This window comes from Reyranella sp. (assembly GCF_004297405.1).
Taxonomy (GTDB): Bacteria; Pseudomonadota; Alphaproteobacteria; order Reyranellales; family Reyranellaceae; genus Reyranella.
Genome location: NZ_SCVC01000030.1, coordinates 164,572 through 218,092 on the forward strand (window position 1 = coordinate 164,572; position 53,521 = coordinate 218,092).

The following is a 53,521-nucleotide window of genomic DNA, read 5'->3' on the forward strand; positions in this document are numbered from 1 at the left end:
GAACGCCGAGCACCATGAGTTTGCCGCGGCGTGGCGGCGGCAACCGAAGTGGGTGGTGTCGCGGACCCTGAAGTCGGTCGGGCCCAACGCGACGCTCATCGCGGACGACGTCGCGGCGACGATACGCGGGCTGAAGGAACGGCTCGCGGGGGAGCTTTCGGTTTCGGGACCGGAGCTGGCGGGCAGCGTGACCGAGCTGATCGACGAATATCGACTCTACTTCCATCCCGCCGTGCTCGGGCACGGCAAGCCGTTCTTCACGCGTACCCGGCCGCCGCTCCGACTCGTCGCCAGCGAACGCATCGGCGGCGACGCGATCAGGTTGACCTACGTTCCTGCATAGACGACGGCTCGTCGTCACTTGACTGCAGTCGTGGTGATCTATCACCGTGCCGCGAACGCGTAGAGGAGAAGACGAGATGAAGACCGCCGATATCGAATACCGCGACGGCTCGCTGACCTGCCGTGGCTTTCTTGCCTATGACGAGACGAAGACCGGGCGTCGTCCGGGCGTGCTGGTCGTGCACGAGGCGTTCGGTCTCGGCAAACATGCGATGGATCGAGCGAAGATGCTGGCCGAACTGGGCTACGTCGCCTTCGCCGCCGACATGTTCGGCGACCGCAAGCAGGTGACCGAGCTGCCGAAGGCCATCGAGATCATCACCGACCTGCTGGGCGATCCGCCGAAGCTGCTGGCGCGCGCCGGCGCCGCGCTCGACGTGCTGCGTCAGCGGCCCGAGGTCGACCCGGCGAAGCTGGGCGGCATCGGTTTCTGCTTCGGCGGTTCGACCGTGCTGCAGCTCGCGCGCGGCGGCGTGGACTTGAAAGGCGTCGTCAGCTTCCATGGCGGACTGCAGACCAAGGCGCCGGCCCAGGCCGGAAGCGTCAAGGCAGGCGTTCTCTGCTGCACCGGTGCCGACGATCCCATGATCCCGGCCGATCAGGTCGTGGCCTTTGAGGAAGAGATGCGCGCCGCCAAGGCTGACTGGCAGGTCATCAGCTACGGCAACACCGTGCACAGCTTCACCAACCCCGAGGCCGACGGCTCGCTCAACCCGGCCATCCTCTACAACGAGAAGACCGACAAGCGCTCATGGGCGGCGATGCGTGGCTTCTTCCACGAGCGGTTCGGCGCGTAGAACGCCGCCGGAGCACGGGCCTCACCGCTTGAAATAGAAGTAGGTGAGCAGCGCGGTGATGGTGCCGGCGGCCATCATCTGGCCGATCGTGCGCAGCATGCCGTGGCGGATGGCGCGGTAGGCGTCGACCAGCGAACGCCATTCGGCAATGTCGCGCACGGCATTGCCGTCGGCGAGGCCAAGCCGGGCCAGCGCGCGCTCGGCGCCTTTCTCGGCGCCCTTCTCAACGGCGGCCTCGATCAGGGCGTTCAGTTCCAGGTGGCTCAGGATGATGGGGTCGTTGGGGTGGGCGATCAGGTTCGTGCTCATGGCGTGCACTCATCGCTCGGGTGGATCGGGAGGCAGAGGATGGAGCGCGATGCCGCCGGCAAAGCCGCGGAACATCAGCTCCAGCTCGTAGCCCAGCGCGTCGGCCACGGCCTCGACGAGCTGGAGGTTGCCGCGCGACTGGCCCTCCTCGAAGCGGCGCAGAGAGGCGCGGTCGACGCCGGCCAGTTTGGCCAGCCGGCGCTGGGAAATGCCCTGCTCGTGGCGGATGCGCCGGATCTCGACGCCGAGAGGCGTCGGCGTGCAGATAGTGGGGTGGGTCGCAGGGGAACGGGTCACGGGAAGGCCCCTCCTTGGGCGCAACATCACCGTAGGCCGGCTGGCGTATAGATAAAGAACCACCAGCCCCGCATTGGTGGGGGTATGATGGGCCGACATATCCACAGTTCCGGTCCGCCGGAACCCGACTATTTTCTCCGGACGGTACGCCCAGAAATGACCGACACGACGTCTGATCCGCCGCTGGACGCCGGAGCGATCAAGGCCAAGCTCGAGACGCTGCGCAGCGAGCATCGCGATCTCGACGAGGTGATCGATCGCCTGATCGAGAAGCCGCCCTTCGACCAGCTCCAGCTGCAGCGGCTGAAGAAGCGCAAGCTCGGGCTGAAGGACCAGATCATCAAGCTGGAAAGCCAGCTCATCCCCGATATCATCGCCTGAGACAGACAGGGTGTAATGGCCAGGAAGAAAACGACGCCGGCGAAAGCCTCGCCCGGCAAGACCGCCCGACCGTTGGTCGGCGTGATCATGGGCAGCCAGTCCGACTGGACGACCATGCGCCATGCGACCGAGACCCTGGCGGCGCTGGGCGTGCCTTTCGAGGCGCGCATCGTCTCGGCCCACCGCACGCCCAAGCGCATGATGAGCTACGCCTCCGGCGCTAAGGCGCGCGGGCTGCGCGTGATCATCGCCGGCGCCGGCGGGGCGGCCCACCTGCCGGGCATGACCGCGTCGATGACTCCGCTGCCGGTGCTGGGCGTGCCGGTCGAAAGTGCCGCCCTTAAGGGCCAGGACAGTCTTCTTTCCATTGTCCAGATGCCGGCCGGCATCCCCGTCGGCACCCTGGCGATCGGCCGCGCCGGCGCGGTAAATGCAGCACTTCTGGCCGCCTCGATCGTCGGACTTGACGACGCCAAGATCATGCGGGCGGTGGAAAGTTGGCGCGCTCGCCAGACCGCCGCCGTCGCGCAGGCGCCGTCGGACGACGTAGCCACTGGCGCAGCCCCTCACCGCTAATGTCTTCCTCTCAGATCATCCCGCCCGGCTCCACCATCGGCATCCTGGGCGGCGGGCAGTTGGGGCGCATGACGGCGCTGGCCGCGGCGCGGCTCGGCTATCGCTCGATCATCTACGCGCCCGACGAACACTCGATCGCCGCCGAGGTTTCGGCAGGCTATGTGCGCGGCGCTTACGATGACGCGGCCGCCCTCGCCGCCTTCGCCCAGCAGGTCGACGTCATCACCTACGAGTTCGAGAACGTGCCGGAAGCCGCCGTGCTCGAATGCCAGAAGCTGAAGCCGGTCCGTCCGGGCACGATGCCGATCCACCTCGCCCAGCACCGGCTGCGCGAGAAGGATTTCCTGCGCACCTTGGGCATCGGCACGGCCGACTACCGGCCGATCCGCTCCGAGGCCGATATCGCCGCGGCGGCCGCGTTCCCGGGCGCCCTGCCCGGCATCCTGAAGACCTGCACCGAAGGCTATGACGGCAAGGGCCAGGCCAGGGTCGCCGACAAGGCCGCACTGGCGGCGGCCTGGGCCGATCTCGGCAAGCGCGAATGCATCCTCGAAGCGCTGGTGCCGTTCCGCTGCGAGGTCTCGGCCATCGTGGCGCGCGGGCAGGACGGCGAGACGCGCTGCTTCCCGATCGGCCGCAACGAACATCAGGGCGGCATCCTGCGCACCACGACCGTGCCGGCCGACCTGCCGGCGGCAACGCTCGCGACGGCAGAACGCTATGGCGTGCTGCTGGCCGAGGGGCTGGACCTGGTGGGCCTGGTGGCGCTCGAGATGTTCGTCACCGCCGACGGCACGGTGCTGGCCAACGAGTTCGCACCACGCCCGCATAATTCCGGCCACTGGACCATCGACGCCTGCGCCACCAGCCAGTTCGAGCAGCTCGTGCGCGCCGTGTGCGGCCTGCCGCTGGGTTCGGTCGAGGCGCTGGCGCCCTCACGCATGGAAAACCTGATCGGCGACGAGGCGCTCGACTGGCCACGCTATCTCACCGAGCCCGCCGCGCGGCTGCATCTCTACGGCAAGGGCACCCCGCGCCCCGGCCGCAAGATGGGCCACGTCACCTACGTGCTAAGGCCTTAGAGGCGCTTACGGCTGCTCACGGTCAGTGATCCCGGCGAGCGCCAGATAGTAGCGCGTGTGCTTGAGTTCGCCGGTTCGCGACAGCGCCCCCTTTGCCACGAGGTCCTGCAAATCCCTCGTGGCGGTCGCCCGTGAGGCCTTCGTTATCGTGATGTAGTTCTCGGCACTCAGACCGCCTTTGAACCCGTCAAGCCCTTCCCGAAACATGCGGGCAACGACCCTCTCCTGGCGCTCGTTCATCTGGCCCTGCAGGCGCTCGTAGAACCTCGCCTTGGCCATGTAGAAGTCGACACGCTTGATCGTGGTGGCCTGCGCTTCCAGAACGGTGTCGGCAAAGTAGAGCAGCCAGTCGGTGATCTCCGTCTCCCGGCTGCTGTGTTCGAGCGCCGCGTAGTACGTCTTGCGCCTGCGCTCGATGGTGTAGGCCAGAGCGATCAGGGTCGGCCGGCCCAATCCCTGCGCCAAGGTCTTTTCGGCAACGGCGCGGCCGATGCGGCCATTGCCGTCCTCGAACGGGTGAATGCATTCGAAATAGAGGTGCGCGATGCCCGCACGCGTCAAAGGCGGTAATGGACGCTTTCCATCGGGCGCGCTGTCATTGAACCAACTCACGAAGGCTTTCATTTCCTTCGGGACGGCCTTCGAGGGCGGCGCTTCGAAGTGCACTTTCCTCTTGTGAAGGGGGCCGGAGACGATCTGCATCGGATCGCCCTGACTGCGATACGTTCCGATATCCTTGATGCCCTTCTCTCCGGCCATCAGCATGGCATGCCAGCCGAACATCGTCTTGTCCGCGAGGGGAGATGCGAAGGTCCGGTAGAGATCGACCATCATCTCCGCGACACCGCGCTCGGCATCGGGCACGCGGGCGCCGTCCTTGCCCCCATCCTTACCCAGGCCGAACTGCTGGATCAGGGATGACTGGACGCTATCGCGATTGAGGAGTTCGCCCTCGATCTCGGAGGTCTTGAGCGCTTCGTCGCGGATAAGTTCGATCCTGAGCCGGTCCTGATCATCCGCCCCAACATGACGGAAGGCGCCGACGAACTCGCCCGACTGAAGCAGGAACTGGCGCTCCAGATCGTCCAGCGCGCTCGCCCGGTAGGTGAAATCAGGCCATTCAGGCTGCTGCCAGATCCACTCCATGAGCTATAGACATCCTTTCTATAGCTCACGATACCATAGTTTCATGAGTTATAGGAACGACGCCTATAGCTCACGCTTGGCGCTGGACGGCCCGGCCCCATCACCTACGTGCTGCCGGGCGGCCGCCGGGCTTGGAGCCGCCACCGGTCCATGACTGGACCTGGCTCTTCAGCTTCTCGAACTTCATCACGTCCTCGATGCGGCGGTCGAGGAAGGACCAGGTCTGCTCGGCGCCGGGCGAGCGGTCGTTCAGCCAGTAGAGCAAGGTCGAGGAGTAGACGCCGGCCAGGGTCGCGCGCTTGGTGTAGAAATTGAAGTCGGTGCTGGTGTCGCCGGCGGCGTACCACATGGCGTCGACCGTCTTGTAGAGCAGCTTCAGCCCCAGCCCGGCATGGAAGGGCAGCGACAGCACGGCCAGCGCCCGCCGCGCCGCCTCGCGGTTGCCGGCATGGCGCTCCAGCCGGATGCGGACGGCGGCCTTGATGCGATCGCGGATCTTGAGCGCGGCGACGCCCTCCTTCTCCATGTCCTCGACCGTCCGGATATCGGCGAGCTCGCTGACATGGGTCAGGACCTGGATCGGCCCGCCGGGAAACAGGCGGTCGGCCTCGCCCGCCGGCAGCTCCAGCCGCCGGCCCGCCGCCGCCAGCGCCGTGCGGGTCCAGCCCTCGAAGGCGGCCTCGGCGGTGACGGCGTCGGCCAGCCGGTCGCGCAGGGCGGCGTCTGGATCGGTGGGGGTCCGGTCCATTTCCGCAGAATCAGGGGTGTTTTCTTCGCTCATAGGTGGGAATATAGGCCCCGTGCGGGGGGTTCCCAAGGGTAGCGCCCTGTGATACCTACGCCGCCTCAGTTTCGGCCCCGGAGGGTTTCCGGGGCCTGTCGCCATATGGAAGGAAGCGATCGCAGTGCAGGTTCTCGTTCGTGAAAACAACGTCGATCAGGCGCTGCGCGTCCTGAAGAAGAAGATGCAGCGCGAAGGGATCTTCCGTGAGATGAAGCTTCGCCGCAACTACGAGAAGCCCTCCGAGCGCCGCGCCCGCGAGCGCGCCGAGGCCATCCGCCGCACGCGCAAGCTGATGCGCAAGCGCATGGAGCGCGAGGGCTACTAGCTCTCTTTATCTGTCCTCATCGAGCGACAGAGACGACGACACCCCCGGCAACACCGGGGGTTTTGTTTTGGCTACGCCCTTCCGGGGCGCGACCTGCCCTTGGATCGCGAGTCCGTCCTTCGCTCATGAGGCGGCTGTGCAACCGATTGCACGGCTATCTCGTCGGCTCGACGCTGCGCCTGAAGTGCGCGCAGCCGTTTGAACACCTCTCGCGACGGTATGCTCGACCGCGGGTCAGCCATCACCGCGTCGACATATCGCCGAAGCTCGTCGGATGTCATGGGTCTGTTGGTGTGAGGCATGCGATGGCCCTCCATCGAGCGGCCATTCTATCACACTGCCGCGCCGCCGGCTTGCCCCTGGCGCTACTTCAGCAGCGCCTCGATCGCGGCATCGAGTTCGGGGACGTCTGTCACGACGGCATCGGGGGTTTCGGCTTCGGTGCGGGGGCGCTGGCGGCGCCAGCGGCCGGAGCGGAACTGGATGGTCGTCATGCCGCTCGCCTTGGCGGGCGCGATGTCGGTGTCGAGGCGGTCGCCGACGAAGAGGCAGGCCGCGGGCGGCACATCGACCTCGCGGGCAAACAGCTCCGCGATCCCTGCCCGCTCCAGCCGCGGCCACTGATGCGACGGGTCGATCACGCCGAGCACGAGTCCGCGCACGTGCAAGCGTTGCAGCAGGCCGTCGATGCCGGGGCGCAACTGGAAGACATCGAGATTGCCCACCATGGCGCGCATCCGCTGGCGCACTCGCGCGATGGTCTGCGGATCGCCGCCGCACAGCGTCTCGATCATGTGCACGTAAGTATCGGGTGCGAAGGCAGCGACAGCGGCGTCCGAGGCTTCCTCGACCATCGTCTGGTCGACCCTGATGCCTTCCAGCCCGCACGACGCCGCAATGGCGCCGTCGACCGCGCTTTCCCAGGCGAACTCGAGATCGAGAGCGCCGCCGACGTCGAAGAGGATGGCTTTGTATTTCATGCCGGGCGCGCGACTTCAGTGGCGCGCCCAGGCCGCGCGTGTCAGTGCGACGAGCCTTCGAGGGCCTTCACGATGTTTTCGCACATCACCTTGGCGTCGGCGAAGAGCATCATCGTGTTGTCGCGGAAGAACAGTTCGTTGTCGACGCCGGCATAGCCCGAGGCCATGCCGCGCTTCACGAACAGCACGGTCTGCGCCTTCTCGACGTCGAGGATGGGCATGCCGTAGATCGCGCTCTTGGGATCGGTCTTGGCGGCCGGATTGGTCACGTCGTTGGCGCCGATCACGAAGGCCACATCGGTCGCCGCGAAGTCGCGGTTGATGTCGTCCAGCTCGAAGACCTCGTCGTAGGGCACATTGGCTTCGGCCAGCAGCACGTTCATGTGGCCCGGCATGCGGCCCGCCACCGGATGGATGGCGTAGCGCACCTGCACGCCGTCCTTCTTCAGGAGATCGGCCATCTCACGCAGCGCGTGCTGCGCCTGGGCGACGGCCATGCCGTAGCCCGGCACGATGATCACCGAGCCCGCGTTCTTCATCAGGAAGGCCGCATCCTCGGCCGAGCCCGCCTTGACCGGCTTGTCGGTCTTCGCGGCGGGACCGCCGGCGCTGCTGCTGTCGGTGCCGAAGCCGCCCAGGATCACGTTGAAGATCGAGCGGTTCATGCCCTTGCACATGATGTAGCTCAGGATCGCGCCCGACGAGCCGACCAGCGCACCGGTGACGATCAGCGCCGTGTTGCCCAGGGTGAAGCCGATGCCGGCCGCCGCCCAGCCCGAATAGGAGTTGAGCATCGACACGACCACCGGCATGTCGGCGCCGCCGATCGGCAGGATGAGCAGGAAGCCCAGCGCCAGCGACAGCACGATCAGCAGCACGAAGGTCGAGGGGTGGCCGCGCATGGCGAACCACACCAGCAGCACGACCAGCGCAATGCCGAGCAGCGCGTTCAGCGGATGCTGGCCGCGGAAGACCAGAGGCGAACCGGAGACCAGGCCCTGCAGCTTGGCGAAGGCCACAATCGAGCCGGTGAAGGTGATGGCGCCGATGATGGTGCCGAGGCCCATCTCGATCAGGCTCTGCACCTTGATCTTGCCGACCGTGCCCAGGCCAAAGGCTTCGGGCGAAATGAAGGCTGCGGCCGCCACGAACACCGCCGCGAGGCCGACCAGCGAATGGAAGGCCGCCACGAGCTGCGGCAGCGCCGTCATCTGGATGCGCATCGCCACGAAGGTGCCGATCGCGCCGCCGATGATCAGGCCCGCGACGATCAGCCAGGGCGAGACGACGCCCGGCGTGGCCACGGTGACGCCGATGGCGATCACCATGCCGACGATGCCGTAGAGGTTGCCGGCGCGCGACGTGGTGGGCGAGCTGAGCCCGCGCAGCGCCATGATGAAGCAGATGGCCGCGATCAGATAGCCGTAGGCGGCCAGTTCCTGGGTGAACATCCCTTAATCTCTCCGCTTGCGCCCTGGGCCTACTTCTTGACCGGCTGTTTCTTCTTGAACATCGACAGCATGCGGTGCGTAACGATGAAGCCGCCGAAGATGTTCACGGCGGCCAGCGCCACGGCGATGAAGCCGAAGATCTGCGCCGCGCCCATACCCTGCAGGCCGGCGGCCAGCAGCGCGCCGACGATGATCACCGAGGAGACGGCGTTGGTGACGGCCATCAGCGGCGAATGCAGCGCCGGCGTCACCCGCCAGACCACGTAGTAGCCCACGAAGCAGGCCAGCGCGAAGATGGTCAGCAGCGCCACGAACGGCATGTGGCCGTCGGGAATGCCGACCGGCGTCGCCGCCGCCGCATCGGTGATCTGCTGCGCCACGGCCTTGAGCTGCGTGGCCAGATCCTGTGCCTGGGTCGCGAGCTTGGAGGCTTCGCCTGCGATCTTGTCGTCCATTGGGGACAGCTCCCTTTTAGCTCTGCTGGACCAGCGAGGGATGCACGATCTGGCCGTCGCGCGTGACCAGCGTGCCTTTCACGACCTCGTCCTCGAGGTTGATGGTGAGCGCCTTGGTCTCCTTGTCGACCATGGGCGTGATGAAGTTGAGCAGGTTGCGCGAGAACAGCGAGGAGGCATCGGTCGCCAGCTCGCCCGGCAGGTTGGCCGGCCCCACGATCTTCACGCCGTACTTCTCGACGACCCGGCCGTATTCGGAGAGCGGGCAGTTGCCGCCCTGTTCGACGGCCATGTCGACGATCACCGAGCCCGGCTTCATGGTCTTCACCATGTCCTCGCTCACCAGCACCGGCGCCTTGCGGCCGGGAATGAGCGCGGTGGTGACCACGATGTCCTGCAGCTTGATATGGTCGGCCACGAGGGCCGCCTGCTTGGCGCGATATTCCGCGCTCATCTCCTTGGCATAACCGCCCGCGGTCTCGGCCGCCTTGAACTCGTCGTCCTCGATGGCGACGAACTTGGCGCCGAGCGACTGGACCTGCTCCTTAGTCGCGGGCCGCACGTCGGTCGCGGTCACGATCGAGCCGAGGCGGCGCGCGGTGGCGATCGCCTGCAGGCCGGCGACGCCCACGCCCATGATGAAGGCGCGCGAGGGCGCCAGCGTGCCGCCGGGCGTCATCATCTGCGGGAAGATGCGGCCATAGTTGTTGGCCGCCAGCAGCACCGCCTTGTAGCCCGCGAGGTTGGCCTGCGAGGACAGGATATCCATCGACTGCGCACGCGTGATGCGCGGGATCAGCTCCAGTGCAAAAGACGTCACGCCCTTGGACGCCAGCGCCTGCACGAGGTCCTTGTTGATGAGCGCGCCGAGCGGCGACATCAGGGTTTGACCCTGGCGCAGCAGCGCAAGCTCGTCCGTGCCTTCCGCCGCCGACATCGGCCGCTGGATCTTGAACACGATGTCACCCGCGGCAAAGGCCGCCGCCGCATCCGGCACGATCGTTGCTCCGGCATCGGCATAGGCCTGGTCGGTATAGGCGGCCGCGATGCCCGCACCGGCCTCGATCGTGATCTCCGCGCCCAGCGCTTTCAGCTTCTTGACGGTTTCGGGAGTGGCGGCCACGCGGGTTTCGTGCGGGCGGCGTTCTTTGACGATGGAGATCTTCATGACTTGTTCAGATCGCTCGGCATGATCGGTTACAGATCGGTGGGAACGCGAAAAGACGCATCTTGCCGGGCACCATGCACAGCGTTCCGTTCTTTGCCAAGCCGGTTTTTCGCCGCGCGATCACTGTGGCTCGAGCGATGGTTTAATCGCAGTGAACAGCGCGTCATACTGCAGCATGTCCGATAATCGACCTGCCATCCTCACCGGCTTCCATTTCACCAAGACGACGCTCGGCGCCTTCTCCGAGGGCTATGACATCGTCGGTCACATGGACAAGCCAGACCTGGCGTTGATCCCACCCGGCGTCGCCGATCGCGTACAGGCGCTGGTGACGACCGGCAGCGTCGGCGCCACCGACAAGTTGATGGCGGCGTTTCCGCGGCTGTCGCTGATCTGCTGCTACGGCACCGGCTACGAGCGCATGGACCTCGAAGCCGCGCGCCGCCGCAACATCATGATCACGCACGGCGCCGACGCGAACGCGCCCGATGTCGCGGAGATGGCGGTGGGCCTCGTGCTCGCCACGCACCGCCGCATCGTACGCGCCGACAAGATGATCCGCCGTGGCGAGTGGACCAAGCGCATCCCCAACCGCTTCGGGTCGATCTCGGGCCTGACCGGCGCGAAGTTCGGCATCCTGGGTCTCGGCGCCATTGGCCTGGAGATCGCGCGGCGCATGAAGGGCTTCGATGTCGAGATCGGTTACTGCAACCGCAACAAGCGCGACGATGTCGACTTCCCCTACTTCGCCGACGTGATGGATCTGGCGAAGTGGAGCGACATCCTGATGGTGGTGCTGCGTTCCGACGCCTCGAACCGGCACATCATCAACGCCGAAGTGTTGAAGGCGCTGGGGCCGCGCGGCCATCTCGTCAACATCAGCCGCGGCTGGGCCGTCGACGAAGCCGCCCTCGCCCACGCACTGCGCAACAACATCATCGAAGGCGCAGCACTCGACGTGTTCGACGAGGAACCCTACGAGGGCACCGAACTGCTCGACATCGACAACCTCGTGATGACGCCGCACTTCGGCGGCGGCACCGAACATGCGCAGCGCCGCATGACGGCGAGCGTCCGCGCCAACCTCGACAATCACTTCGCCGGCAAGCCGGTAGCGACGCCCGTGCCCGAACTGCGCGAGTGGGCGAAGTCTGCGGATGCACCGAAGCCGAAGGCGTAGAGTTCTTATGACCCCTCCGCCTCGCAAGCGAGGCACCTCCCCATTTGAATGGGGAGGCGAAGGATCTCCTCCCCATTCAAATGGGGAGGTGCCCGCGTCTTCGTGGGCGGAGGGGTCAGAGCGCGCAACAAGAACACAAGCAAAGGGGGAGCCGCCATGATCGACGAAGCACTCGCGAAGAAATTGATCGAGGCCTGTCGGAGTGACGGCGAGTTTCGGCTTGCGGCGCGGCACTGGACGGGGGGTCTGCGTCTGGAGTCGCCATCCGGTGCGTGCGCGATGCTGATCGAAGACGGACAGGTCGGCCCGCCCCAGCCGCCGCGCAGTGCCACTGGCCGCATCGTTCTCAAAGCGTCGGAGGAGACATGGGCGAAGCTGCTCTCGGCCAAGCCGCCGCGCTTTCATAACGACCTCTCCGCCCTCCTCGCGCTCAAGGCAATGACCCTGGAGGCCGATCCGGTCTGCTTTGCGCAGTATTATCCGGCGGTCATGCGCGCCATCGAACTGCTGCGTCCGAAGACGGCGCAGGCGCCGCTGTCCGTCGCGAAGCCCGCCGGCACCTTCGATAGCCCGGTCGGACGCTACGTCCATCTCGACATCGAGGGTCAGGACTACCGCATCTATTTCGAGGAAGCGGGCTCGGGCATTCCGATGCTGCTGCAGCACACCGCGGGCGCTCACGGCGCGCAGTGGCGGCACCTATTCGAGTGCCGCGAGATCACTGATCATTTCCGCCTGATCGCCTACGACCTGCCGTTCCATGGCAAGTCGCTGCCGCCGGTCGGGCCGAAATGGTGGACAGAGGAGTATCGCCTGACCGCCGCGTTCGCCCGCGCTCTTCCGGTGACCTTGGCGCGCACGCTCGATCTCCAGCGTCCCGTCTTCATGGGATGCTCGGTGGGCGGCCTGCTGGCGCTCGATCTCGCGCGCTATCATCCGGATGTCTTCAGTGCGGTGATCTCGCTCGAAGGCGCGCTCAAGATCGAAGTCGCCATCAGCGACCTCGGCCGCCTCTGGCATCCGCAGGTGAGCAACGAATACAAAGGGCGGCTGATGAACGGGTTGATGAGCCCGACATCGCCCGAGGCCTATCGCAAGGAGACCAGCCAAGTCTACGCCTCGGGCTGGCCGCCGGCCTTCCTTGGCGACCTCCACTACTATGTCGACGACTATGATCTCCGCCAGGAGGCGTCGAAGATCGACACCGGACGTGTCGCCGTCCACATCCTGAGCGGCGAATACGACGCCAGCGGCACGATGGAGCATGGGCGGGCCGCGCATAAAGCGATCGCGGGCTCGACCTGGGCTGGCATGGACGATGTCGGCCACTTCCCGATGTCGGAGAATCCGAACGCGTTCTTCAGCTATCTCCTGCCGATCCTGAAGCAGGTTCACGAAGCATATTCACAGGCCGCGCCAAAACCGAAATAAGCTGCTGGGTGCGCGCCAGCTTCTCGCAATCTTCCTTGGCTAGAAGAGACGTCCGGCAACCCGGACGGCTCTGCGGCGTTGTGCCGGGAGGAAGGTTGAGTACGTGACCCATAATTTTCTACGTTCCCATCTGGTCAGCGCAGTTCTGTTGCTGGCCCTGGCCGCCGGTCTCTCGACGAGTCTGACCGGCTGCGGCGTCGTGGCGTTCCCGGTGCGCGCCACCAGTGCCGCGGTCAAGATCGTCCCCGTCGCCGGCGATGTCGTCGCCGCCCCGCTCGACGTGACCGCCGACGTGATCGACTGACGTTCATCTTCGCTGGCCTGTTCGTTGGCCTGTTCGGCTGGCGAGAACGTTGTGTTCACCGGAAGGCAATTGCTCGCGGAGGGCACGCAGCACCACACTGATCGCATCCACGCCTCGACGGGAGGACGTGAGCCTTGCGATCTTCACTGCGCCTCCGGGTTCGCGCCATTTGCTACATGGCGATCGCGGCCCTGTTCCCTCTCGCCGCTGTGGCCCAACCCGCGGCGCCGACTGCGCCGCCCACTGGGCTTCCTGCCGGTCCGCCCGACTTCAAGCTCTTCCGCTACGACGAAGACTACCGCTATCTCGCAGATCCCTCGGCGCCCAGGGATTACTGGGATCCGATGAAGTACATCGTCCTCGACCGCGAGTATCCGATCTATCTCAGCGTCGGCGGCGAGCTGCGGGAGCGCTTCGAGTATTACTCGGCGCCGGACTTCGCCCTGCTCGGCACACCGCCCAACGGCTATCTCCTGCAGCGCTTCCTGATCAATGCAGACCTTCACGTCGGCGACAGTTTCCGCGCCTTCGCCCAGCTCGGCAGCTACTTCGCCTTCGGCAAGGACTTCGCCGCCCCGCCCTACGAGGATCAGCTCGACCTGCAGCAGGCCTTCGTCGATATCAGCCTGCCGCCCGTGCCGAGCGCCGGCCTCACCTCGATCCTGCGGTTCGGCCGCCAGGAAATGGCCTTCGGCTCGCAGCGCATCATCGCCGTCCGCGATGCGCCGAATGTCCGGCGGGCCTTCGACGGCTTTCGCCTCCATGCCGAGACGAGCACCTTCCGCGTCGATGCGCTGGCGGTGCGCCCCGTGCTCAACCGGCTCGGCGTCTTCAACGACCAGTCGAATCCTAATCAGGCGCTGTGGGGGCTCTACGCCACGGCGCTGTTCGGGCCGGGCCGCGGCATCGACCTCTACTATCTCGGCTACGACAATGCCCGCACCGCCTTCGCCGGATCGGTCGGCCAGGAGACGCGGCAGTCGATCGGCCTCAGGCTGTTCGGCACCGCGGCGGGATGGGACTGGGACTGGGAGGCGCTGTGGCAGTTCGGCTCCTTCGCCAACCGGCAGATCCTCGCCTGGACCGTATCATCGAACACCGGATACACGTTCCGCGACATGCCGTGGTCGCCGCGACTGGGGCTCAAGGCCGATATCGCGAGCGGCGACAGCACACCGGGCGGCCGGACCGTCGGCACCTTCAACGCGCTGTTCCCCAAGCTCGCCTACTTCAACGCAGCGGCCCTCCTCGCGCCGGCCAACATCATGGACCTGCAGCCGTCGATTTCGATCCGGCCGTTCCGCAACGTCACCGTGACCCTCGGCTGGGACTTCGCCTGGCGCCAGACGACGCAGGACGCGATCTACATCGAGCCGTTCGTGGCGGTGCCCCGCACCGCCGGCCAGGGCAGCTCCTACATCGGCAACCAGATCGCGCTCGACATCACCTGGCAGGTCAACCGGCACATAACGCTCGAAGCGAGCTACGTCCATTTCAGTGCAGGCGACACGCTGAAAGCTGCCGGCGGACGCGATGTCGATTTCGTGGCGTTCGCCGCGACCTACCGTTTCTAGGCTCCGGACTAATAACCAGTAGCCTACGATTTGCGCGCGGCCAGGTGGTCGGCGAGCTTGTCGAGCGTCTGGCCGCCGAATTCGACCGCACCGAAGGCAATGCCCGCGTCGCGCCGCGCGCGCGTCGGATGCATCTGACGCAAGGTGAGGACCGTCTTTCCGTCCGTTTGCGCGTCGAACGTGACCAGCATTCTAAACTTGCCTGGATCATCGTCCTTGTCGGAACCGTGATCGACCTCGATCAGATGCGGCCGCTCGATGCGCAGAAAGGTCATGCGATTGTCGTAGCGAACGCCGTTCGCACCGACCATGTCGAACCGCCACACGCCGCCCACGCGAACGTCGATCTCGTGCGTCTCGATCGCGAGGCCCTTGGGGCCGAACCACGCTGCGAGCTGCTCGGGGTCGGTCCACGCGTCGAAGACGTCCTCGCGGGGCGCATCGATCACGCGGGAAAGCACGATCTCACGATCGAGCGGCCAGGCGGCCCATGCCGATTCAGTCTGTGCGGATCTGTCAGTCATCTCGTTGTGTCCTTCTTTCTGCGGGCCAGGTGAGCTTCCAGCCGATCGAGCCGGCTTTCCCACGTCGCGATATGCGTGCGCAGCCAATCGTCGGTGCTGCGAAGCGCCTTCGGCGTGAGCGAGCACGTCCGGACGCGCCCGGATTTTTCCGACGAGACGAGGCCGCCGCGTTCGAGCACGCGAATGTGCTTGAGCAGTGTCGGCAGCCCGATCTCGAAAGGCTCGGCGAGTTCGCCGACCGTGGCGTCTCCGCTGCACAGGCGAGCGACGATCGCGCGCCGCGTCGGATCGGCCAGCGCTGTGAACGCGAGGTTCAGGCGATGCTCATAGTTTTCCATACGGCGAACTAATTCGAGAGGCGCCTCGGAGTCAACATTAGTTTTCCAGTTGGCAAACCTTTCCCTCAGGGAGACACCCTGCAGACAGCGTGAACCGTCCGATCGATGGCGCCCCTGTCCATGACCATCCCTGTTCGCTATGGTCGAACGATGAGGTTCCGCATGGACGACCTTCTGACGTTTTTGCACGTCGTCGAGACGTCGAGCGTCAGCGCGGCGGCGGAACGCCTCAAGATTTCAAAGTCCGTCGTCAGCAAGAGGGTCTCGGATCTCGAGACGGAACTGGGCGTGCAGTTGTTTCAGCGCTCGGGCCACCGGCTCTTTCCGACGGAGAACGCGATCGTCTACTCCCGGCGGCTTTGCGAGATCGTTGCCGACCTCGACAAGGCGTCGGACCTGGTCGCGCAGGATCGCGAATCCATCGCGGGCGACGTCAAGATCGCCTGCCCGATGGCGCTCGGCACGCACCTCCTGACACCGAGCCTGATCACCCTGGCGCAGCGGCAGCCGCGGCTCGTCGTCAGCCTGGTGCTGGACGACCGTATCTACGATCACAGGGTCAGCGAGAGCTACGACATCGCAATCCGCATGGGGGCGCCCCGCAGCGAATCGCTGATCGTGCGCAAGCTGGCGATCAGCCACCGCGTCGTCTGTTGCAGTCCGGCTTATGCCGACCGGTTCGGACTGCCGCAGACGATCGACGACCTGCCGAACCACGCCTGCCTGACCTACACGAACGCCCTGACGTCCAGGGTCTGGCAGTTCGAGTCACCGACGCGGCGCGGCAATCACCGGACTGTCCCTGTCCAGGGACGCCTGGTGGCAAACAGCCCTGAGATCCTGTGCAACGGCGCCATCGCCGGGCTCGGCCTCGCGGTGCTCCCGATGTTCGTCGCCGCGCAGGCGTTGCGCGACGGGCGCCTGATCGACGCCCTGCCGAATGCCCGTCCGCTGGCGGACACAGTCTATGCGATACGCCCGCCGAACGGCCGGCTGCCGACGCGCGTGCGGGCCGTGATCGACCATCTGGTCGGCGCGTTCGACGCGAAGTCGGGTTGGGAAACCGCCATTCGCTGAACCGTCGACCGACGGTCAGACACGCTCCGAGTCGAGCTTCTCCTGCTTGGTCGCGACCTCCTGCGCCTTGGCGTAGCTCTCGTAGAGCAGCGCATAGGACGGGAAGATCTTGCTGTAGACCTCGGCCCATTGCTGGGCATCGTCGCGATGCCAGGTCCGTTGCAGCTCCGCGGCCACGGCGGCCGTGTCCATGGGCACGACGCCGGCCTGCACGACGCGCGCCAGGGTGATCTCCTGCGCCATCTTGGAATAGGTGCCGGAGGCGTCGACCACGGCGAAGACCTTGTAGCCTTCATGCACGGCCGCGATCGCGGGGAAGGCCATGCACACGCTGGTGATGGTGCCGGCGATGATCAGCGTCTTGCGGCCGGTCGCCTTCACGGCGGCGACGAAGTCCGCATTGTCCCACGCGCTGATCTCGCCCTTGCGCGCGACGTACTTCGCATGCGGCGCATTCTGGTGGATCTCGGGAATCAGCGGCCCGTTGGGTCCCTGCGGCACCGAGGCGGTGGTGATGACCGGCATCTTGCAGAGCGTCGCCATCTTGGCGAGCGCGGTGGCGTGATTGCGCAGCACCGGCATCGGCATGTCGCCAACCGTCTGGAACAGGCCGCTCTGATGATCAATCAGAAGCATCACCGAATCGTCGGGATCGATGACTGGACGCTGCCCGTCGAAGTTCGCGATGTTGTTTGGAGCCATAGATATCTCCTTTCAAGAGAGGCGCGGCGCACTCTACTGCCGGCCTCTTCACCCGGAACCGCCGTTCGGTCGAACCTCCTGTTCGCGATCGTCGAACAGGCTTCGGGCCTTCCTCACGCAATGCGATTGAGCTTGAGCACGGAGTCGATGGCTTCCACGTTCCCGGCGCCATGCGCATGGAAGTGCTGGATGTGCGGCCCCTGGGTGTGATGCTTGTGCTGTGCATCGGCCGATGCCCAGTGCTCCACGAAGACGAAGTGCCCCGGATTGTCCTCGTCGACGAAGAGCTCGTAACGCAGATTGCCCTCGTCTTTGCGCGACGGCTCGACCACGGCGATCAGATCACGCCGTAGCTCTTCCTCTTTTCCCTTCTTCGCGCGAAGGGAGACGACCATGAACAGCTCGCTCATTTGCCAGCTCCTGTCGGTGGCCCGGTCGTTCCTTCGGGCGTCGCTCCTCACTCCGTCTTGTCGTACGAGAACTGGATTCCCGCCGTGCCGCCGGTTTCGATGAACAGCGACATGAAGCCCGGCACCGTTTCCTTGCGGGCCCAGTCGCGCTGCAGTTCGCAGAAGAGCTGGGGGACGCTGATCATCTTGCCGCCGGCCTGTTCGATGCGGCGGAGCGCGGCTTCATGTGCCGCGAGCGAAGTGCCGCCAACCGCGTCCGCGACGACATAGACCTCGTAGCCCTCGGCCAGCGCATCGATCGCCGGGAAGGTCAGACAGGCTTCGGTCCAGAGCGCGGTCATGATCAGCTTCTTGCGCCCGGTCTTCTCGACAGCGGCCTTGAACTCGACATCCTCCCAGGAATTGATGGTGGTGCGGTCGATGGTCGGAACCCCCTTGAGCGCCTTCTGGATCTGCGGGATCGGCGGCTTGTTCAGGCCCGTCTTCACGTTCACCGTCGAATGGACGATCGGCAGGTCATAGACGACGGCCGCCCTGGACGCGCCGACGATGTTGTTGACCAGAAGCTGCCGGTCCATCGAGGCAATCGAGTTCACCTGAACGGGCTGGTAGTCGATGATGACGAATGCCGAATTCTTCGGTGTCAGCAGGCGATCCTTGACGGGATCGCGAATAGGTTCGCTCGCCATGCTCTGTCTCCTTTGAATTTGATTGGAAACGAATCTCGTGCACTCCGGGCGAAGCCAAATCTCGCGCCGGGCAAGCACCACCCTAGGCGCTTCCTGCCGACCCTGGTGTTCGTCTTTTTCGAAACCGATGTTCCCCGCCGCCGAACATGTCACGCGGGCAGGTCTTTACGAGCGCCCGAGGCGGCCGGACGGGAGCTTTAGCCAGCCCTCGACAGGGTGAGCGTGCAGAGGCTTTCGCTGGGGCCGACGCCGCCCTTGAAGTCGGCGCGCGACATGGTCGTGGTGGTGATGCTGTTGCCGGAGATGGTGGCGGAGAACGAACCGCTCATCGTCTTGTCCCCGCTCTGCGGCCGCCAGCTCACCGTGCCGGAAACCCGGTTGCCCGACATGTTGATCGTCACCACCGTGCCGCCGCGGCCGGGGAAGGTCTGGGAGACCTGACCGTTCACCGGCGCGAGCGTGATCGGAATGCCGGAGCCCTGCCACAGGTCGCACTTGAACGTGCCGGTCCAGCGCAGCTCGCCCGCGGGCGTTCCCGGCGCGGAAGGATTCGATGCCGGCGGACTCGGCGCGACAGGCGATGGCGTCGTCGCCGCTGCCTTCGTCTTGGCGGCATCTTCGGCGGCCTTCTTGTCGTCCTCGGCCTTCTTCTTCTGCTCCACCTCTTTCCTCTGGTCGGCGTCGTACTTCTGTAGCGCCGCCGACGCCTCGCGCGCCAGCGCTTCGTGCTGTGCGCCGTCGAGGAAGCCGGTCGCCGGCCGGTTCCGCGCCTTCTGCCAGGCGGCGATCATCTCGCGGCTGCGCGGCCCCAGCGCGCCGTCGTTGCCGCGCGTGTCGAAGCCCAGCGACGTCAGCGCGACCTGCACCCGCTGGCGTTCGGGAACGCCGAGCCGCAGCCCCGCCTCCGCTGCTTCGGCGGTCTTCTTGGCCGCGGCCTCCGCATCGGCCTTCGCCTTGGCGTCGGCATCCGCCTTTGCCTGTGCCTGGGCCTTTGCCTTCTCCTGCGCCTCCGCCTCGGCGATCTGCTTGGCGCTGGCGTCGGCCTTTTCCTTCGCTTCGGCCGCGGCTTTCTTCTGCGCCTCTTCTTCCGTCTTCCGGCGCTCAGCCTGGGCCTTCACGAGCGCTTCGTCGGCCAGGCGCTTGGTCTCGGCCTCCACCGTCGCCTTGCGGCGCGCATCCTCTTCGGCCTGGCGAAGGGCGGCCATCTCCGCCTCGGCCTTGCGTTGCGCCGCCTCGGCTTCGGCCCGCCGCGCCTCGTTCTGCGCCTCCTGCCGGCGCACCTCGATCTCGGCCTTGAGACGCGCGAGTTCCTCCTCGGCCGACTTGCGCGCGGCCTCGGCCTTTACCAGTTCGGCGTCAGCGGCCTGCTTGGCGGCGGCGTCGGCTTCGGCTTTGCGTTGCGCCTCCTCTTCGAGCCGCCGCTTCTCCGCGGCGGCCGCATCGGCAGCGCGCCGCTCGGCCAGCGCACGTTCGAGGTCTTCGACCTTCAGGTCCTGCAGCACGACCGCCTGCGGCGCCGCGGCCGACTTAGGCTCGGACGGTGACAGGCCAAGGTAGCCGCCACCCGCCAGCAGCAGCACCGCGGCGGCGACGCCGACATAAAGCGGCGCGCGACTCTTCCGTGACGGAGAGGGCGGCGCCGACTGCACCGTCGACGACAAGGTGGACGACGCCGTCGGTAATACGGTGGGCGTACGGGCCAGCATCGTCGCGTCGGGGTCGATCGTGCGCGAGGAAGAGAGCTGCGTGGCGTCCGTCGAGTCGGAGGCCGACATCGAGAGCAGCGCCCGCCAGCCTGCGATCGACTGCGGCCGGTCGGACGCGCGCACGGCGAGCCCGGCGTCGATGCCCGCGATCAGGCCCGGCGGAAAACCCGGCGGCGCGAGGCGCGCCAGCGGCTTGTACTCGTCGTCCAGCATGCGATCGAAGGCATTGGGCGGCGGCTCGCCGATGATCGCGTGGTAGAGCGTGGCGGAGAGGCCGTAGATGTCGGTCCACGGCCCCTGCTTGGCCGAGGTCATCTGCTCGCCCGCCGCATAGCCCGGTGTGAAGATCGCCGTCATCGCGATCGTCCGCCCGGTCATCGCCGCACGCGACGCGCCGAAGTCGATCAGCGTCGGATTGCCCTTGGCGTCGAGCAGGATGTTGGCCGGCTTGATGTCGCGATGGAGGAAGCCCGCGTCATGCACCTGCTCCAGCCCGTCGAGCAGCGTGTGCAGGATGCGTTCGACGGCAGCGCCATCGAGCGGCGGCCCCGACTTGATGCGGCCCTCGAGCGTGTCGCCGCGCAGCATCTCCATGACGATGTAGGCGGTGCCGTTGATCTCCAGGAAGTCGAAGACCCGCACGATGCCCGGCGCATGGTGGAGGCTGGCCAGGGTCCGGCCCTCGGCGACGAAGCGGTCGCGCCCCCAGGCGAAATCCTCCGCGACCTTGGTCGAGCGCGGCAGCACCGTCGTGCCGCCGGAACGATAGGCCAGCAAGGTCGGCAGATATTCCTTGATCGCGACATCGCGGTGGAGCTGGCTGTCGCTCGCGCGATAGGTGATGCCGAAACCACCCTGCCCCAGGACAGCGAGCACCTCGTGTCGCCCGATCCTGGTGCCCGGTTTCAATGCAACGATATCGGCATCCGACGCATTCTCTGCCCCGTCGGACTTCTGCTCCACCATGACGCCTGACTGCCCTACCCACACATCCCGGCGCACGCGCACGGGAGACACCAGCCAAGGCGAATACTCTAGAACCCGGAGTGAGGTCCAGTGTGTCGGCGTGCCGCCATCGACGACTTCAGGCTGGACGCTCTTCCTGCAAGGCGGATGGCATCGCTTCGATCCATCGACGGGCCGGCTCGAGTTCGCGGAACAGGCGCATGGGACGCTCCGCCGCCGACAGGAACCCGAGGAAGCGCATGAACGGGCCGGCATCCTCGTGTGGCAGGATCACCGCTATCGGCCCTGAAGGAGCACTCGCATGGGTGCCACGGATGCGCGCGCCGGCCGACATCAGCTCGTCTTCGGTCATGGCGAGCCGTGCGTTGCTCGCGTCGAAGAGCTTGCGCCAGCTCAGGACCTTCGCGCCTTCGACCGCGTCGATATAGGCCATGAGGTCCGCGTGCGTGAAGTCGCCTTCCGCCGTGTGCGTAACAAGGAGCCGTTGCGAATCGAAGATCCAGTGGAGCGCCACGGTGATTGACCTAAGTCAGCCCGGGCCTCGTGTAAACGCGCGACCGACTCGCGATTTCGCTGCGCCGGTTTCCGCAACGTCCGATCTAGTTCTTTGCTTCCTCGACGTAGCGCGCCAAAGCCCGCGCGAGCTGCTCTTGTGCAACGGGAAGCTCGGCAGGCATGGCACCGGGCAACGTCCTGTAGCGCTGCCGGCCAACATCCGTGAGCCGCAATCCAGCCTCTGAGTCCTCGATCAGTGCGAGGTTCTTCAGTCGCACGATGGCTCGCGCGGACAGCTCGTGCGTCGGCGTGAGACCGAGTGCTATGCGACGCAACGCGACTTCTTCGTGTGGGCTAAGCGGTGCAATGAGGCTTCGTCTCATGGGAGTATCCTTTCCCGCTCTGCGTCACAGCTTGATCACCTTTGGCTGCGGCTGGCAAGGACGCCCGCTCGAAAAATGCACAATCTGAATTTGCTCTGCAGACAGGCGCTGGCAGCAGTCGACAGAGGGGAGCGCCAGGAACTCGCTCTTCAGACCGTCGGAAGAGGTGGAACCGCGCCGAGCTGCTGCATGACTGAATAGAGGTTGGCGACGCCCCAGTGCTCTACGATCTTGCCGTCGCGGACGCGCATGGCGTCGACTGTCTCGAAAGCGACTTTTTTCCCGGTTGCGGGAACGCCGAGGAAGTTCCCTTTCTGGGTGCCGTGATAGGTCTTGAAGGTCGTGACGACGTCGCCATCGACGCACTGCCAATGGATTTCCGGCGTGAAGTCAGGAAAGGTTTCGCGCAGCCGCTTGTAGAGAACGAGCACGCCCGCCTTGTCGCGGGTCCCGCCGGGCTGCGGTGTGTGATCGTAGAAGTCGTCGGCGAAGAGTTCGTCGAACAGCTTCCAGTTGCCCTGCCCTTGGACCTCTTCGGTATTGCGGCGGATGATCGCCTTGGCGGCTTCGCCTGCTGAACTCGCGGCCATTCCCTGCGCCTCCCCATTTATCGTTTGTTCGCGATCATACCCGCAGGCGCTGACCTATGCGAAGCACGCTGTTGAAGTGTGATCTCGTCCGGTTATTCTCGTGCCGTTCGTTCCAGCCCAGGGAGACATCAATGGCGTCTGATCGGGACCACGACACCTCAAATGACAAAACGATGAAAGACGCGCCTGCGAAAGCGGGACGGCGCGGCATGCTTCTTGGCGGCACGGCGTTGTCGGCACTCGCGGTGGCGACGCTCGGCCGGCCGATCCAGTTGGCGCAGGCGCAGCAGGCCGCCCCCACTCCAACGCCGGGCAAGAAGCCCAACATCCTCGTCATCTTTGGCGACGATATCGGCATCCCGCAGATCAGCGCCTACACGATGGGCCTGATGGGCTACCGCACGCCCAACATCGATCGCATTGCGAGTGAAGGCGCGATCTTCACCGATGCCTACGGCCAGCAAAGCTGCACCGCCGGCCGCGCCTCGTTCATCCTGGGACAGGAGCCGTTCCGCACCGGCCTGCTCACCATCGGCATGCCGGGCGATCCGCACGGCATCGCGGACTGGATGCCGACCATCGCCAACGTGATGAAGGTGCAGGGCTATGCCACCGGTCAGTTCGGCAAGAACCATCTCGGCGACCAGGACAAGCACCTGCCGACGGCGCACGGCTTCGACGAGTTCTTCGGCAACCTCTATCACCTCAATGCCGAGGAGGAGCCGGAAGGCTACTTCTACCCGAAGGATCCGGAGTTCCGGAAGAAGTTCGGCCCGCGCGGCGTGCTGAAGACTTCGGCCGACGGCAAGATCCAGGACACCGGGCCGCTCAACACCAAGCGCATGGAAACCGTCGACGAGGAATTCCTCGGCGCCGCCAAGGATTTCATCGACCGGCAGGTCAAGGCCGACAAGCCGTTCTTCGTCTGGTTCAACTCGACGCGCATGCACGTCTTCACCCACCTCAAGAAGGAATCGCAGGGCAAGACCGGCATGGGCATCCATGCCGACGGTATGGCCGAGCACGACGCGATGGTGGGCGAGCTCCTGAAGCAGCTCGACGATCTCAAGATCGCCGACAACACCATCGTGCTCTACACCACCGACAACGGCGCGGAGATCGCGTTGTGGCCGGACGGCGCGATGACGATGTTCCACGGCGAGAAAGGCACGACCTGGGAAGGCGGCTTCCGCATTCCGATGATGGTGCGCTGGCCCGGCGTCGTGAAGCCGGGCACGCAGGTAAACGACATCATCTCCCTGCTCGACTGGTTCCCCACCCTCGCCGCGGCGGCGGGCGAGCCCAACATCAAGGACAAGATGAAGGCGGGCTACGCCGCGGGCGGCAAGACCTTCAAGGTCCATCTCGACGGCTACAACTTCGTGCCGTTCCTCAAGGGCGAGGCAAAGGCCGGGCCGCGCGACGCGATCTACTACTTCGACCAGGGTGGCAACCTGAACGCCATCCGCTGGAACGACTGGAAGGTGAGCTTCGCCGTTGCCTCGGAAGGCAACATCGCGACGGCGTTACGCGAAGTGCCGTCCTGGGCGCTGATCACCAACCTGCGCATGGACCCTTACGAGCGCGGCATGAAGGAAGGTGCCGGCGCCATGGAGTTCGTTGGCCGCCAGATGTGGCTGCTCGTGCCCATCCAGGCGAAGATCAAGGAGTTCTTCGCCGACTTCGACCAGTATCCCTTCCAGCTCGGCAGCACGCTCAACGCCTCGGGCATCAACTACCACTTGCTGCAGCAACAGCAGGCGCTGAAGCGGCTGAAGGACGTCGAGAACCTGCGGCCGCGCTGACGGCCGGTCGGGATCTACGAATCAGACGGGCGGCGGGGCGACGCAGCGGTCGCGGGCGGCGGAAAGCTTGATGGTGAGGCCCGGAGTGTCCCACTCGCGGGAAATCTCGCCGCCCAACTGGGCCACGGTCGCCTCGACGAGGATGCTGCCGAAGCCCCGCTCCTTGCCGACCGCGTCGATCGGCGGGCCACCGCGTTCGGTCCACCGGATGTGGACCATGTTCTCCCGTTCGCTGCAAACGATGGCCACCGTGCCGTCCGGCGTCGACAGGCTCCCGTACTTTGCCGCGTTGGTCGCGAACTCGTTGAAGAGCAGCGCGAAGGAGGTGACGGAACCGCCGCTCAGCGCCAGATCGATTCCCTCGATCGCCAGGCGCGGGCGGGCGGCATCCCGCGTCTCGTAGGGCGACAGGATCGTCCGGAGCAGGTCATGCAGCGTGGCCGTGCGCTCGGTCAGGCCGCCCTCGGCGGTCAAGTCCGGCAGGGTGAGCGACTGGGCGCGCGCCAGCGCGGCGAGGCGATCGTTCACCGCCGATGCCAGCTCCTGGACCGATTGCGTCGAGCGCGCGCTCAGCATCACGACGCCGCCTGCCAGCGCGAACAGGTTTTTCACCCGATGGTTCATTTCCCGCAACAGCAGCCGCTGCCGTTCCAGCGCCTGGCGCCGCTCGGTGATGTTGCGGGCGATCTTCGAGGCGCCGATGACGACGCCGTTCTCGCTCTTTATCGGCGATACCGTGAGCGAGATGTCGATCGGGCTTCCGTCCTTGTGCTGGCGCACGGTTTCGAAGTGATCGATGCGCTCGCCCGTGCGCAAGCGGGCGAGGATGCCGGTCTCTTCGTCGAGGCGATCGGCCGGGATCAACAGAGTGATGTGCTGTCCGATGGCTTCGGCCGCCGTGTAGCCGAACAGCCGCTCCGCGCCACCGTTCCAGCTCGTGATGATGCCGTCGAGATTCTTGGTGACGATAGCATCGTCGGAAGAATCGACGATGGCCGTGAGCAGCCGCGACGAGCGCTTGTGGTCGCTGATATCGACCAGGACATTGACCGCCCCGACGAGGACGCCGGACCGGTCGTACAACGGCGTCGGGAACGGGATGAACGGAACCCGGCTGCCGTCGGGCCGCTCGGCGACGGCTTCGACATTGCGAACGGTGCGGCGCTCGCGCAGCGCAACCGCCATCGGGCATTGATCGTGCAGCAGCGGCGTGCCGTCGGGCCAATAGAGCTTCCACGATCCGCAGAAGGTGCTCTCGCCCAGCGCCGGACGGCAGCCCCAGAGGTCGGCCGCGGCCTGGTTGTAATAGGTGATCGTGCCCGCGGCGTCGGTCGTGTAGACCGCCACGGGAAGTGCGTCGAGCAGGTCGGGAGGTAGATAGGGGAGCGGATCGGACGTCTGTTGCCCGATCACCGGTGGAAGGGCGCCATCCGGCGTGACGTCGCTCAGGCACGCGACGGCGCCGACGAGCTGCCCCGCCGGGTCCCTCAAGGGATCGACTGTCATCGCCACGACGACGCGCGTGCCGTCCGGCCGCTCGACGACGGTCCCGCTGTTGCGTACGGCAATGCCGTTCGCCAGCACCTTCGCCATCGCGCCCTCGGCCCGCGTCGGCTTGCGGCCCCACAGCGCCTCGGCCGCACGATTGCAGCGGATGATATTTCCTTCGATATCGCAGACGCAGACACCGACCGGCAGCAGGTCGAGCAGACTCGACGGAAGATCGAGCAGTTGTTCCTCTGGAAGAGGCGGCAGCATCACAAGACTCCGAGCGTCAATGAAACCTTTCATCCTGCCTCCCGTTCGCTCCCGGGGGCTCGCCGGGGCCCATGGGCCTCGGCGCGCTCGTGATTGAGAGTGCCAGCCTTCGCACCTTGCGGTGCCGCAACACACAACGCAAGGAGCCCCGTTCGCGTTCCGATTGAACATGACATTCGCCAGACCGCCGGGCGCCGGCGAGCGGGCAGCACAAAGGCCATTCGTTCCCTCCCAACGGTAGAAAAAGCCTTCGGTTTGGAGGGGAACGATAAAGCAATGGCGCCGTTTGTCAGGAGCTGATCCCTTCCCCCGGGGCCCCCCTCCCGGGGCCTCAATGACGGAGCCTGGACATGTTGGGAACCATCCTGCTGATCATCTTGATCCTGATCCTGGTTGGCGCCCTGCCGACATGGCCGCACAGCAGAGCTTGGGGCTACTACCCCAGCGGCGGCATCGGCATCGTTCTCATCATCATCATCATCCTGCTGCTGATGGGGCGAATCTGACCGTCCGAGCGTTTTTGGCCCGAATAACCCTCTCGTTTTCCGGAAAAGACAGAGAATTCCAGCCCCTTCCAGTCGTGGAAGCTGACGGACTGCTTCCCCTTGGTTAAGCCTCCGCTGCCGCACTCCCATCGTGCGCGTTAATCAAGGAAGAAGCAGATGTCGTCACCGCTCACTGCGTCGGCCGTCCTGTTCCAAGATGACTTTTCGACGAACGGACCGCTCAACTCCGCCAACTGGGACTTCAACCACTGGACCCAGAACAACAACTCGTCCTTTCTCGGCCAGACCCAGATGCGGCAGAACCTGCCCTCTGCCGAAAATGGCATGGCCCGCATCAAGATGGACACCTACACCCCGCCCCCGCCGGATAACCCGAATGCCCCGTCCAATTCCTATTACGGTTCGGAGGCCATCACCAACCAGGCGTGGGACCTGACCGGCGGCGGCCTCGCCTTCGAGGGCAAGTTCAAGTTCGAGGGCAACCAGGGCGGCATGATCGCCGGGTTCTTCAGCTACGAGAAGTTCGCGCCGGGCGTCGGGCACGAGATGCACGACGAAATCGACTTCGAGATCATCACCACCCAGATGCAGAAGATCTCGACCAACATCTTCAAGCATCAGGCATCCGGCACACCGGAGTCGAAGCCGGTGGACGGCGGGCTGGCGATCGACCACGTCTATCGCTTCGAGTGGCTACCCTCGGTGGTGCGCTGGTACGTCGACGGCAAACTGATCCGCGAGACAACGGAGAACGTCCCGACCAAGCCGCAGCAGCTCCACATCAACCTGTGGGGCGCGCCGCAGGCCGGCGGCCCCAATGGCGGCCCGTGGGGTCCCAACCCCGGCGATCCGGGCGGACCGAACATCACCGATCCGACCTTGCTGATCGCGCACACCCCGGCAGAGAACAAGAGCTACTATTTCGACGTCGACTACGTGAAGGTCGAACGGCTGGCGACGCACCTCGGTGACAGCGGGCACAACAACCTGCTCGGCAGCGCGGCCAGCGAAGCCCTCGACGGCGCGGCCGGCGACGATACGCTCGACGGCGGCGAAGGCCACGACACGGTCGCGGGCGGCGCAGGCAACGATACGCTCAAGGGCGGCGTCGGCGACGACTCGCTCTATGGCGGCACGGGCACCAACATCCTGAGCGGCGGCGCCGGCGCCGACCGGTTCCACAGCGGCGACGGCGCGGACACGGTGCGCGACACCCTGGCCGACCTTCACGGCGACACGTTCGCCGCCTTCGGCGCCAACGATGCGGTGCACATCCAGGGCGCGCTGGTCGGACGCGGCGACGTCGTCGTCACGCCGGGCGCGGGCGGCACGGGCGGCAGCTCCGTCACCATCGGCGGCACGACCTTCCAGATGGAAGGTGATCAGTCCGGCGGCGACTTCATGACGGTGGCGCGCGGCACCGGCCCCGACGCCAACACGCTGCTGACCTTCCAGAACTTTCTGCCGACCCTGGCGGAAGGCGCACGGGTCGACTCGGCGAAGATCAATGGCATCGCCAACGAGCCGTTCCTGACCGGCGACGGCGCGGTCGGCTACACGGCGGAACTGAAGTCGGCCGCGTCGGCCTACGCCAACACGCTGGGCTACTACAAGATCGCCGCCGACGGCACGATCGGCGACGTCAACATCCTGTTCAACAACACGATGAACGTGGCGTCGGGCGCCCGCACCGTCGATCTCGGCACGCCAGCCGATGGCGAGCGCGTCGCCTTCTTCCTGATCCAGAACGGCTTCAGCAAGTTCGGCGCCCTGCCGGACAACCTGTCGTTCGTGACGCCAGGTACGGGGACGCCGTCCGACGTCGATCTCGGCGTTCCGCCGGTCCTCAGCAGCGCCACCCTGGGCCTGCTCAACGGCGCGACCATCTTCCACTCGCTGTCGACGCTCAATCCGAACGACGCGCTGCAGGTCCTCTCCGGCACGTCCGCGGGTGGCAAGGAACTGCTGATCGGCTTCGAGGATCTGCCGGCCGCCACCGGCGACAACGACTTCCAGGACATCGTCATCAGCATCAAGACCAACACCGACGACTTCCTGCTCGCCGCCTAGGTCATCTGGCCGTCCGATCGGCCTCAGCCAACGAAGAAGCGCCCGCCCCTCACAAGGGGCGGGCGTTTTCGGTTGAAGCGGGTGCTGGCGCAGGACTGCCGTTTGCGTCGCCGGATCGGGCGCCCGACCGCGATCCGGCGAAGCGTGGAAAGGACAAAGAATTCCGCCATTTTCCACTCGGCAGGATTGACGAACAACCTTACCGAGACATTAGTCGGCTCACTGGGGAGACTTTATCGCCGCCGGCGCTTGCGGGCGTGCCGATCTGAGAGAAGGTAGAAACGAATGTCCTCACCGCTTGCTGCATCGGCCGTTCTGTTCCAGGACGATTTCTCGGTCAACGGGCCGCTCAACTCCGCCAACTGGGACTTCAACCACTGGACCAAGGACAACAACCCGTCCTATCTCGGCCAGACCCAGATGCGGCAGAACCTGCCGTCTGCCGAAAACGGCATGGCCCGCATCAAGATGGACACCTACAACCCGCCGCCGGGCAAGCCCGACTCCTATTACGGGTCGGAAGCCAAGACCAACCAGGCGTGGGACCTCACCGGCGGCGGCCTTGCCTTCGAAGGCAAGTTCAAGTTCGACGGTAACCAGGGCGGCATGATCGCCGGGTTCTTCTCCTACGAGAAGTTTCCGCCGAGCGCCCCGCACGAGCCGCACGACGAGATCGACTTCGAGATCATCACCACCCAGATGGCGAAGATCTCGACCAACGTCTTCCAGCATCAGAAGAGCGGCACGCCACTCTCCTTCGCCGTGGATGGCGGGCTGGCGATCGACCATGTCTACCGCTTCGAATGGCTGCCCTCGGTGGTGCGCTGGTTCGTCGACGGCAAGCTGATCCGCGAGGAGACGACGCACGTCCCGACCAAGCCGCAGCAGCTTCATATCAATTTGTGGGGTGCGCCGCAGACCGATCCGCCGAACGGCGGGCCGTGGGGCAAGAACCCTGGCGATCCGACCGGGCCGAACATCACCGATCCGAGCCTGCTGATCGCGCCCAACGCGGCCCAGAACAAGAGCTACTATTTTGATGTCGACTACGTGAAGGTCGAACGGCTGGCGACCCTGGTCGGTGACGGCGCTCACAACAACATGCTGGGCACCGCGGCGGCCGAAGCCCTCGATGGCGGGGCGGGCGACGACGTGATCGACGCCAGCGGCGGCAACGACGTGGTCGCGGGCAACGCAGGCAACGACACGCTGCGCGGCGAGGCCGGCGACGACGCGCTCTACGGCGGCACGGGCAGCAACATCCTGAGTGGCGGCGCCGGCGCGGACCGCTTCCACACCCTCGACGGTGCGGACACGATTCGCGACACCTTGGCCGACCTGCACGGCGACACGATGACCGGTTTTAGCGCCAACGATGCGATCCAGATCATGGGCGCGCTGGTCGGACGCGGCGACGTCGCCGTCGCGCCGGGCACGGGCGGCAGTGCCGTCACCATCGGCGGCACGACCTTCCAGGTCGAAGGCAATCACTCCGGCGGCGACTTCATGACGGTGGCGCGTGGCACCGGCCCCGACGCCAACACGCTGCTGACCTTCCAGAACTTCCTGCCGACCCTGTCGGAAGGCGCGCGGGTCGACACGGCGAAGATCAACGGCATCGCCAACGAGCCGTTCCTGACCGGCGACGGCACGGTCGGCTTCTCGGCGGAACTGAAGTCCGCCGCGTCCACCTACGCCAACACGCTCGGCTACTACAAGATCGCCGCCGACGGCACGATCGGCGACGTCAACATCCTGTTCAACAACACGATGAACGTGGCATCGGGCGCCCGCACCGTCGATCTCGGCACACCGGCGGCCGGCGAACGCGTCGCCTTCTTCCTGATCCAGAACGGCTTCAGCAAGTTCGGCGCCCTGCCGGACAACCTGTCGTTCGTGACGCCGGGTATGGGAACGCCGTTCGACGTCGACGACGGTAACACGCCGATCCTGCAAAGTGCGACGCTGGGAACGCTCACCGGCGCTTCCATCTTCCACTCGCTGTCGACGCTCAATCCGAACGACGCGCTGCAGGTCCTCTCCGGTACCTCCGCCGGCGGCAAGGAACTGCTGATCGGCTTCGAGGATCTGCCGGCCGCCACCGGCGACAACGACTTCCAGGACATCATCATCAGCATCAAGACCAACACCGACGACTTCCTGCTCGCCGCCTAGGTCTTCCGGCCGTCCCATTCGGCCTTAACCAACGAAGAAGCGCCCGCCCCCTCACAAGGGGCGGGCGTTTTTCGTTACGGCACTTGTTCGTTGCCGGGCGCCTCGAATCCGTTCCATGGTGGGTCCGCCCGACAGTCCCGGCTGCGGCAGAGCACCTGGACCGAGGATGACCAGCAATCACACTCCCCCTGCCGACGCGCCTTCCCGCCGTGGGCCGCTGCTGCGCTGGTTCGTCTCGTCCGCCACGCTGGGCGTGCCACAGGCGGCAGGGCCCATCGCCTTCTCGCTCGTCGCGCTGAGCGTCACCGGTGACACGCGTGGCGGCGCCGCGATGATGCTGGCGATGACGCTGGCCCAGGTGGTCGGCGCCATCCCGATCGCCCGGCTCGGCGCGCGTTTTCCTTTGGCGACGTTCCTCAGGCTGCTGATCGCCGTTCGCACGGTGGCGCTGGCCTCCGTTGCCTTGCTCGCCGCCTACGAAGCCCCCTTCATCTGGCTCGTCGCCCTTGCGGCCGTTGCGGGATTGGTGAACGGCGCGGCGTCCGGCTATCTGCGCGCCATCCTCAACCACCTGGCGTCGGCGTCGCGGATGCCCCGTGCCCTCGGCATCGCCGCGACGCTCAACGAGACGACCTTCGTGCTGGCGCCGGTCATGGCGTCGGGGTTGGGCACGATCTCGCCCGCCTTCGGTGTCCTGGCCCTAGCGGCAATAGGCGCGCTGCCGGCGTTGCTGGTGCCAGGCACGGGTTCGTCCCACCTCGACGCCGTGCGCGGTGCCAGCGGCTCCCTTCTCAACCGTTCCCTCCTGCTGTGGCTGATGTGTGCGGCCGCGGGAGGCGCCACCGTCGCGTCCATCGAGATCGGCGCCGTCGCGCTGGCGTTGAACTTCGGATACGAGCCGGCGCTCGCAATCCTGTTCACCGTTCCGCTGTGCCTGGCCTCGGTGGCCGGCGGCATATGGGTCAGCATACGGAACCGCATGGCGACGCGGAAAATCGTGCTGGCTCAACTCTCGATCATGTCGATCGGGTCGGCTCTCGTCGCCCTCAACCTGTCCGTCGCGACAACCGTCGTCGGCGCCGTCCTCATCGGCTCGGTCCTCGCGCCGTTGGCGACGTATTACTCGCTGATCCTGGACACGCTGGCGCCGCCGCAGCGACGTGCGGAAGTGTTTGCCCTGCTGCGCACCGCCAACGCCGTCGGCGTCATCTTCGCCAGCGCGGTCCTGACCGTCGTCTCCCTGTCCCTGACACTGATCGTCGTCACCGGCCTGATGATGGTCGTTACGCTGGTCGTCGGCATTGCCTCGCTGCGACGCCAGGCTCCTGCCCGGCAGCGCGAATAGGCACTGCACCGCGCGCCGGTCAGCCGCCCCGCCGCTCCGCAAAGGAGGAGCAGAAGCTGGCGACACGCCGGGCCAACTGCCTTGTCGGCACGATTTCAGGGCCGTCGCCGGCAATTGCCGCCTCGGGCATCTCGCGCACCGCCGCTTCTCGGGGATCCTGAACGAGCGCAACGCCGCCACGCGCTCGAATGGCCCTCAGCCCCTCTGCTCCATCGGTTCCCTCGCCACCCAGAATGATGCCGATCGTGCGTCGACCGAACGTGGCCGCCGCCGACGCAAAGAGGGGATCGACGGCGGGGCGCGTAAAGTGGAGCTTGGCCCCTCGGTCGAGCTGGATGCAGCCCGGCGGGACCAGTCTCATGTGCAGATCCGACGGCGCGATATAGACGTGCCCGGGCATGAACGTTTCCCCATCCTGGCCGAAGCTGACGGGCAATGGGGCGTACCACTTCAGGATGTCCGCCAAATGGCTGGGATGCGCCCCGACATGCATCACCAGCGCGACCCCTGCTCCGCAATCGGGCGGAAGACGCTCTATGATCTGCCGCACGGCCTCAAGCGCACCCGTGGAGGCACCGATAACCACAACTGGAAATTCATTCATCGCCTGCGACCAGCACCTTCCACTCGGGATGGGACAGGGCGGCAACGTCACCCGAGAGGTGCGGTTGCTGATCGGCTTACAGGTCAGGTGCGCCGGATGGTAACCGTGGTGCCGTTCAGTCCCGTCGATGTCGAAACGGTCGCGCTGAGCTGGTGCGCCAGCGCATCGACGATGCTGGTCCCCAGCCCGGATCGCGAACGTCCCCCCGGCGGAGGCTTTTCGACGAGACCGGTGCCATTGTCGGAAACGGTGAGTGCCCAGGCGGCCTCTTTCATCTGGTAATTCACGACGATCCGTCCGCCGTTCAATGAGGGCGGAAAAGCATGCTTCAGGGCATTGATCACGAGTTCGGTGACGATGAGGCCGAGGCTCACGGCATGACTGGAACTGAACGCGCCTTCGCTGGCGATAACCTCGATCACGACGCCGCTTTCCTTGCTGGTCATCGACTTTGCCAGAGCGCCGCAGAGCTTCTCGAGATAGGGAGCCACATCGACCGATCCGGTCCGGCCGGGCGCATAGAGATGGCCCTGTACGGCAGCCAGAGACAGAATGCGGTCGTGCGCGTCGGTCATGTGCTGACGGGTTTCGTCGTTTTGCGCCGACCTCGCCTTCAGCATCAGGATGCTGGCGATGATCGCCAGACTGTTGGCGACACGGTGCTGCAACTCCTTCAGCAGGAGGCCTTTCTGTTCGAGCAGGTCCGCGACCTGTCTCTCGAGCACACGTCGGTCCGTGATGTCGTGGATGTGCAGGAGCAGCGATCGTGGTCCGCCATTCTCGTAGCGGACCTCCCGAGCCGCAAGAATCATGGTCCGCAGGCCAAGGCCCGGGAATTCGCGATGGACCTCGAACCCGTCGAGCATTCCTTTTTCCGGCAGAATCTTTTCGAGCAGGACGCGAAGCTCCGGACTGTCCCATTCACCGCCACCCAGCTCGTAGAACATCCTGCCCTGGGTGGCCTGGCGATCGACGCCGAAGGCGAGATAGAACGACCGGCTTGCCGTGATGACGCGCAAATCCGCGTCGAGCACGACGAGGGGATCGATGACCGAGTCGACCATCGCCTGTGCGAGCGTACGCGCATCGGCGATGCCCGCAAACGTGTCGATGTCGGCCATGTGCCACCCTAGCCGGGAAAAGTGGGCGGGCCAATGAGGGGCCAGTTCAAAATCGTACGCGGGAAAGCGTTGCAGCCCCCGTGCTCCCCCTCAAAAAGAAACGCCCGCCCCTTTCGGGGCGGGCGTCCGTCGTGGTTGTCAGTCGATGTTACTCGTCGCAGCAGGGCATCGCGTCTTCGCAGCACGGGCCGCCGTCACAGCAGGGCTGTGAGGCGTGCGCAGCTGTTCCGAAAGCGAACAGCAGGACGAGCGTCGAGAGAAGTGTACGCAACATTGTGTTCTCCTTTGATTTGAGAAAATTTCGACGACGGAGAGTGATCAGCGCGGAGGGGGTTCCGCGGGTGCCGGATCGATGCCGGTGGCCGACGTGGCCGACAGGCCGAGCCACGCGGCCGTAACGGTCATGTATCGCAGAGGCAGCGCGCCGTCGTCGGGCGTACTGGCCGGGCAACTCGGACACGCGACGATGCTTGCCGGCGTCGCCTGCCCTTCACAGCATGGACAGGCCTCGCCCTCGGCATGCGCCGCGTTCGCTGACGCGACGACGGCGGCCGGCAGAGCGACCCACAGCACCGCCGCCACGAGGGCGAGCATCGAAACGATTCGGGTGACGAAAGCGATCACGGCGTCGAAAATACCTGCAGGATCGCCTCCTGTCAGGGGCGCTCTCGTCACAGGCGTTCGCACGATCACGTTACCGATTGGCCGCTCCTGACGGTACGATTTCAGAACGGAAGGACGGCCGATCCATGCGTAAATCCTCCAGGCGGACCCTTCTTGCCGGCGCCGCAGCGGTGCTCGCTGCCCCGCTGGCTCCGCTGGTTCCGCTGGCTTCCTCACCTGTCCTGGCGCAGACCGCGACCAGGGAGAAGGTCGCGGCGGCGCTGCCCAAGCTCGAAGCCTTCGCGCGGCAGATCATCGACAAAAAGCTCGTGCCCGGGCTCTCGATCGCCGTGGTCCATCGCGACGAGGTCGTCTTCCTCCACGGCTTCGGCCTGCGCCAGGTCGGCAAGCCCGAACCGGTCGACGCCGACACGGTGTTCCAGCTCGCCTCGCTCTCCAAGCCTCTCTCCTCGACCGTCGTGTCGGCGCTGGTCAGCGACGGCAAGGTCTCGTGGGACAGTCGCATCCGCGACATCGATCCGGGCTTTGCGCTTCAGGACGAGCTGGCGTCGGCGGCCGTCACGGTCGGCGACCTGTTCGCCCACCGCAGCGGACTGCCGGGCCATGTCGGCGACGACATCGAGGAGCTGGGCTTCTCCCAGGGCGAGATCCTGCACCGGCTGCGACTCGCGAAACCCGAGTACAGCTTTCGCAACGGCTACTCGTACAGCAATTTCGGCCTGACCGAAGGCGCCGTCGCGGCCGCACGGTTCTCGGGCATGGGCTGGGACGAAGCGGCCGAGGAGAAGCTCTACAAGCCGCTCGGCATGAAATTGACCAGCTCGCGCTATCGCGATTTCGAGAGCCGCCCCAACCGCGCCTCTTTGCATGTGCCGGTCGACGGCAACTGGGCGTCCTTCACGCGGCGCAATGCCGATGCGCAGGCGCCCGCCGGCGGTGCAAGCTCGAACGCGCGCGACATCGCGCAATGGCTGCGCCTGTTGCTGGCCGATGGCCAACACGATGGCCGCCAACTGATCGACAAGGCGGCGCTACAGCGCGCGCATGTTCCCGCCATCGTGCGCGGCATCGATCCGAAGACCGGTGCCGCGAGCTTCTACGGCTACGGCTGGGCCATCAATTATCGCGAGCACGGCGTCGAATGGAATCATGCTGGCGCGTTCAGCGCGGGCGCGCGGACGCTGGTGCACCTGATCCCGGGCGAGCAGCTCGCCATCGCCGTCCTGGCGAATGCCTTTCCGACCGGCGTGCCCGAGGGGATCGTCGCGACCTTCTTCGACCTGGTCTTCAAGGGCGCGCCGACGCGCGACTGGGTGGCCCCGGCAAACGAGGCCTTCGAGGCCGGCTACAAGGAGATGATGAAGCCGAGCCTCGCCTACGCGACGCCACCGGCGTCGCCGGCGGCAGCGTTGCCGGTCGCGGCCTACCTCGGGGACTACGGCAACGATTATGTCGGCGACGCCAAGGTCATGGAGTCCGGCGGATCGCTCTTCCTGCTGCTCGGGCCGACCGGCAAACGCTTCCCGCTCACCCACTTCAATCGCGACGTCTTCGTCTACAGCCCCATGACGGAAGCGCCCAAGGCGCGGATCGGCGTGAGCTTCCTGATCGGCCCCGACGGCAAGGCCGCCGAGGTCACGATCGAGGACCTCAACCAGTATGGACTGGGAAGACTGACGCGGACCGACGCGAGGTAAGGGCGACATCGCGCCGGTTGACTCGACTATCCAATATAAGCGATGAGTCGTCCATTATATTGGACGACGCCAATGCCCTCTTCCGCTAACGCCTCCTCAGTGAATGATCGCATCGCTGCCCGTGTACGGGAATTGCGGGCGGAGCGTGGGCTGTCGCTCGAGGCGTTGGCGGAGGCGTGCGGGGTCAGCCGGTCGATGATCTCGCTGATCGAGCGCGGCGAGACCAGTCCGACGGCCGTCGTGCTGGAGCGGCTGGCAACGGGGCTGGGCGTGATGCTGGCCTCGCTGTTCGATGCGCCCGCAGCGGCCGCACCCGCCGATCCGGTGTCGCGCCGTGCGGCGCAGCAGGAATGGCGCGATCCGGCGTCGGGCTATCTCCGGCGCAACGTCTCGCCGCCGGGCTTCCCCTCGCCCATCCAGCTCGTCGAGGTGTCGTTTCCCGCCGGCGCGCGCGTGGCCTATGAGAGCGGTGCGCGGCAGACGGCGACGCATCAGCAGATCTGGGTGTTGCAAGGCACGATAGAGGTCACGCTCGGCAAGGTGCGCCACACGCTCAGCGTCGGCGACTGCCTCGCGCTCGAACTCGACCGGCCGATCACCTATCACAACCCGACCGCGAAGCCCGCGCGCTATGCCGTGGTGATCGTCTCGTTGCCGCGCTGATCCCGACGCTGACGATGCCCATGACTCTCATCGACGTCGCCGCCGCGCTGTTGAGCGCGCTGCTGCATGCCGGCTGGAACGCCGCGGTGAAGGCCAACCGCAATCCCGCACAGGCGATGATGGCGCAGATGGTGCTGGGCGCCATCCTCGTGGCGCCGCTGCTCTTCTGGACCGGCTTGCCGGCGCTGGGCGCCTGGCCGTGGATCGCGGGCTCGGCGCTGCTCAACCTCGTGACGGTGAACGCTCTCCTGCGCGCCTACGAACTGGGCGGCTTCGGCATCGTCTATCCTGTGGTCCGTGCGCTGGCCGTACTGTTCGTCGTACCACTCGCCGCGCTGGTCACCGGCCATCTCGTGGGCTGGGGCGCATTTGCCGGCATCGCCATCATCGCCGTGTCGCTCGGCGTTCTGGCGTGGGACGCCTCGCGCGGCCACGGCCTGGTGCTGCGCGCCATCGGCTGGGCGGCGCTCGCCGGCCTCGGCACCGCAGCCTACATCCTCTGCGATGCGCAGGGCGTGCGCGCTTCGGGCTCGCCGCTCGCCTACGGCTTCGTCGCCTCGATTTGCAACGCCTTAGCGATGTGCTGGCGCCAGCGCCGCAACGGTCCCGTGTGGCAGCAGATGAAAGGCCAGTGGCTCTACGCGACGCCGGTCGCGGTGGCGTCGATGGTCTCCTATCTCCTGATCCTCTGGGTGTGGAACCACGCGCCCGTCGCGCCCGCCGCCGCGCTGCGCGACACCAGTGCCGTCTTCGCCATCCTGATCGCCGTCATATGGCTGCGCGAACCGCTCACCCGCACGCGCCTCGCCGCCGTGTTGCTGGCCGCGGCGGCGGTGCCGTTGCTGCGGCTGGGGTGACGCCGCGGGCGCGCGACTCCCGCTAATCGGCCCAGACGTCGAAGTAGGCGCGCAGCGCCGAGGGGTAGCGGCGCAGTTCGGTGAAGATGCTGTAGGCCCGCGCCACGTCGCGCGCCTCGAAGCCCCACGCTTCGATGTCGCGCTCGCGCGCGAGGAAGATCGCGCGGGAGAGGTGGAAGCGCTGCGAGACGATGATCATCCGCTTCTGCCCGAACTCCGCCTCCGCGCGCTGCACCGACGCCAGGGTGCGCACGCCCAGCTCGTCGCGCACGATCGCGCTCGCCGGCACGCCTCTCTTGATCAATCCGGCTTCCATCGCCGCCGGCTCATCATAATCCGGTGGCCGCTTGTCGCCACTCACCAGCAGCCTCTTCACCTTGCCCGCATGCCACAGCGCGGCTGCGGCATCGAGGCGATAGACGAGATAGCGGTTGGGCCCGCCTTCGGGGCCGATCGGCGCGGCACCGAGGACCAGGGCAAATTCGACATCGGGCAGGCGCGCGGGATCGTCGCTGATGTAAGGTGCCGACAGCCGGTCGAGCCGGCGTTCTGCCGCCCAGGCCAGCAGCACCAGGATCAACGCTGCCGCGCCCGCGGCCAGGAGTGCGTAGAGTAACAGCCGCGTCGCCATGCCTAAGTGTCCATCGCTTTAGTCGCTTCCTCCACGTTCACAGAGAGAGTTGATGCCCCGCCTCAGCACCGCCGAAGCCACGGTCGAAACCCTTCTCCGCCACGGCCTCGATACGGTCTATGCCCTGCCCGGCCTGCACCAGGACCCGCTGTTCGACGCCTTCTACCACGCAGCCGATCGCCTGAGGGTGATCCATCCGCGCCACGAACAGACCGCGGCCTACATGGCGCTGGGCGCGGCCCTCGCCACCGGCAAGCCGCAGGCCTTCGGCGTCGTGCCCGGCCCCGGCCTGTTGAACGCCGGTGCCGCGATGCTCACGGCCTACGGCATGAATGCGCCGGTGATCGGCCTCATCGGCCAGATCCCGCAGGCCGACATCGACAAGGGCCACGGCCATCTGCACGAGATCCACGACCAACTCGGCCTGATGCGCCACATCACCAAGTGGGCGGAGCGCATCCGCGGGCCGCAGGAAGCGCCGACCCTCGTCAGCCAGGCGATCTGGCAGGCGACCTCGGGCCGGCCACGTCCCGTGGCGCTGGAATGCGCGCTCGACACCTGGGCCAAGCGCAGCGAAGTGGCCCTGCCCGACGCGCCGCTGCCGTTGCCGCCACAGGTGGTCGACGACGAGGCGATCGAGGCGGCGGCAAAGATCCTCGGCAATGCCGAGCGGCCGATCCTCGTACTCGGCGGCGGCGCGCTCGATGCCAGCGCCGAGGTGATCCATATCGCCGAGATGCTGGAAGCGCCGGTCTCGTCCTATCGGCGCGGCCGCGGCGTCATCCCCTCCTCGCATCGACTGGCCGTCGACATGCCGGTCGGCCATCGCCTGTGGAAGGACGCCGACGCCGTGCTGGCGGTCGGCACGCGCTTCTTCATCCAGAACGGCAACTGGGGCATCGACGACAAGCTCAAGGTGGTGCGGATCGACATCGATCCCGACGAGCCCGACCGTTTCCGCAAGCCCGACGTTGCGCTCGTGGGCGATGCCGCGCACCAGTTGCGCGCCCTCATTGCGGCGCTGGCCAAACACAACCGCAAGCGGCCCTCGCGCGCCGAGGAACTGAACGGTCACCGTGCATGGCTGGCCGAGCGCCTGTCGCGGCTGGAGCCGCAGGTCTCGTTCCTGCGCGCCATCCGCAACGCGCTGCCCGAGGACGGTATCTTCGTCGACGAGGTCTCGCAGATGGGCTTCGCCTCGCGCGTGGCGTTGCCGATCGAGAAGCCGCGCACGTTCCTCTCGCCCGGCTACCAGGACAATCTCGGCTGGGGCTTCGGCACGGCGCTCGGCGCCAAGGCCGCGATGCCCGACCGGAAGGTGCTGGCGATCGCCGGCGACGGCGGCTTCATGTACCAGGTCGGCGAACTCGCGACCGCGGCGCGGCACAATCTTGCCGTCGTGGTCGTCGTGTTCGACAACGGCGCCTTCGGCAACGTGAAGCGCATCCAGCAGGAGCGCTACGGCAACCGCCTCATCGCCTCGGACCTGCACAACCCCGACTTCGCCAAGCTCGCCGACTCCTTCGGCATCGCCTCGTTCAAGGCCATCGACGCCAAGCAGCTCGAAGACGCCCTGCACAAGGCCTTTGCGCTGAACGCTCCCGCCCTGGTCTGGGTCCCGCACGGCGACGTGCCGAGCCCGTGGGACCTCATCATGATGCCCCGCGTTCGTTGAGTATCAATGGTTTAGCCAATGGTTAGCCCACAATTGTCCTTGTAGCTTTTTGCAAAGGCTGGCTGACTTTCTTCTCGCAATCCGAGTGCCGGTGGCGTGCAATTCCTCCGCCGGGCACATCTTTGACACGCGCGTTTCCGCCACGTTCCAGCCCAACTAGTGTCTGAGGCCGTCCCGATCACCAGCCCCGCATTCGTCCCGGGCCTCGTGTCGTGAATGCTGACAACGGAGGGAGGCTAACAGGATGAAAGTTTTTATCAGTTGGTCAGGCCCGCGGGCGCAGGCAATCGGCGAGGTTCTGCGCGACTGGATTCCCAGCGTGCTGCAGGCCGCGAAGCCCTACTTCAGCCCCGAAGACATTTCAAAAGGCGCCAGATGGTCCTCCGAGATTTCAAACGAGCTCGAATCGTCGAACGTCGGCCTTCTGATCCTGACACCGGACAATCTCAATGCCCCATGGCTCCTGTTCGAAGCGGGCGCGCTGGCAAAGAATCTCGAGAAGTCGAGAGTGTGCCCCATTCTCTTTGGAGAGTTGAAGCCAAGTGACATATCCGGTCCGCTCACGAGCTTTCAGGGCGCACCGTTCAGTGAAGGCGAGATCAAGCGTGTGGCCAGGATGATCAACGATCAGCTCGGCGCGCAGGCCCTGGAGCCCAAGCTCTTCGATACGGCGTTCCTGAAATGGTGGCCCGATCTCAATGCCGGCGTTCAGAGAGCACTCTCCGGGCACGCGTCGGTCGTGACCAAGCAAGCCCGGCCGAACAGCGAGATGCTGGAAGAGGTACTGTCGCTCGTCAGAAAGATGGCTGCAGTCGAGACGACCGCGCCTGAATTGAGCACGAAGCAATTCAACGACAGACTTTCTGCAGCACAGGCAGAACAGCACGTTGCCCTGCGCGACCTTGCCTCGGCGATCTCCAAGTTCGCTCTGACGGTCATTCTCGACGGTGAGGCGAGGAATCAACCTCTTAGTTCCTTCACCGAGTCGAGTCTCAACGAGCTCCGGGCGCCCCTGGAAAAGGTGCTGCAACTGGGTGCAGCGGGAAGAGAAGTCGCGCGGCTGGTCGAAACGATCTTCAATCGGCAATCGAGGCCCCAATCATCTCAGCCTCAATCGTTCCAAACAGATTTCGACAGCAACACTTAGGGCGCGTCGCGATCCAAAAAGAAGGGCTCGCGGGGGGCGAGCCCTTCCACTCCTCCGAAGAGAAGATCGGAGCAGCATGGGGTGGGTCCCTGCCCCGATACCTATCTAAAGCCCGAACACGACGATCGGTTGCGTGCGCCGTCCAACCGTCTTTCATTGGCTCCGGTTGCGCCGTCAGATCGCCAGGGCCAACAGCAGTTCGCGGCTTTCCATCTTGTTTCCGGCTTTCGCATTCGCGGCCTGGATGGTCGCCATTTCGCCGCTCTTCAAGGCCGCCTCGCGGCATTTCTGGAAGTGTGCCAAGTCCTCGAAATCCAGTTCGAAGAGCCACTGCCCGAGATGAGGTCCCGTGAATATCTGCGTGACCCGATAGGCGCTCGCGCCGGCTTTCTCCCACATTGCCTTGGCTCGTTTGGCTTCCGCCGTGCCTACATCCACGTCGGCCACGGAAAACCGGACAGCCCATGTCACTGTAGTCATCGCTGCTCTCCCCGGAGCTGGTTGCTGATCGATGTCAGCTACGCCACGCGACGCCCGGCGATGCTTTCACGCCAGCCGCGCGAGTCAAGGTGGGGCGCAGCCGGCGATCGTGATCATTTCGGGTCTATTCCGGTCAGTCGGCGACGGCCGATGGCGATACGGCCGTCGACGACACGACTCTCTTGGCTGCCCGCTCGGTCAGGATCAGACCCACGATCGAGGTTACAATCACCAGGACGACTGTTGCGTTAAGCATGGGCTTGTCGATCAGCCGCTCCCCTGCCGGATTCTTCGTCGCGTAGGCGACGAGCGCCACGGCGAGGGTCGCGGCGACCTGAGGCACGGTGAGCGCGAACATCAGCGACCGTTCACCGGGGCGGTAACCGAACAGCCGGCCGGCCGCCTCTGCCGCCAGCCACTTGCCGCCGAACAGGGCAGCCAGGACTCCAACCACCAGCAACGGCTGGTCACGCAGGGTGAAGAAGAACAGCTTGAAGTCGACCAGGAAGCCCGCCGTGATGAAGAAGACCGGGATGAACAGCGTTTGGCTCATGACCTCGAGCGCGTTCCCGCCCTCGACGTCACCCAGCGCCCGCTTCAGCGCCACGCCGGCGAGGAAAGCGCCGATGATGCCCTCCATGCCGATCCATTCTGCGACCTGTGCCGACACCGCGATCACCAGCAGGACGATCGTCGTGCGCGCCGCCTTGCTCGTACCGAGCACGCGCAGCAGCCATTTGGCCACCGCGCTCAGACCGAAGAGGACGCCCGGCACATAGACCGCGAGCCAGGCCAATTGAATCGCCACAGCCGCCGGATCGACGCCGCCGACGTGGATGGGCAGGCAAATGGCCAGCACCAGGATCGCCAGCATGTCGGTGAGCACCGTGGCACCGACCGTCGCAACCACGGGCTCGTGTCCCATCAGATCGTACTTCTTGAGGATGGGCAGGCCGAGCAGAGTATGCGAGGCGAGCACGGCGCCGATCACGGCACAGGCGACCGGCGAGTAACCCAGCGATGCGCCGAGGGCGGCGGCCAGGAGGAACGGGCCGGCAAAGGTGAGCAGTCCGAACGTCGCGGCCTTGCGGCGCGTGCGGTTGAACTGGTCGACGTCGACCTCGAAGCCGGCGAAGAACATCAGCAGCAGCTTGCCGAGATCGGCAAAGAAGTTGACCACCTTGCCGTCGGGATTGAGGATGGCGAGCACGTTGGGACCGAGAATGATGCCGGCGAGGATGTAGCCGACCGGTCCCGGCAGGCGCAGCCGCTCCATCAGCTGCGGCAGCAGCAGAGTCAGCAGCAACGTCAGGGCAAGGTTGGTCAGGTCGGGCAGATGGGTCAGGAACTCCACGCTTCTTCTCTCCCCTGGGAACTCGTTAGTTTCCCATGACATTGACGGTCGCGACGTGCAGGCCCTGACGTCATCCCCCTTTTTGGTTGCAGGTCTCCTTCTGGTGATCCTGCTGGCCTGCCATGAGGCGGGCTACCGCCTCGGATTCAGGGTCGCCAAAGTCGATGACGACTACAAGCGCCGCGTCGACATGATCCGGAATGCCATCCTGGCCCTGGTCACCTTCCTGGTCGGCTTCAGCTTCGCCGGCGCCGGCGCCCGTTTCATCGACCGGCAGGACATGATCGTGAAGGAGGCCAATGCCATCGGCACGGCCTGGTTGCGGGCCATGCTGCTGCCCGAGCCTCAGCGCGGCGAGGTGCAGACCGAGCTGCGCCAGTACACGACCGATCGCCTGGAATTGCTGAGAAGCTACGACACGGCGAGCATCCAGCGGCTGCTGGCAAAGGCCGGAGAGGCGCAGAATCGCTTTTGGCGGAGCGGCGTGACCGGCGTCGGCACCGACCGCGAGTTCGCCAACTTCATGTTGCCGGCGCTCAACGACGTCATCGACATCCACTCCGAACATCTGTCCGCGGCGCGTCGGCATGTGCCGCAGCCAATCCTCATCGTCATCATCGTCACCGCTGCGATCGGCATGGGGATGATCGGCTACGACAACGGCCTGGCGCGCCGACGCTTCTTCATCCTGAGCAGCGCCTTCGCGATGGTCCTGGCGGCGGCGCTCTGGATGACGATCGATCTCGACCGCCCCCGGCACGGCTTCGTGCGCGCCAGCGCGCAGCCCTATATCGACCTGCTGGCGTCGATGAAGCCTTGAAGGAGCGATGCCGCCCGAATCGATCGCCGCAACAGACGATCAACCTCGTCCTGTTGCAGCGCATCAATGTGCATAAACGCTGCAAGACACGCTAGCTGGCGGGTGATAATCTCCGCCCTTCGACCGGGGGGAGACTCGATGGACAAGGCTACCGAACGCGCGCGTTTCGACGCGGCGACAGGCACAGTTGTTGTCGAATGCATCAAGCCGGACGGCGGCACGCGCAGTATTCAAATCAATCTCGACGCCGCTGAAGCCATCGTGGAAGCGCTCAACAGCGCGAAGCCGGAGCCGGCCTTGGTCGGGCTGGAAGACACGGGCGTCTACAGTGTCTGCGACCTCGAACTGGCTTCCTTCACAGGCAAGTTGCACCTGGATCTGCGGATAGCAGACGGACGGAAGGCCACGTTCATTCTGCAGGCGCCGTCATATTCACAAGACGAGATCGAATCGATTTCCAATGACCTGCAGCGCGCCTTGATGCGCCTGCAACCGGCGCAGTCTCGCCACTGACGAACCAGGAGCGCGACTTCCGTCTCAAGCCTAGCGTTGAGGGCTTGGTGGTGTGGCGCGGCGGTCCGTATCGAGACCTGGTCCCGGCTGCTGAGGCGACGGGTTCGCGGTCGACGGTGTTTGCGGACCAGATTGTGGTGAAGACGGCACCGTAGGCGACGTGCCGCCCGGCGCCGGTGACCCCGGTGCGGGTGATGTTGTCGTGCCGCTGCCGGGTGAGCCCGTGCTGCCACCCGGAGACCCGCCGGGCGTTTGCGCGTAGGCCGTTCCGGCAAATGCGCTGCAAACCGCCACTGCAATGACAAACCTGATCATCTGTCTGCTCCTTCCGGCTGAAGAAGGAACAGGCTGGCGACTGGTCGCGTTGCGCGTACTGACAGAAAATATCGCGGATGCGGCTACCGCACCGAGAAGCTCTCCAGCTTCTTGCCCTGCTTGAGTGCCGCCGACAGCCACCTCGGCCTGTTACCGCGGCCGGCCCAGGTCTCCGATCGGTTCTTGGGATTGCGATACAGCGGCGGAAGCTTTCTTCCCTTCAAGGCGTGACTGCCGCGCGGTTGCTTGCCGTTCTCGCTGCGCTGAGAACCCACTTCCTTCAACGCGGCCATCAGATTCTGTCGATCCTGTGCCAGATGAAGATCTATCGCCGCTTCAATCTCCGCCCTCGTTTTCACCAACTCTTCAAAGGACATCGACCGAATGCTCTTCATCTCTACGTTGCCTCTCGCCGTTGTCAGGTTCGCGGTTCGCGATTCTGTCTTTCAGATGGAGAAGTGAACGAGACGAGTCAATTCCTGTGATGGCGAGTCCCCTTCACTCAGGCAGCAACATTTTCTTTTCATACAATGAAGAGGGCGCGCCTTGCCTGAGCGCACTCGATCTTTGGACAAACGACGATAAGTCGTGGCCTGGCTTTTCAAAACCATGGCGCTGCGAACGACGTGCTGATGTCGACGTCTGTAACCTTGGAGTCATGCCTGGTGCGCGTCATGCCTTGCCCGGCGATCCCGCATCCCCCTATTGCGAGCGCATCACTCTCCGATGACACACCAAGTAAGCCATTCCGGCGTTCGCACATGCAGCTATTGCAGCGCATCTGTCGCAACAGGAATGTGCATATAGCATGACGCAATCAATAAAGTGCCCACTACACTTTATTTACGCGCTTCGGCAGTTGCCGTTCCGGTGCGGGTCCCCAACCCCTTCCGGTCGCCACCCAACCCAGCACACCGAGTAGTAACCCACCCGGCGGGCGCGTTCCCATCCGCGCAGCTGGGCCCTGCTCTTACTTCATTGCTTTTGCCAGACGCTCGCGCAGCTCGGCCGTCGTCACCACGACGTTCGTCGCCTCGAGATCGGAGAATTGCGCAGGTATCGGCGCCAATTGCTCCGCACGCCGCAGGGCGCCGTCCGCTTCCTGCCACCGCTCCGTCTTCAGAAACTCGAGGAAATCCTGAAAGTGAAAGCTCTCCCGCCGGTTCAGCGGACGCTTATGGCTGTCGATGGCGTTCAGCAACCGCTCGAACCGTCGTACGAGTTCGAGAAGCGTGCCGCGAAAATCATCAGGCTCAATGGTCATGCCCATACAGGATGGGATGCCACAGCTCGTCACCGAGGTGAAGCCGTTGGATGAGAAGAGAGGACCCGCCCACCCGACGGGTCTCTCCTACTCTACTGTCCGGTCGCCCCAATCGACCGTGCCCAAGGTGTAGAGTTCATTTGTGCTAATTTTATGGTACTAAATGCGCATAAAGTGCCACAAAAAAGGACCAAAGCAGCGCTTAGCGACAGGCCTCAGCGCGGTCCATTCGTCTCCGTCCCCTGACCGGCCGCCGTTGTCGCACTGGTGAGTTCCTGTATGGACTCCTCGAACCAGCCAACGCGCTCTTCGCGGGCGCCGAGCATGGGCACTTTGTCGATCTGGTGCGCCACGGTTTGGATACGCTCGCAGACCGACGCATCTTCGTTCACGACCCGATTGAAATAGTGGCGGTAGATGCGGCGGCGAAACGGATCGGTGATCGGTCGCGTCGCTTGCACGAATCTCCGACGGCCGGACTCGAACGGCGCGGTAAACAGCCAGGCCCTGAAGGCCGTGCGGTCGTGCGTGGCTGGAGAGTATTGCAGCACGTTGCAGAACCAGAACGACGAGTCCGCCTCGGCGTGCGCGACGATCAGATCAGGCAAAATCTGGAAAACGAAATAGTGGCCGGACCGGTAACTGCCCGAGCGACATCCTGCGAGCAGACTCGCAAGGCAGTTCTCGTCGTCCGAATTGATGAAGGCGCTGTGCGCTCCCAGCCTGAAGTAGCGATGGCGGGACATCGAACTCCCATAGCCGTGTCGGCCGAAGGTCGTCGGATGGACGGCAGGACCGTGATACTCGTCCAAGGTGATGTGGAGGTTCAGTCGCCAGTTGGCCTGAATGGAACGCTCTGTATAAAGCCGCCGTTCGTTCTTCGGCACCATGGCTTCGAGGATCGGGAAGGTCTCGCCCAGGAAATCCTCGAGTGATCCTGTCGCTCCATTTCTCATCTCATCAGGAGCTGGGAAGCGTCCAAAGACCATCGGGCCGCACGTCGCCAGTTCGAGCGGCCGCAGCCGGGCGCCAAGCTCATGCGGCGGCTTGCCGAAGACCATGTTGCAAATCGGAATGCCGACGGCCCGCCCCTCGCGATTGTACTGCCAGTGATGGAAACCGCAGATCAGCGGACCGTTGCCCCTGGCCGCCGTGCGCAAGGGATGGAAGCGATGGGCGCAGACATTCTCGAAGCCACGCAGTTCATCGCCGAAGCGCTGCACGAACACCGAGCGTGTGGCGAGAGATGCGCGGAACCAGTCGCCGTCGCGCGTCAGTTCGTCGGCAAAGCCCAGGAAAGTCCAGACATGTTCCAGGCGTCGTTGCTCATCGCGGAAGGCCCGCGGATCAATGAGCGACTGGGTCCAATCTGAGGTGAACCCGGACGTGGAATGTCTGGTTTCAGCCATCTGCCATCGGAACGTTCGACCACCACGGCGAGCGTAGGCAACGCATTTGATCGATGTCAAACGGCGATGCCAACGGGCGATGCCAACGGGCGATGTCAAACCGCCCGAAGCTATGCGTCCTTGAAGGCTGAATCGGGAATTGAAGGCGGTTTAGCATCCTCGGATTGCGGGGGCGGACCGCCCCGCCGAGGGGAGGGCGCATGAAGTTCTGCTTTCCGCCGCATGTCCTGTTTTCTTCGCCGCCGCTGTCGAAGACGCTGCAAGGCAAGATCTTCTTCAAGATCGGCAAGTTCGCAGAAGATCACATTGCCGACGACTACCAGAAGTTCACCGGTCGCAAAGACTGGTACCCGAAGCCGATCACCGCGGACGACTTCAGGGACGGCAGCCAGCAACTGAGTGCAAAGACGCTCTACTTTTCCTTTCTCGTCGAGAAGAACCCGGGCGTCGACAAGGCCAAGCTGGAAGAGCTGATGAACCAGCGCGCCATCAGCGGACCGGACGGACAGATCGTCTACATTCCCGATTTCATCAGCGAGAAATCGCCGGCGGCAAAGCGCTTCTACGAGGTGAAACCCGGCATCGCCAACGAGCGAAACGAGGCCGGCGAAACCAAGATCGCCTCGGTCCGCGCTTTGATGCAAGACGTCGACCTTCCCTACAAGCCCGGTGCGCTGTTCAAGCCGACAGGGAAACATGAACTCTACAAGCAGACCATCTACATCCCAGGCGCGATGATCCTGCCTTTGCCGATCACGGTCACCTTCGAGTACCAGCGGCACGACAAGATCGATGGCTTGATCGTCTATTCCTTCTGCATCGATGCCGACTTCAAGAAGACGCTGTTGGCTGCGGCGCTGATCGTCGCCATCGTCGCGATCATCGTTCTGGCCGTCTTGTTCCCGGAACTGCTCAAGGAGATACCGCTTCCGCCGTGGTTCCCGAGCCCCGCCAGCACGCCCGCTTTTGGCCTGGCGCCGGCGAACGTCCAGCCGTTCAGAAACCTCCTGGCGTCCTATCCCGCGCCCAGGACCGTCCCCGACATGCGCGCCCGCGCGCTGACGGGGTCCGTCGGGGCTGGCGGCCGCAACGCGCCCGACGACGTGCAGATCGTTCAGTTTCTGCTGAACGCCTGGCAGGGACTCGTGCGAAGCCCGTTCCTCGAACTCGATGGGATTGCGGGCCCTCTGACACGCGGCGCCATCGTCGCCGTGCAACAGGCGGCGGGGCTGAGGTATGTCGATGGGCGTGTGGATCCGGGTGGTCCCACTCTCGAAGTGCTGGGCAAACTCGGCGCGATCGGCATTGCCATGACGCTGCGGAACACACCGCGCTCGCCTTATGTGATGCGCAATCTTTATCCTCCCTTGATGGAGGGCGACCTCCTGTCGATCTTCTGGTCGTCGCTCGCCTCCAGGGGCCGTGGCTAGACATGAACCTTGCGCGAGGTGAGACGTTGTCCCGGCAGTCACCCGCGCCACCATCGAGATCATGGGTAAGCCCGCAGAACCCTTCGGCCAGGCACTGAAGTGCGACGGTGTCACGACCTTGATCGTCACGGGTGGCGAGACCGATGTGTGCGTTCCGGCCACGGTGATGGCCGCCATTGATCGCGGGTTTCGGATCGTGCTGCCGACGGATGCGCTTTGCAGTGCCGAGGACAGTACGCACAATGCCTTGCTGCAGTTCTACCGGCGGCGCTTCTCGCACCAGATTGAAGCGACCACGACAGTCGACGTGCTCGACCGTTGGTGCTGACGCACCGGCAACAGCGTAGCACCTTGACCGTTATGCCGCTTACGGCAACCCATCTCTGGATGAGTCGACAACGGAGGCGACCTTGGACAGCCTGCTCGAGATCGATTGGAAGGCAATCTTCGTCCCGCAGAACTCGTTGATCGAGCCCATCCTCCGCGGAACGATCATGTATCTCGGCATCCTGGCCATGCTCCGGCTGGTGCTGCGCCGCCAGGTCGGTGGCATCGGCACGGCAGACGTTCTGGTCATCGTGCTGATCGCCGAAGTGGCGGGCAACAGCATCGCGCCGGCCGAACAGTCGGTCGGCGAAGGCCTACTGCTGGTCGCCACGATCCTCTTCTGGAGCTACCTCATGGAATGGCTGCAGTTCCGCTTTCCCGGCTTCCAGCGCCTGATGCGCGATCCCAAGCTGAAGTTGATCGACAACGGCCGGATGCTGCGCCGGAACATGCGCCGGGAATTCGTCACTTCCCAGGAACTGATGGCGCAGGTTCGCGAAAAGGGTCTGGAGGACTGCAGCCGGGTCAAGTCGGCCTATCTGGAGGCCGATGGCTCCATTAGCATCATCGAGCGCGAGCACTAGGCGCTGCGATGGGCACGCGACCAGAGTTGGGGCAGGACACACACGATGGATGCGCTCGTCGTCTTGGTCATCTACCTCGGCCCCTTCATCCTGATCGGGCTGGCGGCGATGTGGTGGGCGCGTCGAAAGAGTACCGACCTCTCCGATATCCAGGCTCAGGCGGGCGAGAACCGGCGGAAACGCCGCGTCTTCCTTCTGGGATTCTGGCGGTCGGAAGAGTGATACGGATTACCTGAGGCTCACTCATCGTCCCAGGCGAGCGGCTGCTCCGGCGGCGGCGGCTCCATCAGCTTCATGCCAAATCCCATCGCGACGACGATCACGGCGATGGAGAGCGTGGTCGCAACCAGCGACGGACCGATTTCGTGGTGCAGTGCCCTCATCCACATCCAGAAGATGCCGGCGGCCAGGACCAGAGGAATACCGATCGCAAGAAGTGTCGCTGTAGGCGGCATTGCCGACGTATATCGCATAACAACTGCAGGCTTCAAGACAGGGCAGCGCGACCATTTCGCAAGGATGCCCATCCGTTGCGTCATATATCGAACTGGTGGCCGCCTCTAGCGTTCGGACGCTAGTGCCCGCGGCGGTTGCCATGGAACATCAACGCCATCAGCCCGATGCCAAGGGCCAAGGTCGCGATGATCCCGAGCGCCATGGCGATGAAGCCTGAATTGCTCACCTGAGCAGGTCCGACACCGGCCGTTTCCCAACCGATGACGCTGAAGGCGACCGCGAGCGCCAGAAGTACGAGCAGGACGGTGATAACTCCCCACGGCCCCGCGTGTCGGCCCGGATTCTGAGAAGCCATAATGTCTCTCCTCCTTGCCTCCACTAAAGCAAAGGGCGGAGCGGGCATTTGGTTGCCTGATGCGGTCCGTTTAAAGGGCGGATCCGGGGCGGCCGGCGCCTATCCCCGGCGGAAAAGACCCGCCACCATCTGTCTGATCCGCGGCGAGAGGAACGGCAGCACCAGCCACGCCGCCATCAGGTAAGGCATGTTCAGGTCGGGCCGGAGCCAGGGGAGCAGCCCCAGCGCGAACAACGCCATCATCAGGTGGCGATGCGTGCGCCGCTGGCTCGGCAGCCAGGGCGCAAGGACCTCATTCGCCGTCTCCAGCGCCCGCATCGTCTTGGATTGCTCGTCCATCGCCGCCCGCCCCCTGCCCCGGTCGACAGCTTGGCAGGACGGCGGGCACGCCGGCAACCCGGCCGCCCGATCGGACGTTCAGCCTTCATGGGAGGCGCCCTATGAAGCTCGCTGTTGCAGGCGTTGCCGTCGCGATGATGCTGGCAGGGAACGGCTTCGCCCAGACCGCTCCCGCCTCGGCGCCGATCGCCCCGACGGACAAACTGGCGGTCAATCCCATCCCGCCGGATGTGCAGGCCGAGGAGTCCAATCTCATCCGCTCGAAGATCGAGCGGGCCGGCTACACCGAGATTTCCGTCCTGTCGCGCGACAGCTGGGGCGTCTGGCGAGGTCGCGCCAAGAAAGGCGATCAATTCGTCAACGTCGTCGTCGACAAGGGCGGCCGGATCAAATCCGAGCCGCGTTGAGATCGCCCGCCTGCTGACGTCGGGGCTGTGGCGTCACCGCGGCGCCAGGTTCGCGATCAGTTCGTTGGCGACCTTGGCCATGGCCATGGCGGCGGAGAAGTTGAACTGGCTGATGGTGACGAACACGCCGACGCCGCGCGTCGGGGCGAAGGCCACGTAGGAGAAGACGCCCTGCAGCCCGCCCGCCTTCTGCAGGATCATCGGCTCGTCACCCTTGGGCGCCATCACGATCCAGCCCAGCCCCATCGCGCTTGCATGGCCCGATTCGTCGAGGCCCGACGCAGGCTTCATCCCGTCGCGCGGCACGTAGGCCGCATGATCGATCAGCCGCACCTCCGCGCCGTTGGGTGAAAAGCGGTCGAGATGCCAGGTGAGCCAGCGCAGGATGTCGTTGGGCGTCGAGTAGAGGCTACTGGCGCCGGCCATCACGTCGGTCGCGCGCACGTCGGGCAGCGGCGAGCCGTCGAAATTGTGGCCCTGCATCAGGCGCGCCGCATCGCCGGGACGCAGGGTCATCACCGTGTCCTTGAGCCCGACCGGATCGAGCACGGTCTCCTTGAGCAGCGCGTCGTAGGGCTTGTTCGCCGAATTGGCCAGCGCTGCGGCCAGCATGTCGAAGGCGAAATTGGAATAGAGCAGCCCGGTCGCCGGCGCGAACAGCAGCGGGTCGGACTGCAGACCCTTGATGTAGGTCTCCTTGGTGAGCGTGCGGAACGGATCGTCGGCCGGGCCCGACTCGCGCTCGACCTCGCGCGGCAGGCCGGAACTGTGGGTGGCGAGCTCGATCAGCCGGATCGGCTTGCCGTCCTTCTCCGGCACCTTGACCATCCAGCCGATGCGATCCTGCAGGCGGTCGGTGAAGTGGACGCTGCCGCGCGCCACCTGGGCCGCCAGCACCTGGCCGGTGAAGGCCTTGGTGATCGAGCCGATGCGCATCATCGTGTTGCCGTCGGGCGTCTTGCCGGAGCCCTTCGAGGTCTCACCGAAGCCGAACACCGCGGTCTGACCATCGCGCACGGCGCCGATCACCATCGCCGGCACCTTGGTGTCGAGGAACAGCACCGCGCCGGTGAAGCCGACCACCTCCTCCAGGAGTTTGTCGGCGGCGCGCGCGGCCGTGCCGGCAAAAAGGACCGCTGTGGCCGAGAACGTGACCACCGCGCCCCGCCAGGAGCGCGCGCCGAGACGCGACGATATCTTCATCCTGATTCTCCCCCAATTGGTCTCTGAGCGGACGGCTTCCGCCAGCTATTGCTTCTCGAAGGCGCGCGGCCCGGCCAGGACGTATTCCCGCCCCTGTTCTTGCGACACTTCTTCGACCCCGACGGTCGACGTCGGACGGACGTAGACGACCAGGAACCGCATCTCGCGCGGCGAGAGAGTGACATAGTGACGTCCGGCGCCGGTGCTGCTCGTGGCGCGCACGTCGTAGGTGCCTGGCGCAAGCTCGACCCTGAACCACGACTTGTTGGCGAGATCGCCGAGCTGCCGCGAGCCGATGCTGACGTTGAGGTTTGGAGCGCCGCCGCCCGGCCGGTCGGCATTCACGATGTAGAGCGCCGCCATGCCCTGCGAGGGCGCCGCGAACCGCGGGCCCTGCGCGTCGTAGTTCGGATCGGCTACGGGCACACCCGGCGGAGCGCAGGCAGCGAGGAACAGGAGAAGCCCGATCACTACTGAAACACGACGCATGTCCGATCCTTCAATCTACCTGAACTCGCACGCACTCGACCCTTAAAGCGTGGGTCGTGGTGTCCGCCATCTTTGCAAGCCAACGAATTGCGCAGCAAGCACCGCCACTCCCCAACAGCCCCAAGAACAACTTCGAATGCAAAAAGATTTCAGTCACATGGCAAATTGACTCTTTCTATGTGTTGATTAATTATTGCACAATAGATGCAACGTCGTGAAACAGACCAATGAAAGAGGACACGGTGATGAACGACGACACACCTGCTCCAGCGACGTGGCACGCCTCTTCGGACGGCGAAGCCACTCCCGATGCCCCGGCCAACCCTAAGAAGAAACCCTATGCGGCGCCGACGCTGGTGCGCTGGGGCACGCTGCAGGACATCACCCGGACGACCGGTTGGCGAGGCGCCGGCGATGGCGGAAAGGGCTTCTATCGCAAGACGCGCTGGTAGATCGGCGGCCGCTTCGCGACATTGCCCTAAGGCACGCCCCACTTCTCGGCGATGCGCGCGTAGGCGCCATCGCCGCGCATCTCCGCCAGCGCCGCATTGATCCGCGTCAGCAGCGCCGGATTGCTCTTCGAGACTCCGATGCCGAGCGGCTGCGGATCGTCCGGCACCTGCGCGGCGATGCGCA

At 65.2% G+C, this 53,521-nt stretch carries 62 protein-coding genes (2 of these 62 running past the window's edge); 29 read left to right on the plus strand and 33 right to left on the minus strand.

What is annotated here, in order from left to right:
• Window positions 1–343, plus strand: the 3' portion of a protein-coding gene (locus tag EPO50_RS18370; RefSeq protein ID WP_296346454.1) for a dihydrofolate reductase family protein. 185 nt of this gene lie to the left of the window's left edge; 343 of the gene's 528 nt are visible here — the last part of the coding sequence; its start codon lies beyond the left edge, outside the window; it ends in the stop codon at window positions 341–343.
• A 76-nt stretch (window positions 344–419) separates the two neighbouring features.
• Window positions 420–1,139: a dienelactone hydrolase family protein gene (locus EPO50_RS18375; RefSeq protein ID WP_296346455.1), complete on the plus strand. Its 720-nt coding sequence runs from the start codon at window positions 420–422 to the stop codon at window positions 1,137–1,139.
• Window positions 1,140–1,160: 21 nt separating this feature from the next.
• On the opposite strand, the gene EPO50_RS18380 is transcribed toward EPO50_RS18375, so the two are convergent.
• A complete protein-coding gene (locus EPO50_RS18380; protein ID WP_296346456.1) occupies window positions 1,161–1,448 on the minus strand; it encodes a DUF6127 family protein in 288 nt (95 codons plus the stop codon).
• Between the two features lie 9 nt (window positions 1,449–1,457).
• Entirely contained in the window at window positions 1,458–1,745 is a 288-nt protein-coding gene (locus EPO50_RS18385) for a helix-turn-helix domain-containing protein (protein ID WP_296346457.1), read from the minus strand.
• Window positions 1,746–1,901: 156 nt separating this feature from the next.
• Here EPO50_RS18385 and EPO50_RS18390 point away from each other — a divergent pair, with 156 nt between their 5' ends.
• From EPO50_RS18390 to EPO50_RS18400, 3 genes are read left to right on the plus strand one after another with little or no spacing between them, the layout of a single operon-like run.
• A complete protein-coding gene (locus tag EPO50_RS18390; RefSeq protein WP_296346458.1) occupies window positions 1,902–2,126 on the plus strand; it encodes a DUF465 domain-containing protein in 225 nt (74 codons plus the stop codon).
• A gap of 15 nt (window positions 2,127–2,141) precedes the next feature.
• Window positions 2,142–2,702 carry a 5-(carboxyamino)imidazole ribonucleotide mutase gene (purE, locus tag EPO50_RS18395; RefSeq protein ID WP_296346459.1) on the plus strand — a complete coding sequence of 187 codons (561 nt, stop codon included), beginning with the start codon at window positions 2,142–2,144 and terminating at the stop codon, window positions 2,700–2,702.
• Window positions 2,702–3,784 carry a 5-(carboxyamino)imidazole ribonucleotide synthase gene (locus EPO50_RS18400; protein ID WP_296346460.1) on the plus strand — a complete coding sequence of 361 codons (1,083 nt, stop codon included), beginning with the start codon at window positions 2,702–2,704 and terminating at the stop codon, window positions 3,782–3,784. The genes purE and EPO50_RS18400 overlap by 1 nt, the downstream gene beginning before the upstream one ends.
• Before the next feature lie 6 nt (window positions 3,785–3,790).
• On the opposite strand, the gene EPO50_RS18405 is transcribed toward EPO50_RS18400, so the two are convergent.
• Together EPO50_RS18405 and EPO50_RS18410 are read right to left on the minus strand one after the other, a co-directional pair.
• The gene (locus EPO50_RS18405) at window positions 3,791–4,930 is read right to left on the minus strand and encodes a Fic family protein (protein WP_296346461.1); all 1,140 of its coding nucleotides are present in this window, start codon (window positions 4,928–4,930) and stop codon (window positions 3,791–3,793) included.
• A 100-nt stretch (window positions 4,931–5,030) separates the two neighbouring features.
• On the minus strand, window positions 5,031–5,678 hold the full coding sequence (locus tag EPO50_RS18410) for a COQ9 family protein (protein ID WP_296346462.1): 648 nt from the start codon (window positions 5,676–5,678) through the stop codon (window positions 5,031–5,033).
• 157 nt (window positions 5,679–5,835) lie between these two features.
• Between EPO50_RS18410 and rpsU the strand changes: the two genes are divergently transcribed.
• Window positions 5,836–6,039 carry a 30S ribosomal protein S21 gene (gene rpsU, locus EPO50_RS18415; RefSeq protein WP_020696578.1) on the plus strand — a complete coding sequence of 68 codons (204 nt, stop codon included), beginning with the start codon at window positions 5,836–5,838 and terminating at the stop codon, window positions 6,037–6,039.
• Between the two features lie 365 nt (window positions 6,040–6,404).
• Here rpsU and EPO50_RS18420 read toward each other — a convergent pair whose 3' ends face one another.
• Genes EPO50_RS18420 through EPO50_RS18435 form a run of 4 tightly spaced genes read right to left on the minus strand, consistent with a single transcriptional unit; the run spans window position 6,405 to window position 10,093 of the window.
• On the minus strand, window positions 6,405–7,019 hold the full coding sequence (locus EPO50_RS18420) for an HAD family hydrolase (protein ID WP_296346463.1): 615 nt from the start codon (window positions 7,017–7,019) through the stop codon (window positions 6,405–6,407).
• Between the two features lie 41 nt (window positions 7,020–7,060).
• Window positions 7,061–8,470 (minus strand): NAD(P)(+) transhydrogenase (Re/Si-specific) subunit beta, encoded by a 1,410-nt coding sequence (locus EPO50_RS18425; protein WP_296346464.1) that lies wholly within the window; start codon window positions 8,468–8,470, stop codon window positions 7,061–7,063.
• Between the two features lie 29 nt (window positions 8,471–8,499).
• A complete protein-coding gene (locus EPO50_RS18430) occupies window positions 8,500–8,925 on the minus strand; it encodes an NAD(P) transhydrogenase subunit alpha (protein ID WP_296346465.1) in 426 nt (141 codons plus the stop codon).
• A gap of 16 nt (window positions 8,926–8,941) precedes the next feature.
• A complete protein-coding gene (locus EPO50_RS18435; protein ID WP_296346466.1) occupies window positions 8,942–10,093 on the minus strand; it encodes a Re/Si-specific NAD(P)(+) transhydrogenase subunit alpha in 1,152 nt (383 codons plus the stop codon).
• A 175-nt stretch (window positions 10,094–10,268) separates the two neighbouring features.
• Here EPO50_RS18435 and EPO50_RS18440 point away from each other — a divergent pair, with 175 nt between their 5' ends.
• The 4 genes from EPO50_RS18440 (at window position 10,269) to EPO50_RS18455 (ending at window position 14,582) form a co-directional block, all read left to right on the plus strand.
• A complete protein-coding gene (locus EPO50_RS18440; protein ID WP_296346467.1) occupies window positions 10,269–11,273 on the plus strand; it encodes a 2-hydroxyacid dehydrogenase in 1,005 nt (334 codons plus the stop codon).
• A gap of 156 nt (window positions 11,274–11,429) precedes the next feature.
• Window positions 11,430–12,704 carry an alpha/beta hydrolase gene (locus tag EPO50_RS18445; RefSeq protein ID WP_296346468.1) on the plus strand — a complete coding sequence of 425 codons (1,275 nt, stop codon included), beginning with the start codon at window positions 11,430–11,432 and terminating at the stop codon, window positions 12,702–12,704.
• 103 nt (window positions 12,705–12,807) lie between these two features.
• Window positions 12,808–13,008 carry a DUF6726 family protein gene (locus tag EPO50_RS18450; RefSeq protein WP_296346469.1) on the plus strand — a complete coding sequence of 67 codons (201 nt, stop codon included), beginning with the start codon at window positions 12,808–12,810 and terminating at the stop codon, window positions 13,006–13,008.
• Window positions 13,009–13,184: 176 nt separating this feature from the next.
• On the plus strand, window positions 13,185–14,582 hold the full coding sequence (locus EPO50_RS18455; RefSeq protein WP_296346470.1) for an alginate export family protein: 1,398 nt from the start codon (window positions 13,185–13,187) through the stop codon (window positions 14,580–14,582).
• Between the two features lie 23 nt (window positions 14,583–14,605).
• Here the strand turns inward: EPO50_RS18455 and EPO50_RS18460 are convergent, their stop codons facing one another.
• Both EPO50_RS18460 and EPO50_RS18465 read right to left on the minus strand, forming a co-directional pair.
• Entirely contained in the window at window positions 14,606–15,106 is a 501-nt protein-coding gene (locus tag EPO50_RS18460) for an SRPBCC family protein (protein WP_296346471.1), read from the minus strand.
• A complete protein-coding gene (locus tag EPO50_RS18465) occupies window positions 15,103–15,444 on the minus strand; it encodes a helix-turn-helix transcriptional regulator (protein ID WP_296346472.1) in 342 nt (113 codons plus the stop codon). The genes EPO50_RS18460 and EPO50_RS18465 overlap by 4 nt, the downstream gene beginning before the upstream one ends.
• A 162-nt stretch (window positions 15,445–15,606) precedes the next feature.
• On the opposite strand from EPO50_RS18465, the gene EPO50_RS18470 reads away from it, so the two are divergent.
• Window positions 15,607–16,521 (plus strand): LysR family transcriptional regulator, encoded by a 915-nt coding sequence (locus EPO50_RS18470; RefSeq protein WP_296346473.1) that lies wholly within the window; start codon window positions 15,607–15,609, stop codon window positions 16,519–16,521.
• Between the two features lie 15 nt (window positions 16,522–16,536).
• On the opposite strand, the gene EPO50_RS18475 is transcribed toward EPO50_RS18470, so the two are convergent.
• The 7 genes from EPO50_RS18475 to EPO50_RS18505 all read right to left on the minus strand — a co-directional run bounded on the left by EPO50_RS18475 (window position 16,537) and on the right by EPO50_RS18505 (window position 22,462).
• Window positions 16,537–17,223 (minus strand): hydrolase, encoded by a 687-nt coding sequence (locus EPO50_RS18475; protein WP_296346474.1) that lies wholly within the window; start codon window positions 17,221–17,223, stop codon window positions 16,537–16,539.
• A gap of 113 nt (window positions 17,224–17,336) precedes the next feature.
• The gene (locus EPO50_RS18480) at window positions 17,337–17,633 is read right to left on the minus strand and encodes a putative quinol monooxygenase (protein ID WP_296346475.1); all 297 of its coding nucleotides are present in this window, start codon (window positions 17,631–17,633) and stop codon (window positions 17,337–17,339) included.
• Window positions 17,634–17,680: 47 nt separating this feature from the next.
• Entirely contained in the window at window positions 17,681–18,322 is a 642-nt protein-coding gene (locus EPO50_RS18485) for a hydrolase (RefSeq protein WP_296346476.1), read from the minus strand.
• Between the two features lie 197 nt (window positions 18,323–18,519).
• Window positions 18,520–21,045 (minus strand): protein kinase, encoded by a 2,526-nt coding sequence (locus tag EPO50_RS18490; RefSeq protein WP_296346477.1) that lies wholly within the window; start codon window positions 21,043–21,045, stop codon window positions 18,520–18,522.
• A gap of 67 nt (window positions 21,046–21,112) precedes the next feature.
• Window positions 21,113–21,508, minus strand: coding sequence for a hypothetical protein (locus tag EPO50_RS18495; RefSeq protein ID WP_296346478.1), 396 nt, complete (start codon window positions 21,506–21,508; stop codon window positions 21,113–21,115).
• An 85-nt stretch (window positions 21,509–21,593) separates the two neighbouring features.
• Window positions 21,594–21,872 (minus strand): hypothetical protein, encoded by a 279-nt coding sequence (locus EPO50_RS18500; RefSeq protein WP_296346479.1) that lies wholly within the window; start codon window positions 21,870–21,872, stop codon window positions 21,594–21,596.
• A gap of 149 nt (window positions 21,873–22,021) precedes the next feature.
• Window positions 22,022–22,462 (minus strand): ester cyclase, encoded by a 441-nt coding sequence (locus tag EPO50_RS18505; RefSeq protein ID WP_296346480.1) that lies wholly within the window; start codon window positions 22,460–22,462, stop codon window positions 22,022–22,024.
• Window positions 22,463–22,635: 173 nt separating this feature from the next.
• On the opposite strand from EPO50_RS18505, the gene EPO50_RS18510 reads away from it, so the two are divergent.
• A complete protein-coding gene (locus EPO50_RS18510) occupies window positions 22,636–24,267 on the plus strand; it encodes an arylsulfatase (RefSeq protein ID WP_296346481.1) in 1,632 nt (543 codons plus the stop codon).
• Window positions 24,268–24,288: 21 nt separating this feature from the next.
• Here EPO50_RS18510 and EPO50_RS18515 read toward each other — a convergent pair whose 3' ends face one another.
• Window positions 24,289–26,025, minus strand: coding sequence for a PAS domain S-box protein (locus EPO50_RS18515; protein WP_296346482.1), 1,737 nt, complete (start codon window positions 26,023–26,025; stop codon window positions 24,289–24,291).
• A 350-nt stretch (window positions 26,026–26,375) separates the two neighbouring features.
• Between EPO50_RS18515 and EPO50_RS18520 the strand changes: the two genes are divergently transcribed.
• From EPO50_RS18520 to EPO50_RS18535, 4 genes are all read left to right on the plus strand, one after another.
• The gene (locus EPO50_RS18520) at window positions 26,376–26,531 is read left to right on the plus strand and encodes a DUF3309 family protein (protein WP_296346483.1); all 156 of its coding nucleotides are present in this window, start codon (window positions 26,376–26,378) and stop codon (window positions 26,529–26,531) included.
• Window positions 26,532–26,687: 156 nt separating this feature from the next.
• Entirely contained in the window at window positions 26,688–28,601 is a 1,914-nt protein-coding gene (locus EPO50_RS18525) for a family 16 glycosylhydrolase (RefSeq protein ID WP_296346484.1), read from the plus strand.
• A 285-nt stretch (window positions 28,602–28,886) separates the two neighbouring features.
• Window positions 28,887–30,776: a family 16 glycosylhydrolase gene (locus tag EPO50_RS18530; protein WP_296346485.1), complete on the plus strand. Its 1,890-nt coding sequence runs from the start codon at window positions 28,887–28,889 to the stop codon at window positions 30,774–30,776.
• Between the two features lie 166 nt (window positions 30,777–30,942).
• Window positions 30,943–32,121, plus strand: a complete 1,179-nt coding sequence (locus EPO50_RS18535; protein WP_296346486.1) for an MFS transporter — start codon at window positions 30,943–30,945, stop codon at window positions 32,119–32,121.
• Window positions 32,122–32,140: 19 nt separating this feature from the next.
• Here EPO50_RS18535 and EPO50_RS18540 read toward each other — a convergent pair whose 3' ends face one another.
• The 3 genes from EPO50_RS18540 to EPO50_RS18550 form a co-directional block, all read right to left on the minus strand.
• Window positions 32,141–32,707: a chemotaxis protein CheB gene (locus EPO50_RS18540; protein WP_296346487.1), complete on the minus strand. Its 567-nt coding sequence runs from the start codon at window positions 32,705–32,707 to the stop codon at window positions 32,141–32,143.
• 101 nt (window positions 32,708–32,808) lie between these two features.
• A complete protein-coding gene (locus tag EPO50_RS18545; protein WP_296346488.1) occupies window positions 32,809–33,846 on the minus strand; it encodes a histidine kinase dimerization/phosphoacceptor domain -containing protein in 1,038 nt (345 codons plus the stop codon).
• Window positions 33,847–34,164: 318 nt separating this feature from the next.
• A complete protein-coding gene (locus tag EPO50_RS18550; RefSeq protein WP_296346489.1) occupies window positions 34,165–34,521 on the minus strand; it encodes a hypothetical protein in 357 nt (118 codons plus the stop codon).
• A 74-nt stretch (window positions 34,522–34,595) separates the two neighbouring features.
• Between EPO50_RS18550 and EPO50_RS18555 the strand changes: the two genes are divergently transcribed.
• From EPO50_RS18555 to EPO50_RS18565, 3 genes are all read left to right on the plus strand, one after another.
• Complete coding sequence (locus EPO50_RS18555) at window positions 34,596–36,167, plus strand: serine hydrolase (protein ID WP_296346490.1); 1,572 nt, start codon at window positions 34,596–34,598, stop codon at window positions 36,165–36,167.
• Window positions 36,168–36,266: 99 nt separating this feature from the next.
• On the plus strand, window positions 36,267–36,830 hold the full coding sequence (locus EPO50_RS18560) for a helix-turn-helix domain-containing protein (protein WP_296346491.1): 564 nt from the start codon (window positions 36,267–36,269) through the stop codon (window positions 36,828–36,830).
• A gap of 20 nt (window positions 36,831–36,850) precedes the next feature.
• The gene (locus tag EPO50_RS18565; RefSeq protein WP_296346492.1) at window positions 36,851–37,687 is read left to right on the plus strand and encodes an EamA family transporter; all 837 of its coding nucleotides are present in this window, start codon (window positions 36,851–36,853) and stop codon (window positions 37,685–37,687) included.
• A gap of 22 nt (window positions 37,688–37,709) precedes the next feature.
• Here EPO50_RS18565 and EPO50_RS18570 read toward each other — a convergent pair whose 3' ends face one another.
• Complete coding sequence (locus tag EPO50_RS18570) at window positions 37,710–38,318, minus strand: ElyC/SanA/YdcF family protein (RefSeq protein ID WP_296346493.1); 609 nt, start codon at window positions 38,316–38,318, stop codon at window positions 37,710–37,712.
• A gap of 52 nt (window positions 38,319–38,370) precedes the next feature.
• On the opposite strand from EPO50_RS18570, the gene EPO50_RS18575 reads away from it, so the two are divergent.
• A complete protein-coding gene (locus EPO50_RS18575) occupies window positions 38,371–39,993 on the plus strand; it encodes a thiamine pyrophosphate-dependent enzyme (RefSeq protein WP_296346494.1) in 1,623 nt (540 codons plus the stop codon).
• Window positions 39,994–40,237: 244 nt separating this feature from the next.
• Window positions 40,238–41,140, plus strand: a complete 903-nt coding sequence (locus EPO50_RS18580; protein WP_296346495.1) for a toll/interleukin-1 receptor domain-containing protein — start codon at window positions 40,238–40,240, stop codon at window positions 41,138–41,140.
• Window positions 41,141–41,314: 174 nt separating this feature from the next.
• Here EPO50_RS18580 and EPO50_RS18585 read toward each other — a convergent pair whose 3' ends face one another.
• Window positions 41,315–41,587: a hypothetical protein gene (locus tag EPO50_RS18585; protein ID WP_296346496.1), complete on the minus strand. Its 273-nt coding sequence runs from the start codon at window positions 41,585–41,587 to the stop codon at window positions 41,315–41,317.
• Window positions 41,588–41,753: 166 nt separating this feature from the next.
• Complete coding sequence (locus EPO50_RS18590; protein ID WP_296346497.1) at window positions 41,754–42,974, minus strand: cation:proton antiporter; 1,221 nt, start codon at window positions 42,972–42,974, stop codon at window positions 41,754–41,756.
• A gap of 55 nt (window positions 42,975–43,029) precedes the next feature.
• Between EPO50_RS18590 and EPO50_RS18595 the strand changes: the two genes are divergently transcribed.
• Complete coding sequence (locus EPO50_RS18595; RefSeq protein ID WP_296346498.1) at window positions 43,030–43,794, plus strand: hypothetical protein; 765 nt, start codon at window positions 43,030–43,032, stop codon at window positions 43,792–43,794.
• A gap of 138 nt (window positions 43,795–43,932) precedes the next feature.
• The gene (locus tag EPO50_RS18600) at window positions 43,933–44,307 is read left to right on the plus strand and encodes a hypothetical protein (RefSeq protein ID WP_296346499.1); all 375 of its coding nucleotides are present in this window, start codon (window positions 43,933–43,935) and stop codon (window positions 44,305–44,307) included.
• Window positions 44,308–44,705: 398 nt separating this feature from the next.
• Here the strand turns inward: EPO50_RS18600 and EPO50_RS18605 are convergent, their stop codons facing one another.
• The 3 genes from EPO50_RS18605 to EPO50_RS18615 all read right to left on the minus strand — a co-directional run bounded on the left by EPO50_RS18605 (window position 44,706) and on the right by EPO50_RS18615 (window position 47,295).
• Entirely contained in the window at window positions 44,706–45,017 is a 312-nt protein-coding gene (locus EPO50_RS18605) for an H-NS histone family protein (protein WP_296346500.1), read from the minus strand.
• A 575-nt stretch (window positions 45,018–45,592) separates the two neighbouring features.
• On the minus strand, window positions 45,593–45,892 hold the full coding sequence (locus tag EPO50_RS18610) for a hypothetical protein (protein ID WP_296346501.1): 300 nt from the start codon (window positions 45,890–45,892) through the stop codon (window positions 45,593–45,595).
• 209 nt (window positions 45,893–46,101) lie between these two features.
• Complete coding sequence (locus EPO50_RS18615) at window positions 46,102–47,295, minus strand: aromatic ring-hydroxylating dioxygenase subunit alpha (protein WP_296346502.1); 1,194 nt, start codon at window positions 47,293–47,295, stop codon at window positions 46,102–46,104.
• 200 nt (window positions 47,296–47,495) lie between these two features.
• On the opposite strand from EPO50_RS18615, the gene EPO50_RS18620 reads away from it, so the two are divergent.
• The 4 genes from EPO50_RS18620 (at window position 47,496) to EPO50_RS18635 (ending at window position 49,858) form a co-directional block, all read left to right on the plus strand.
• Window positions 47,496–48,725 (plus strand): peptidoglycan-binding domain-containing protein, encoded by a 1,230-nt coding sequence (locus EPO50_RS18620; RefSeq protein WP_296346503.1) that lies wholly within the window; start codon window positions 47,496–47,498, stop codon window positions 48,723–48,725.
• A gap of 61 nt (window positions 48,726–48,786) precedes the next feature.
• A complete protein-coding gene (locus EPO50_RS18625; RefSeq protein WP_296346504.1) occupies window positions 48,787–49,053 on the plus strand; it encodes an isochorismatase family protein in 267 nt (88 codons plus the stop codon).
• An 82-nt stretch (window positions 49,054–49,135) separates the two neighbouring features.
• On the plus strand, window positions 49,136–49,636 hold the full coding sequence (locus tag EPO50_RS18630) for a DUF421 domain-containing protein (protein ID WP_296346505.1): 501 nt from the start codon (window positions 49,136–49,138) through the stop codon (window positions 49,634–49,636).
• Between the two features lie 45 nt (window positions 49,637–49,681).
• The gene (locus tag EPO50_RS18635) at window positions 49,682–49,858 is read left to right on the plus strand and encodes a hypothetical protein (RefSeq protein WP_296346506.1); all 177 of its coding nucleotides are present in this window, start codon (window positions 49,682–49,684) and stop codon (window positions 49,856–49,858) included.
• 17 nt (window positions 49,859–49,875) lie between these two features.
• Here EPO50_RS18635 and EPO50_RS18640 read toward each other — a convergent pair whose 3' ends face one another.
• The 3 genes from EPO50_RS18640 to EPO50_RS18650 all read right to left on the minus strand — a co-directional run bounded on the left by EPO50_RS18640 (window position 49,876) and on the right by EPO50_RS18650 (window position 50,786).
• On the minus strand, window positions 49,876–50,091 hold the full coding sequence (locus EPO50_RS18640; protein ID WP_296346507.1) for a hypothetical protein: 216 nt from the start codon (window positions 50,089–50,091) through the stop codon (window positions 49,876–49,878).
• Window positions 50,092–50,210: 119 nt separating this feature from the next.
• Window positions 50,211–50,447, minus strand: a complete 237-nt coding sequence (locus EPO50_RS18645; protein WP_296346508.1) for a hypothetical protein — start codon at window positions 50,445–50,447, stop codon at window positions 50,211–50,213.
• 99 nt (window positions 50,448–50,546) lie between these two features.
• Window positions 50,547–50,786, minus strand: coding sequence for a hypothetical protein (locus tag EPO50_RS18650; RefSeq protein ID WP_296346509.1), 240 nt, complete (start codon window positions 50,784–50,786; stop codon window positions 50,547–50,549).
• 101 nt (window positions 50,787–50,887) lie between these two features.
• Between EPO50_RS18650 and EPO50_RS18655 the strand changes: the two genes are divergently transcribed.
• The gene (locus EPO50_RS18655) at window positions 50,888–51,193 is read left to right on the plus strand and encodes a hypothetical protein (RefSeq protein ID WP_296346510.1); all 306 of its coding nucleotides are present in this window, start codon (window positions 50,888–50,890) and stop codon (window positions 51,191–51,193) included.
• Window positions 51,194–51,226: 33 nt separating this feature from the next.
• Here EPO50_RS18655 and ampH read toward each other — a convergent pair whose 3' ends face one another.
• Together ampH and EPO50_RS18665 are read right to left on the minus strand one after the other, a co-directional pair.
• Window positions 51,227–52,396 (minus strand): D-alanyl-D-alanine-carboxypeptidase/endopeptidase AmpH, encoded by a 1,170-nt coding sequence (ampH, locus tag EPO50_RS18660; protein WP_296346511.1) that lies wholly within the window; start codon window positions 52,394–52,396, stop codon window positions 51,227–51,229.
• A gap of 45 nt (window positions 52,397–52,441) precedes the next feature.
• Window positions 52,442–52,885 carry a hypothetical protein gene (locus EPO50_RS18665; protein ID WP_296346512.1) on the minus strand — a complete coding sequence of 148 codons (444 nt, stop codon included), beginning with the start codon at window positions 52,883–52,885 and terminating at the stop codon, window positions 52,442–52,444.
• Between the two features lie 227 nt (window positions 52,886–53,112).
• Here EPO50_RS18665 and EPO50_RS18670 point away from each other — a divergent pair, with 227 nt between their 5' ends.
• Complete coding sequence (locus EPO50_RS18670) at window positions 53,113–53,337, plus strand: lasso RiPP family leader peptide-containing protein (protein WP_296346513.1); 225 nt, start codon at window positions 53,113–53,115, stop codon at window positions 53,335–53,337.
• A gap of 26 nt (window positions 53,338–53,363) precedes the next feature.
• Here EPO50_RS18670 and EPO50_RS18675 read toward each other — a convergent pair whose 3' ends face one another.
• Window positions 53,364–53,521, minus strand: the final stretch of a protein-coding gene (locus EPO50_RS18675; protein WP_296346514.1) for an ABC transporter substrate-binding protein. It continues 646 nt past the right edge of the window; only the last 158 of its 804 coding nucleotides appear in the window; its start codon lies beyond the right edge, outside the window; the stop codon is at window positions 53,364–53,366.

Coding starts and splice junctions, on each gene's coding strand:
- EPO50_RS18545 (WP_296346488.1), bottom strand. CDS start 33,846: ATGGCCGACATCGACACGTTTGCGGGCATCGCCGATGCGCGTACGCTC.
- EPO50_RS18510 (WP_296346481.1), top strand. CDS start 22,636: ATGAAAGACGCGCCTGCGAAAGCGGGACGGCGCGGCATGCTTCTTGGC.
- EPO50_RS18645 (WP_296346508.1), bottom strand. CDS start 50,447: ATGGCTTCTCAGAATCCGGGCCGACACGCGGGGCCGTGGGGAGTTATC.
- EPO50_RS18605 (WP_296346500.1), bottom strand. CDS start 45,017: ATGAAGAGCATTCGGTCGATGTCCTTTGAAGAGTTGGTGAAAACGAGG.
- EPO50_RS18420 (WP_296346463.1), bottom strand. CDS start 7,019: ATGAAATACAAAGCCATCCTCTTCGACGTCGGCGGCGCTCTCGATCTC.
- EPO50_RS18440 (WP_296346467.1), top strand. CDS start 10,269: ATGTCCGATAATCGACCTGCCATCCTCACCGGCTTCCATTTCACCAAG.
- EPO50_RS18565 (WP_296346492.1), top strand. CDS start 36,851: ATGACTCTCATCGACGTCGCCGCCGCGCTGTTGAGCGCGCTGCTGCAT.
- EPO50_RS18670 (WP_296346513.1), top strand. CDS start 53,113: ATGAAAGAGGACACGGTGATGAACGACGACACACCTGCTCCAGCGACG.
- EPO50_RS18430 (WP_296346465.1), bottom strand. CDS start 8,925: ATGGACGACAAGATCGCAGGCGAAGCCTCCAAGCTCGCGACCCAGGCA.
- EPO50_RS18625 (WP_296346504.1), top strand. CDS start 48,787: ATGGGTAAGCCCGCAGAACCCTTCGGCCAGGCACTGAAGTGCGACGGT.
- EPO50_RS18500 (WP_296346479.1), bottom strand. CDS start 21,872: ATGAGACGAAGCCTCATTGCACCGCTTAGCCCACACGAAGAAGTCGCG.
- EPO50_RS18400 (WP_296346460.1), top strand. CDS start 2,702: ATGTCTTCCTCTCAGATCATCCCGCCCGGCTCCACCATCGGCATCCTG.
- EPO50_RS18375 (WP_296346455.1), top strand. CDS start 420: ATGAAGACCGCCGATATCGAATACCGCGACGGCTCGCTGACCTGCCGT.
- EPO50_RS18615 (WP_296346502.1), bottom strand. CDS start 47,295: ATGGCTGAAACCAGACATTCCACGTCCGGGTTCACCTCAGATTGGACC.
- EPO50_RS18580 (WP_296346495.1), top strand. CDS start 40,238: ATGAAAGTTTTTATCAGTTGGTCAGGCCCGCGGGCGCAGGCAATCGGC.
- EPO50_RS18515 (WP_296346482.1), bottom strand. CDS start 26,025: ATGCTGCCGCCTCTTCCAGAGGAACAACTGCTCGATCTTCCGTCGAGT.
- EPO50_RS18410 (WP_296346462.1), bottom strand. CDS start 5,678: ATGGACCGGACCCCCACCGATCCAGACGCCGCCCTGCGCGACCGGCTG.
- EPO50_RS18505 (WP_296346480.1), bottom strand. CDS start 22,462: ATGGCCGCGAGTTCAGCAGGCGAAGCCGCCAAGGCGATCATCCGCCGC.
- EPO50_RS18435 (WP_296346466.1), bottom strand. CDS start 10,093: ATGAAGATCTCCATCGTCAAAGAACGCCGCCCGCACGAAACCCGCGTG.
- EPO50_RS18470 (WP_296346473.1), top strand. CDS start 15,607: ATGGACGACCTTCTGACGTTTTTGCACGTCGTCGAGACGTCGAGCGTC.
- EPO50_RS18460 (WP_296346471.1), bottom strand. CDS start 15,106: ATGACTGACAGATCCGCACAGACTGAATCGGCATGGGCCGCCTGGCCG.
- EPO50_RS18640 (WP_296346507.1), bottom strand. CDS start 50,091: ATGCCGCCTACAGCGACACTTCTTGCGATCGGTATTCCTCTGGTCCTG.
- EPO50_RS18620 (WP_296346503.1), top strand. CDS start 47,496: ATGAAGTTCTGCTTTCCGCCGCATGTCCTGTTTTCTTCGCCGCCGCTG.
- EPO50_RS18390 (WP_296346458.1), top strand. CDS start 1,902: ATGACCGACACGACGTCTGATCCGCCGCTGGACGCCGGAGCGATCAAG.
- purE (WP_296346459.1), top strand. CDS start 2,142: ATGGCCAGGAAGAAAACGACGCCGGCGAAAGCCTCGCCCGGCAAGACC.
- EPO50_RS18380 (WP_296346456.1), bottom strand. CDS start 1,448: ATGAGCACGAACCTGATCGCCCACCCCAACGACCCCATCATCCTGAGC.
- EPO50_RS18635 (WP_296346506.1), top strand. CDS start 49,682: ATGGATGCGCTCGTCGTCTTGGTCATCTACCTCGGCCCCTTCATCCTG.
- EPO50_RS18555 (WP_296346490.1), top strand. CDS start 34,596: ATGCGTAAATCCTCCAGGCGGACCCTTCTTGCCGGCGCCGCAGCGGTG.
- EPO50_RS18575 (WP_296346494.1), top strand. CDS start 38,371: ATGCCCCGCCTCAGCACCGCCGAAGCCACGGTCGAAACCCTTCTCCGC.
- EPO50_RS18530 (WP_296346485.1), top strand. CDS start 28,887: ATGTCCTCACCGCTTGCTGCATCGGCCGTTCTGTTCCAGGACGATTTC.
- EPO50_RS18650 (WP_296346509.1), bottom strand. CDS start 50,786: ATGGACGAGCAATCCAAGACGATGCGGGCGCTGGAGACGGCGAATGAG.
- EPO50_RS18520 (WP_296346483.1), top strand. CDS start 26,376: ATGTTGGGAACCATCCTGCTGATCATCTTGATCCTGATCCTGGTTGGC.
- EPO50_RS18665 (WP_296346512.1), bottom strand. CDS start 52,885: ATGCGTCGTGTTTCAGTAGTGATCGGGCTTCTCCTGTTCCTCGCTGCC.
- ampH (WP_296346511.1), bottom strand. CDS start 52,396: ATGAAGATATCGTCGCGTCTCGGCGCGCGCTCCTGGCGGGGCGCGGTG.
- EPO50_RS18480 (WP_296346475.1), bottom strand. CDS start 17,633: ATGAGCGAGCTGTTCATGGTCGTCTCCCTTCGCGCGAAGAAGGGAAAA.
- EPO50_RS18445 (WP_296346468.1), top strand. CDS start 11,430: ATGATCGACGAAGCACTCGCGAAGAAATTGATCGAGGCCTGTCGGAGT.
- EPO50_RS18485 (WP_296346476.1), bottom strand. CDS start 18,322: ATGGCGAGCGAACCTATTCGCGATCCCGTCAAGGATCGCCTGCTGACA.
- EPO50_RS18475 (WP_296346474.1), bottom strand. CDS start 17,223: ATGGCTCCAAACAACATCGCGAACTTCGACGGGCAGCGTCCAGTCATC.
- EPO50_RS18655 (WP_296346510.1), top strand. CDS start 50,888: ATGAAGCTCGCTGTTGCAGGCGTTGCCGTCGCGATGATGCTGGCAGGG.
- EPO50_RS18455 (WP_296346470.1), top strand. CDS start 13,185: ATGGCGATCGCGGCCCTGTTCCCTCTCGCCGCTGTGGCCCAACCCGCG.
- EPO50_RS18610 (WP_296346501.1), bottom strand. CDS start 45,892: ATGGGCATGACCATTGAGCCTGATGATTTTCGCGGCACGCTTCTCGAA.
- EPO50_RS18600 (WP_296346499.1), top strand. CDS start 43,933: ATGGACAAGGCTACCGAACGCGCGCGTTTCGACGCGGCGACAGGCACA.
- EPO50_RS18525 (WP_296346484.1), top strand. CDS start 26,688: ATGTCGTCACCGCTCACTGCGTCGGCCGTCCTGTTCCAAGATGACTTT.
- EPO50_RS18570 (WP_296346493.1), bottom strand. CDS start 38,318: ATGGCGACGCGGCTGTTACTCTACGCACTCCTGGCCGCGGGCGCGGCA.
- EPO50_RS18425 (WP_296346464.1), bottom strand. CDS start 8,470: ATGTTCACCCAGGAACTGGCCGCCTACGGCTATCTGATCGCGGCCATC.
- EPO50_RS18535 (WP_296346486.1), top strand. CDS start 30,943: ATGACCAGCAATCACACTCCCCCTGCCGACGCGCCTTCCCGCCGTGGG.
- EPO50_RS18465 (WP_296346472.1), bottom strand. CDS start 15,444: ATGGAAAACTATGAGCATCGCCTGAACCTCGCGTTCACAGCGCTGGCC.
- EPO50_RS18405 (WP_296346461.1), bottom strand. CDS start 4,930: ATGGAGTGGATCTGGCAGCAGCCTGAATGGCCTGATTTCACCTACCGG.